Origin of the sequence: Acetobacter sp. (genome assembly GCF_047723915.1) — a bacterium.
In the GTDB taxonomy this organism is placed as follows: domain Bacteria; phylum Pseudomonadota; class Alphaproteobacteria; order Acetobacterales; family Acetobacteraceae; genus Acetobacter.
In genome coordinates, this window is sequence record NZ_JBDOBQ010000023.1 from 1 (window position 1) to 45,113 (window position 45,113).

General features: G+C 63.5%; 35 protein-coding genes and 1 pseudogene. 18 read left to right on the top strand and 18 right to left on the bottom strand.

The genetic code is table 11. The features are described from left to right. Window positions 1-251 (top strand): annotated as a pseudogene (locus ABF990_RS11450) (hypothetical protein); the annotation flags it as partial. Between the two features lie 123 nt (window positions 252-374). Here the strand turns inward: ABF990_RS11450 and ABF990_RS11455 are convergent. Both ABF990_RS11455 and thiC read right to left on the bottom strand, forming a co-directional pair. Further along, the gene (locus tag ABF990_RS11455; protein ID WP_415500163.1) at window positions 375-1,934 is read right to left on the bottom strand and encodes an efflux transporter outer membrane subunit; all 1,560 of its coding nucleotides are present in this window, start codon (window positions 1,932-1,934) and stop codon (window positions 375-377) included. A gap of 421 nt (window positions 1,935-2,355) precedes the next feature. Next, window positions 2,356-4,209 carry a phosphomethylpyrimidine synthase ThiC gene (gene thiC, locus ABF990_RS11460; RefSeq protein WP_415490902.1) on the bottom strand — a complete coding sequence of 618 codons (1,854 nt, stop codon included), beginning with the start codon at window positions 4,207-4,209 and terminating at the stop codon, window positions 2,356-2,358. 454 nt (window positions 4,210-4,663) lie between these two features. Here thiC and ABF990_RS11465 point away from each other — a divergent pair, with 454 nt between their 5' ends. Then, window positions 4,664-6,145 carry a sugar porter family MFS transporter gene (locus tag ABF990_RS11465; RefSeq protein ID WP_415490901.1) on the top strand — a complete coding sequence of 494 codons (1,482 nt, stop codon included), beginning with the start codon at window positions 4,664-4,666 and terminating at the stop codon, window positions 6,143-6,145. A gap of 362 nt (window positions 6,146-6,507) precedes the next feature. On the opposite strand, the gene ABF990_RS11470 is transcribed toward ABF990_RS11465, so the two are convergent. Continuing rightward, the gene (locus tag ABF990_RS11470; RefSeq protein WP_415490900.1) at window positions 6,508-7,743 is read right to left on the bottom strand and encodes an MFS transporter; all 1,236 of its coding nucleotides are present in this window, start codon (window positions 7,741-7,743) and stop codon (window positions 6,508-6,510) included. Between the two features lie 93 nt (window positions 7,744-7,836). After that, complete coding sequence (locus tag ABF990_RS11475; RefSeq protein WP_415490899.1) at window positions 7,837-8,235, bottom strand: GlcG/HbpS family heme-binding protein; 399 nt, start codon at window positions 8,233-8,235, stop codon at window positions 7,837-7,839. Window positions 8,236-8,794: 559 nt separating this feature from the next. Between ABF990_RS11475 and ABF990_RS11480 the strand changes: the two genes are divergently transcribed. Next, window positions 8,795-8,953 carry a hypothetical protein gene (locus ABF990_RS11480; protein WP_415490898.1) on the top strand — a complete coding sequence of 53 codons (159 nt, stop codon included), beginning with the start codon at window positions 8,795-8,797 and terminating at the stop codon, window positions 8,951-8,953. 93 nt (window positions 8,954-9,046) lie between these two features. Here ABF990_RS11480 and accC read toward each other — a convergent pair whose 3' ends face one another. Genes accC through aroQ form a run of 3 tightly spaced genes read right to left on the bottom strand, consistent with a single transcriptional unit; the run spans window position 9,047 to window position 11,300 of the window. Continuing rightward, window positions 9,047-10,393: an acetyl-CoA carboxylase biotin carboxylase subunit gene (gene accC / locus ABF990_RS11485; RefSeq protein ID WP_415490897.1), complete on the bottom strand. Its 1,347-nt coding sequence runs from the start codon at window positions 10,391-10,393 to the stop codon at window positions 9,047-9,049. Beyond that, window positions 10,393-10,848 (bottom strand): acetyl-CoA carboxylase biotin carboxyl carrier protein, encoded by a 456-nt coding sequence (locus ABF990_RS11490; protein WP_415490896.1) that lies wholly within the window; start codon window positions 10,846-10,848, stop codon window positions 10,393-10,395. The genes accC and ABF990_RS11490 overlap by 1 nt, the downstream gene beginning before the upstream one ends. After that, window positions 10,845-11,300: a type II 3-dehydroquinate dehydratase gene (gene aroQ / locus ABF990_RS11495; RefSeq protein WP_415490895.1), complete on the bottom strand. Its 456-nt coding sequence runs from the start codon at window positions 11,298-11,300 to the stop codon at window positions 10,845-10,847. The genes ABF990_RS11490 and aroQ overlap by 4 nt, the downstream gene beginning before the upstream one ends. Window positions 11,301-11,628: 328 nt before the next feature. On the opposite strand from aroQ, the gene ABF990_RS11500 reads away from it, so the two are divergent. Further along, complete coding sequence (locus ABF990_RS11500; protein ID WP_415490894.1) at window positions 11,629-12,270, top strand: septal ring lytic transglycosylase RlpA family protein; 642 nt, start codon at window positions 11,629-11,631, stop codon at window positions 12,268-12,270. Between the two features lie 200 nt (window positions 12,271-12,470). On the opposite strand, the gene ABF990_RS11505 is transcribed toward ABF990_RS11500, so the two are convergent. Further along, window positions 12,471-13,517, bottom strand: coding sequence for a YihY/virulence factor BrkB family protein (locus ABF990_RS11505; RefSeq protein WP_415490893.1), 1,047 nt, complete (start codon window positions 13,515-13,517; stop codon window positions 12,471-12,473). Between the two features lie 549 nt (window positions 13,518-14,066). On the opposite strand from ABF990_RS11505, the gene ABF990_RS11510 reads away from it, so the two are divergent. Both ABF990_RS11510 and ABF990_RS11515 read left to right on the top strand, forming a co-directional pair. Next, the gene (locus ABF990_RS11510) at window positions 14,067-15,197 is read left to right on the top strand and encodes a type III PLP-dependent enzyme (RefSeq protein ID WP_415490892.1); all 1,131 of its coding nucleotides are present in this window, start codon (window positions 14,067-14,069) and stop codon (window positions 15,195-15,197) included. 137 nt (window positions 15,198-15,334) lie between these two features. Further along, window positions 15,335-16,090: a YfdX family protein gene (locus ABF990_RS11515; RefSeq protein ID WP_415490891.1), complete on the top strand. Its 756-nt coding sequence runs from the start codon at window positions 15,335-15,337 to the stop codon at window positions 16,088-16,090. A 249-nt stretch (window positions 16,091-16,339) separates the two neighbouring features. On the opposite strand, the gene ccmB is transcribed toward ABF990_RS11515, so the two are convergent. Continuing rightward, window positions 16,340-17,008: a heme exporter protein CcmB gene (gene ccmB / locus ABF990_RS11520; protein WP_415500161.1), complete on the bottom strand. Its 669-nt coding sequence runs from the start codon at window positions 17,006-17,008 to the stop codon at window positions 16,340-16,342. Further along, a complete protein-coding gene (gene ccmA, locus ABF990_RS11525) occupies window positions 17,005-17,748 on the bottom strand; it encodes a heme ABC exporter ATP-binding protein CcmA (protein WP_415500160.1) in 744 nt (247 codons plus the stop codon). The genes ccmB and ccmA overlap by 4 nt, the downstream gene beginning before the upstream one ends. 289 nt (window positions 17,749-18,037) lie before the next feature. Between ccmA and acnA the strand changes: the two genes are divergently transcribed. From acnA to ABF990_RS11545, 4 genes are all read left to right on the top strand, one after another. After that, window positions 18,038-20,731, top strand: coding sequence for an aconitate hydratase AcnA (gene acnA, locus ABF990_RS11530; protein WP_415490888.1), 2,694 nt, complete (start codon window positions 18,038-18,040; stop codon window positions 20,729-20,731). 76 nt (window positions 20,732-20,807) lie between these two features. Next, window positions 20,808-21,557 (top strand): amino acid ABC transporter ATP-binding protein, encoded by a 750-nt coding sequence (locus ABF990_RS11535; protein WP_415500164.1) that lies wholly within the window; start codon window positions 20,808-20,810, stop codon window positions 21,555-21,557. Window positions 21,558-21,568: 11 nt separating this feature from the next. Next, window positions 21,569-23,197: an ABC transporter substrate-binding protein/permease gene (locus tag ABF990_RS11540; RefSeq protein ID WP_415500159.1), complete on the top strand. Its 1,629-nt coding sequence runs from the start codon at window positions 21,569-21,571 to the stop codon at window positions 23,195-23,197. 463 nt (window positions 23,198-23,660) lie between these two features. Then, on the top strand, window positions 23,661-24,572 hold the full coding sequence (locus ABF990_RS11545; RefSeq protein WP_415490886.1) for a LysR family transcriptional regulator: 912 nt from the start codon (window positions 23,661-23,663) through the stop codon (window positions 24,570-24,572). 129 nt (window positions 24,573-24,701) lie between these two features. Here the strand turns inward: ABF990_RS11545 and ABF990_RS11550 are convergent, their stop codons facing one another. The 3 genes from ABF990_RS11550 to ABF990_RS11560 form a co-directional block, all read right to left on the bottom strand. Next, window positions 24,702-25,706 (bottom strand): hypothetical protein, encoded by a 1,005-nt coding sequence (locus ABF990_RS11550; RefSeq protein ID WP_415500158.1) that lies wholly within the window; start codon window positions 25,704-25,706, stop codon window positions 24,702-24,704. A 179-nt stretch (window positions 25,707-25,885) separates the two neighbouring features. Further along, window positions 25,886-27,169, bottom strand: a complete 1,284-nt coding sequence (locus tag ABF990_RS11555; protein WP_415490884.1) for an AAA family ATPase — start codon at window positions 27,167-27,169, stop codon at window positions 25,886-25,888. Beyond that, window positions 27,166-27,753, bottom strand: a complete 588-nt coding sequence (locus tag ABF990_RS11560) for a hypothetical protein (protein WP_415490883.1) — start codon at window positions 27,751-27,753, stop codon at window positions 27,166-27,168. Before ABF990_RS11560 ends, ABF990_RS11555 begins: the two co-directional genes overlap by 4 nt. A 302-nt stretch (window positions 27,754-28,055) precedes the next feature. On the opposite strand from ABF990_RS11560, the gene rimP reads away from it, so the two are divergent. The 5 genes from rimP to rbfA all read left to right on the top strand — a co-directional run bounded on the left by rimP (window position 28,056) and on the right by rbfA (window position 34,114). Further along, window positions 28,056-28,673 (top strand): ribosome maturation factor RimP, encoded by a 618-nt coding sequence (rimP, locus tag ABF990_RS11565; RefSeq protein WP_415500157.1) that lies wholly within the window; start codon window positions 28,056-28,058, stop codon window positions 28,671-28,673. A gap of 30 nt (window positions 28,674-28,703) precedes the next feature. Next, the gene (gene nusA / locus ABF990_RS11570) at window positions 28,704-30,251 is read left to right on the top strand and encodes a transcription termination factor NusA (RefSeq protein WP_415500156.1); all 1,548 of its coding nucleotides are present in this window, start codon (window positions 28,704-28,706) and stop codon (window positions 30,249-30,251) included. A gap of 64 nt (window positions 30,252-30,315) precedes the next feature. After that, on the top strand, window positions 30,316-30,984 hold the full coding sequence (locus tag ABF990_RS11575; protein ID WP_415490915.1) for an RNA-binding protein: 669 nt from the start codon (window positions 30,316-30,318) through the stop codon (window positions 30,982-30,984). Further along, window positions 30,981-33,659 carry a translation initiation factor IF-2 gene (gene infB / locus ABF990_RS11580; RefSeq protein WP_415490880.1) on the top strand — a complete coding sequence of 893 codons (2,679 nt, stop codon included), beginning with the start codon at window positions 30,981-30,983 and terminating at the stop codon, window positions 33,657-33,659. The genes ABF990_RS11575 and infB overlap by 4 nt, the downstream gene beginning before the upstream one ends. After that, window positions 33,656-34,114 carry a 30S ribosome-binding factor RbfA gene (gene rbfA, locus ABF990_RS11585; RefSeq protein ID WP_415490879.1) on the top strand — a complete coding sequence of 153 codons (459 nt, stop codon included), beginning with the start codon at window positions 33,656-33,658 and terminating at the stop codon, window positions 34,112-34,114. Before infB ends, rbfA begins: the two co-directional genes overlap by 4 nt. A 492-nt stretch (window positions 34,115-34,606) precedes the next feature. Here the strand turns inward: rbfA and ABF990_RS11590 are convergent, their stop codons facing one another. Together ABF990_RS11590 and ABF990_RS11595 are read right to left on the bottom strand one after the other, a co-directional pair. After that, the gene (locus ABF990_RS11590; RefSeq protein WP_415500155.1) at window positions 34,607-36,457 is read right to left on the bottom strand and encodes a methyl-accepting chemotaxis protein; all 1,851 of its coding nucleotides are present in this window, start codon (window positions 36,455-36,457) and stop codon (window positions 34,607-34,609) included. A gap of 397 nt (window positions 36,458-36,854) precedes the next feature. After that, on the bottom strand, window positions 36,855-37,307 hold the full coding sequence (locus ABF990_RS11595) for an Lrp/AsnC family transcriptional regulator (RefSeq protein WP_415490877.1): 453 nt from the start codon (window positions 37,305-37,307) through the stop codon (window positions 36,855-36,857). Window positions 37,308-37,450: 143 nt separating this feature from the next. Between ABF990_RS11595 and alr the strand changes: the two genes are divergently transcribed. From alr to ABF990_RS11610, 3 genes are all read left to right on the top strand, one after another. Next, complete coding sequence (gene alr / locus ABF990_RS11600; RefSeq protein ID WP_415500154.1) at window positions 37,451-38,641, top strand: alanine racemase; 1,191 nt, start codon at window positions 37,451-37,453, stop codon at window positions 38,639-38,641. Between the two features lie 22 nt (window positions 38,642-38,663). Beyond that, a complete protein-coding gene (locus ABF990_RS11605; protein ID WP_415500153.1) occupies window positions 38,664-39,920 on the top strand; it encodes a D-amino acid dehydrogenase in 1,257 nt (418 codons plus the stop codon). A 159-nt stretch (window positions 39,921-40,079) separates the two neighbouring features. Continuing rightward, complete coding sequence (locus tag ABF990_RS11610) at window positions 40,080-41,876, top strand: glucoamylase family protein (protein ID WP_415506619.1); 1,797 nt, start codon at window positions 40,080-40,082, stop codon at window positions 41,874-41,876. Window positions 41,877-42,110: 234 nt separating this feature from the next. Here ABF990_RS11610 and ABF990_RS11615 read toward each other — a convergent pair whose 3' ends face one another. The 3 genes from ABF990_RS11615 to ABF990_RS11625 all read right to left on the bottom strand — a co-directional run bounded on the left by ABF990_RS11615 (window position 42,111) and on the right by ABF990_RS11625 (window position 44,836). Beyond that, window positions 42,111-42,503: a VOC family protein gene (locus ABF990_RS11615; protein ID WP_415490873.1), complete on the bottom strand. Its 393-nt coding sequence runs from the start codon at window positions 42,501-42,503 to the stop codon at window positions 42,111-42,113. A 94-nt stretch (window positions 42,504-42,597) separates the two neighbouring features. Further along, window positions 42,598-44,250 (bottom strand): fumarate hydratase, encoded by a 1,653-nt coding sequence (locus ABF990_RS11620; RefSeq protein ID WP_415500151.1) that lies wholly within the window; start codon window positions 44,248-44,250, stop codon window positions 42,598-42,600. A 43-nt stretch (window positions 44,251-44,293) separates the two neighbouring features. Further along, window positions 44,294-44,836 (bottom strand): SspB family protein, encoded by a 543-nt coding sequence (locus ABF990_RS11625; RefSeq protein ID WP_415490871.1) that lies wholly within the window; start codon window positions 44,834-44,836, stop codon window positions 44,294-44,296. Between the last annotated feature and the right edge of the window lie 277 nt (window positions 44,837-45,113).

Consider the following 45,113-nt stretch of genomic DNA (forward strand, 5'->3'; position numbering starts at 1 on the left):
CCTGGGACAAGACGAAGAGCGGGACCGAGAAGGCGTGGGACAAAACCCGCAACGGCAGCGAGACGGCCTGGGACAAGACGAAGAGCGGGACCGAGAAAGTGTGGGATAAAACCCGCCAGGGAACAACCAGCGCCGCGCAGGATGTTGGCCAGTGGAGCGACAAGACGGGCCGGAAAATCGGTAAGTTCGGTCGCAATGTCGGCAATAGCGTGGATCAGGGTTTCCACGACACGTTTTCGGGCAGCAAATAACTCCCGGCTCCCGCAGGCCATGCTCCCTGCGGGTCTGCTCCCGGACAGGTGCGGCTAGCCAGAGCGGGGAGGAGGCTATCGGGCGGGTATGGTCCCGCGCAGGCGGCTACCGGTCCGGGGCCGTCAGTTTACAGTCCGGGCCGGGGTGGCCGGTGCGCCGGGGGCGGCTGTAAACACGCCCTGCCATGTCGCGGGCGGGTTTTTCATGCCGCTGTCATTGCGGTGCCACCACCCCCCGCCAAGGGCCTGAAACAGGCCGACCGTGTCAGAAAAACGGGCGACCCGGGCCTGAACCAGGGCCTGCCGGGCCAGCAGGGCCTGTTGTTCGACGGTCATCACCATAGCGACGCTGACATCGCCCATCGTGTTCTGCGCACGGGTGATTTTAACGCCCTGCTGGGCGGTCATATCGCTCTGCTGCGTGGCTGCCAGGGTGTCGGCGTCGTCCTGCAGGGCGTGCAGGGCGTCGGCCACGTTCTGGATCGCGCCCAGAACCGTTGCGCGATAGGTCATGCTGGATGCCAGAAGCGTCTCACGCGCCTCCCGCTCCAGATGCCAGAGCTGAAAACCCTGAAAAAGCGGCTGGGCCACCATGGCGCCAATTTCCCAGTTGCCGGAACCGGGGGCGAAGAACTGGCTCATGGCGTTGACAGCCTGGCCCGGCGTGGCCGAAAGCTGGACATTGGGCAGGCGGTTGGCAATGGCCACACCCACCTGCGCGCTGTTGATATGCATCTGCGCCTCTGCCGCGCGCACGTCGGGGCGCTGTTCCAGCAGTTGCGACGGCAGGGAAACCGGCAGGGTTCCGGGCAGGTGGAACTGCTCCAGCCGGGGTTCGGGCAGCACTGCGTCGGGCGTTACGCCAACCAGCACCGCAATCTGGTCGTGGGCCTGTTCGGCCAGGAGTTTCAGGGGAGGCAGGGCGGCGGCCGTGTTTGTCATCACGGTCTGCTGGGCCAGCACATCGGCCAGTGCGGCGTCACCCAGGCGGTAACGGTCCTGCAGAATGCGCAGAATGTCCTTTTGTATGGCGATCTGGTCATTCAGCACCGCGATCTGCGCATTGGCGCTGGCCTGCTGCAGCACCGCGACCAGCAGCGAATTGATGATGGTGTTTACCATCGCCTCAAGCTGGAAACGCTGTACCTCGGCCTGTGCGGCCGCGGCCTCGATCTGGCGGCGCAAGCCGCCCCACAGATCGGGTGCGTAGGAAATGTTAAGCTGCAGGGTATGCAGGTTGTAGAGATAGCCGTTACTGGCCGGCACGGGTGACAGCGCCCGCGTGGTCTTGTTACGCGTGGGCTCGAACATGGCCGAAATACTGGGGAACATGGGAGAGGCCTGAACCTTGGCCTGTTCCCATGCGGCTTTGAGCGTTGTCTGCGCGCTTTGCAGGGACGGGTTGTTGGCGCGCGCGCGCTCGACCAGCGTGTTCAGTTCGGGAACGCCGAACAGGGTCCACCAGTCCCCGCTGACATCGCCGCCCTGCACAAGGCCCTGGCTTTGCGTGATCTGGCCGGGCAGGGACGTTGCCTGCACGGCGGTCGGGGCCGGGCCGGGCTGGTAGCGTACCTTGCCCTCAAGTGTCGGGCGATGAAAATCCGGTCCGACGGAACAGCCTGTCAGCGATGCGGCGACAAAGGCTGCCAGCACCGAGCGGTAATCGAGAACGCGCGCCATCATCCGCCTTTGCTAGCACCTGGCACAGTGGCCACAAACCTGTTCCAGCACCCCGATACAGTGCTGGTCGACCTTAATTGAAGTGGCCTGTCCCCTGCCGGACATCCGTGAGCGGGATATCGTACATCCCGATCCCGTACCCTGATCCTGTTTTTGTACAGAGTATTCCGGCGCAATCAAGGCAGCCGCTTGCATCGGCCCGCCTGCCTGACCCTGTTCTGCACGATGCTAGGCAGGCTTTGAGGCGGCGCGGTCAAGGGCAATCACGAAACTTTCATAATCCTGCTGGCCATGCAGCGCGGCCATGCGGCTTTCCGCCGCTGGTTATGCCGCGCGGTGTCCGGGACAAAAAAACGCGCTCCAGCCTTGGGGGCCGGAGCGCGCGGTCGCGGGGGTGTGCCTGCGGTAAGGGGCGGGCTTGCGGCTATTCGGCCGCGGGCACGTAAACCTTGCCGCCAGCAAGGCGGAATTCCTCGCTTTTCTCTTCCAGGCCCTTGAGGCGGATGGCTTCATCCTTCAGGTCGTGGCTGATCCGCATGGAACAGAATTTCGGCCCGCACATGGAGCAGAAATGCGCGGTCTTGTGCGCCTCGCGCGGCATGGTCTCGTCATGATACGCGCAGGCCGTGTCGGGATCGAGCGAGAGGTTGAACTGGTCCTCCCACCGGAAGGAAAAGCGTGCGCGGCTCAGCGCGTCGTCGCGCAGTTTGGCCGCCGGGTGGCCTTTCGCCAGATCCGCCGCATGGGCTGCGATCCGGTAGGTAATGACGCCGGTTTTCACGTCATTGCGGTCGGGCAGGCCCAGATGCTCCTTGGGGGTCACGTAGCAGAGCATGGACGTGCCGAACCAGCCGATCATGGCGGCCCCGATGGCGGACGTAATATGGTCGTAACCGGGGGCGATGTCGGTGGTCAGCGGGCCAAGCGTGTAAAAGGGCGCTTCCTTGCAGTCGCGCAACTGCTTGTCCATGTTTTCCTTGATCTTGTGCATGGGCACATGGCCCGGCCCTTCGATCATGACCTGACAGCCCTTGGCCCAGGCGATCTCGGTCAGTTCGCCCAGGGTTTCCAGTTCCGCGAACTGGGCGGCGTCGTTTGCATCGGCAATGCTGCCGGGGCGCAGGCCGTCGCCCAGAGAGAAAGAGACATCGTAGGCGCGCATGATGTCGCAGATTTCTTCGAAATGCTCATACAGGAAGCTCTCGCGGTGCCCGTTCAGGCACCAGCTTGCCATGATGGAGCCACCGCGCGAGACAATGCCGGTGACACGGTTGGCGGTCAGCGGCACATGGGCCAGGCGTACCCCGGCATGGATGGTAAAGTAATCCACCCCCTGTTCGGCCTGTTCGATCAGCGTGTCGCGGAACACCGGCCAGTCCAGTCTGGTGACGTCGCCGCCCACTTTCTCCAGCGCCTGGTACATGGGCACGGTGCCGATGGGCGTGGGGGAGTTGCGCAGGATCCAGTCGCGGATGTTATGGATATTACGCCCGGTCGAGAGGTCCATGACCGTGTCGGCCCCCCAGCGAATGGCCCAGACCAGTTTTTCGACTTCCTCGGCGGCGGAGGATGTCACGGCCGAATTGCCGATATTGGCGTTGACCTTCACCAGGAAGTTGCGCCCGATAATAACCGGTTCAAGCTCGGGGTGGTTGATGTTGGCCGGAATAATGGCCCGCCCGCGCGCGATTTCGTCACGCACGAATTCCGGCGTGACAAATTCGGGCAGCGCCGCGCCAAAGGACTGTCCGTCCTGCAGGCGGGTGGCGGCCCCTTCTGCGGCCTGCTGGCGGCCCAGGTTTTCACGGTGGGCAACATAGATCATCTCATCGGTGATGATCCCGGCCTTGGCGAATTCATACTGCGTGACAGGCTGGTCCGGCCTTGCCTTGTAGACCGCATGCGGCGCGGGGCAGGGCTGTACCAGGTAAGCACCTTCGGCATGGCCGTTGTCTTCGGGGCGGATGGCGCGCGGCGTAACCGCCTCGAACCCGCGCGCGGCAAGCCAGGCGGCCCGCACAGGGGGCAGGCCCTTGCGCACGTCGATCGCGATTGCGGGGTCCGTATAGGGGCCGGAGGTGTCGTAGACCCTTAGCGGCGCTTCCTTCGCGGACGGGTCGAGCGTGATATCGCGGAACGGCACGCGGATATCGGGCCGTCCGGCCGGGCTGGTGTAGACCTTGGCCGACCCGCGCAGGGGGCCGGTCGTGACCCGGCCGGGGCCATTGGGGTCGGATGCCGTGGTGTGTGGGGGGGATGCGGTATCGGTTAAAGACATCAGAATTCTCCTCCGCCGAGGAGGACAGGCCCGAAACACCAGCCATAGGGCAAGCCCATGGTCCCGTGCCCTGGGCACGAACGGCCGTGCTGTCATGCACGGCCCCGGCCTGCGGGCATTGTGTCTTCAGGCACCAGTCCCTCCGCCGGTATAAGCCGGATCAGGTTCCCCGCCAGAAGCCGTATGCCACTGGCGGCAGGGTCGCCACGGTGCCCCTGTTACGGTGCATGAAGTGGCCTCTCAGTTCCTTGCCGGAACCCCCCTTGGTTGGCTTAATCAGATAGACAAGCCTCTGTAACTGTCAAGAAAATTCACAGGGAAACCAAAAACGTCTACGGATTGTTCATGATCGCGCAAGGCTGACAAGCGTATTTGGCATGCACTGTCCCGACTGTGCTAATAAATAAAAAAATTTAAGGTGTAAAGTTTTTTCTGAGTCTGTCATGCTTTAGCCATGAAAACAGAAAAGAAACACGCGCTCGATGCGGTAAAGAATCTGGAAATGTCGCCCAACGCCAACCGCGTATTATGGGCGGCTGCTTTTGTATCCGCGATATGTGGTGGCCTTTATGGCTACGATACCGGGATAATTTCTGGTGCTCTATTGCTGATAACCAAAGATTTCCATCTTACGGCCGGGCAGGAGGAAATGGTTACTTCCGCGATTCTGGTCGGTGCCGTTCTTGGCGCAATGGGAATCTCGTGGTTATCTGAAAAGTTCGGCCGTCGTGTTTCGGTCATGGTAGTGACGGCGGTTTTCGTCGTGGGGGCTGTGGCCTGTGGGCAGGCGCCAGACGTCACAACGCTTGTCGTGGCCCGCGTGTTCCTCGGGCTTGCCGTGGGTGGGGCTACGCAGGTCGTGCCCACCTATATTTCTGAACTGGCTCCGGCGGCCAAGCGCGGCAATCTGGTCACGCTGTTCAATGTCGCCATTGGCGTTGGCATTTTTCTGGCCAATCTGGTGGGCTTTACCATGCGTGACGCCTGGGGCTGGCGGCCCATGGTCATGATCGCGGCGGGACCCGCGGCTTTTGTTTTCATCTGCATGTTCTTCCTGCCCAAGAGCCCGCGCTGGACCGCCGAGAACGAAGGGCTGACATCCGCCGTCGAACAGCTTGGCCGTGTCCGGTCCTCCCGCAAGGCCATCCAGCGCGAAATTACCGAAATCCACGAAAGTGTCGTGGGGATGGAAGATGACGAACGGGGCTGGAAAGGGCTTATGCTGCCGTGGGTGCGGCCCGCCCTTGTCGCGGCCCTTGGCATTGCCTTTTTCACCCAGGCTGGCGGCCTGGAGATGATGATCTACTACACCCCCACCTTCCTGTCCGACGCCGGGTTCGGCCAGTCCTCCGCCCTGCTGACCAGCCTTGGCGTGGCCATGGTCTATCTGGTCATGACCCTGCTGGGGTGCCTGTTCGTCGACCGGATCGGGCGGCGCAGGCTCGTGCTCATCATGGGGCCGGGTTCGGTGCTCAGCCTGCTGGGTCTTGGGCTGGTCTTTGCGCTGCACCCTGACAAGGGCAGCGTGGGCAGCTGGATGATTGTCGTGTTTCTGTTGCTGTTCATGGTGTTCAATTCCGGCGGTATTCAGGTCGTGGGCTGGCTGTTGGGGGCGGAACTGTTCCCCCTGCCCATGCGTGCGGCTGCAACCAGCGTGCATGCGGGGGTTCTGTGGGGGGCTGACCTGCTGGTGACCGCCACGGCGCTGACACTGGTGCAACTGATCTCGCTGGGGGGCACCATGTGGCTTTATGCCGGGGTCAATCTGGCGTCCGTGGTGTTTGTCTATTTCTTCGTGCCCGAGACGGCGGGGGCAACGCTGGAGGAAATCGAGAGCGCCCTGCGCCGGGGAGACTTTACGCCAACCGCGCAGAATCATCGCCGTATCCTGACGGAAGACGAAGTTGCCCGCCAGGACGGTGCGGAAATGGCCTGACCATCGGTTCAGGTCGGCCGGTCGGGCTGGTTCGGTGGGACCTGGCCCTGAGCCGATCGGCCTGTGGTAGGCCGGCCCCGGGTGAAATCGCCCCGGGTGACCTGGCCCCGGGTGGGCCGCCCTTGGGTGGGCTGGCCCGGATGGCCCGGTCCTGCCGGACGACCGGGCAGATGGCCGGGTTGCCGACTGGCTAGCGGACCGGGCTGGCGGACTGGGCAACCGACCGGGTGGGCGCTGCCCGGTCGGCACCGGGGGCAGGGGCTTGCGCGAGGTCGCGTATGTCTGCAACGGCACGGGGCGGCGCGAGCCGTGTCATGATCCCGGTTGCGCTGTGCCCCCTGCGGGGTGAACCCGGTCTGGGGTCAGCCTATGCCCTGGCGTATTTCGGTTGCTCCACTTTTGCGGAGCAGGAAAAGTGCCACCAGATAGACGAGCAGCCCCGCCACGGACAGCAGCGCGCCACCTATGCCCAGCGATCCATAGCCGAAATGGCTGGCCAGCAGCATGCTGCCGAGGGATGCCCCCAGCGCGTTGGCGATGTTGAAAGCCGAATGGTTGAGCGACGCGGCCAGTGTCTGCCCATCCCCCGCGAAATCCATCAGCCGGGTTTGCAGGGCCGGCCCCAGCGCGGTCACGAAGGTCGGCACCAGGAACACGTCAATCATCAGCCCGGTCGTATTGTGCAGTACGACGGGGAAGACCAGCATCACCGCGGCACTGCCGCCCAGGGCGAGCATTACCGCCAGATCGAGATTGCGGTCCACGATCCAGGCGCCGATATTGGCCCCGGCCAGCATGCCCATCCCCCACACGATCATGAAGAGCATGACCATCCATTCGGGTACATGCGTCACGTTTTCGAGCACGCTCGTCAGATAGGCGTAGAGCGCGAACATGCCGCCAAAACCCACGGCCGCGGTCAGCAGTGTCAAAAGCACCTGCGCGTTGCCCAGTGCTGCAATTTCCCGGAGCGGGGAGTTGGTGCGGTTGGGGCGGTCGGCGGGGATGTAGCGCCAGACCCCGGCACAGGTCACAAGACCGAACACGCCAATGATCAGATACGCGACCCGCCAGCCCAGATGATCGGCCGCAAAGGTCGAGAACGGCGCGCCGATCAGGGTCGAGATGGCAATGCCCGACAGCACGCGGCCCACGGCCCAGCCCCGTCGGGACGGTTCCACCATGGATGCCGCGACCAGCGCCGAAATACCGAACAGCGCGCCATGCGGCAGCCCGGTGATGAAGCGCGCGACTTCCACCAGACCTGCCGTGGGCATGAGAACGCTCAGGACATTGCCTGCCACGAACAGGACCAGCAGCCCCAGCAGCAATTCCCGCCGCGACAGGCGCGCGCCCAGAATGGTGATAAGGGGCGCGCCCACGACAACCCCAAGCGCGTAGGCCGTGATGGCGTAACCGGCATCGGCCTCGGAAAGATGGAGTGACGCCGCAAATTCGGGGAGCATGCCCATAATGGCGAACTCTCCCGTGCCGACGACAAAGGTGCAGAAGGTCAGGATGAACAGGGCGGCACGGCGCCCGTGCGGCGGCGCGATCCGGATCGCGTCACCTGGAGAGAGATGTATGTCGGTTGTCATGAAAAAACCCGGGAAGAAAATGTGGTCAGGGTGCCAAAGATCAGGATGCCAGAGGTTTGCGGGCAGAGGTTTGGCGTGTCAGGGGGCAGGGGTTTAGGGGCTCAGGGCGAGAAGGGCCGCGCGGGCAATGGCGATGTCATCCTCGGTCGAGGCACCTGATACGCCAATCGCCCCCAGGCAGGTGCCGTTCGTGTCCCTGATCGTCAGCCCGCCGCCAAAGCTGGTCAGCCCGCCATTGGTGTTTTCCAGCGAATAGGCCACGCCGTCCGGGCGGGCAATCCGTGCAAAGTCGGCGCTGTCCATCTGGAACAGCGTTGCCGTGCGGGCCTTTTTGTTGGCGACATCGATCGCACCCAGAATGGTGCCATCCATGCGCATGAACGCCACGGGCCATGCGGTTGCATCCACAATGGAAATACAGACCCTGACACCCAGATGTTCGGCGTGGGCCACGGCCGCGGCAAGCATGGTGGTGGCAGAGGAAAGCTGCATGTCGTTACCCTTCGTACTATGGAAAAAGGCGCCCGAACCTGTGCCGGATGCCCCGTTGCCGACGACCCGAGACGGGCGTCGCGCGCTCCGTGACCCAAGGCCTGTGTGGCTGGAGGACGTCAGTGCCGGAAACAGGACCGGGCTGGTAGCCGGTATTGCCCCCGCTGGTCGACCGCCAGTGTTGCTCCCGGTGTTCGATCCCGGTGCTCGGCCCGGATGGTCGCTCCCGGTCCCTGCTCCCGATGGTTGCCCCAATGGTCGTCCCCGGTGGCAAGGGCCGGGGCGTGGGCGCTGCTCTTCTTCAACATCACATGAGCGGCCGGATGTGAAATGAAATTCTTATGGCGTGGCTTTGAGCGCGGTGGGGCGTGTTCGATCTGTCACGCTGTCCTGCTTACTGCCCAGCCATGAAAAGCGTCACGGAAAGCATCATGGAAAAGTGCCATGACAGGGTGTTTCATCCCGTGGCGGCCGGTCCGTAAAACCCGATTCCGGTCCTGTTTTTTGTCAATTCAGCGCCAACCTGCCATGCCGGGTGCTGCCGCCCGGTGCGGAGCTTGTGGGCAAGCGTCACGATGGCGTTATCGGTGTGGCGTTTTTCGCCAGCACGGGTCGCGGAACATCTTACGCAGCGGAACTGCCCGATGACACGCCCATACTGCCTGCGGCCTGCCAGAGCCTGCCGCTGTGCCCCCTCTCTGGCCTGTTCCGCGCCTGATTTCCCGGCCTGTCGGTACGGGGAATCGGGGCGTGGTTCAGGTGCCGCATGCGGGCCAGCCCCCTCGCTGCGTGGCAGAGAGGGGGCGAGCGTTCAGCCCTGAAGGCTGGCTGTGAACTGTTCCAGCCAGTGGATGGTGTAATCCCCCTTGCGGAACTGGGGGTCGTCGAGAATCTGGCGGTGCAGGGGGATGACGGTCTTGATCCCTTCCACCACAAATTCATCCAGTGCGCGCTGCATGCGGGCAATGGCCTGTTCACGCGTAGGAGCATGCACGATCAGCTTGGCGATCATGCTGTCATAGAACGGCGGCACGCGGTAGCCGGTATACAATGCGCTGTCCACCCGCACACCAAGCCCGCCCGGCGGGTGGTACACCGCCACCGTGCCGGGGCAGGGGGCGAAGGTGGCGGGGTCTTCCGCGTTGATACGGCATTCGATCGCATGACCCGAAAAGGTCACGTCGTCCTGCGTGTAGCCAAGCTTTTCGCCCGCAGCCAGACGGATCTGTTCGCGCACGAGGTCCACGTCGCACACCATTTCGGTCACGGGGTGTTCGACCTGCAGGCGGGTGTTCATTTCAATGAAGCAGAACTGCCCGTCCTGGTACAGGAACTCCAGCGTGCCTGCATTACGGTAGCCCATGCGTGACAGGGCCTCGGTCGCGGTGCGGCCAATGGCGTCGCGCTGTTCGGCGCTGATGGCGGGGGACCCCGCTTCCTCAAGCAGTTTCTGGTGGCGGCGCTGGAGCGAGCAGTCACGTTCGCCAAAATGCACCACGTTGCCGTAATTGTCGCCCAGGATCTGCAGTTCGATATGGCGCGGGCGGTCCATGTATTTTTCAAGATACACGGCGTCGTTGCCGAAAGCCGCACGGGCTTCGGTCCGGGCCATGTTCCACGCATCGGCCAGTTCGTCGGCCGACTGCGCCACTTTCATGCCGCGTCCGCCGCCACCCGCCGCCGCCTTGATCAGCACCGGGTAGCCCACGCGGGCCGCGACGTCCCGCGCATCGTCCAGCGTTGCCAGTTCACCGTCCGAACCGGGAACCAGGGGCACGCCCAGGGCCAGCATGGTGGTCTTGGCGGTGATCTTGTCGCCCATCATGCGGATATGTTCCGCCGTGGGGCCGATAAAGGTCAGGCCGTGGGCCTCCACCGTTTCGGCAAAATCGGCATTTTCGGACAGAAAGCCGTAGCCGGGGTGAATGGCTTCCGCCCCGGTGATGGTGGCTGCGGACAGGATGGCCGCCACATTCAGGTACGACTCGCGCGAGGAGGCGGGGCCGATACACACGGCCTCATCCGCCAGGCGCACATGCATGGCGTCCGCATCCGCGGTGGAGTGGACGGCCACGGTCTTGATGCCAAGCTCCCGGCAGGCGCGCAGGACACGAAGGGCGATTTCGCCGCGATTGGCGATAAGGATCTTGGAAAACATTACTCGATAATGGCAAGTGGCTGGCCGAATTCCACCGGGTCGCCCGAGACAACCAGCATGGATTTGAGCGTGCCGCCCTTGGGGGCCTTGATCTGGTTGAAGGTTTTCATGGCTTCAATCAGCATCAGCGTCTGCCCGGCGGACACGACCTGCCCTTCCGTCACGAACGGGGGAGATGACGGGTCGGGCGCCAGATAGGCCACACCCACCATGGGGCTGGACACGGCACCCGGATGGCGCGCGAGATCGGCCGGGGCGGCGGGCACGGGCGCTGCCGCCGGGGCCGCAATGGGGGCCGCTGCCGGCGCGGGTGCTGCCGCCTGCACGGGGGCGGGCATGCGCGCGACGCGAATGCGGCTGTCCTTTTCGGCGACCTCGATTTCGGTCAGGCCGGTCTGGGTCAGAATTTCAGCGAGAGCCCGAATGGCATCCGCATCCACGAGCAGTCCGCTCATTGGTTTTCCTCACGCACAATAAGATCAGTCATTGCCTGCAATGCCAGAGAATACCCCCCCACGCCTAGTCCGCAGATAACGCCGGTGGCGGCGCGCGATACGTAGGAGTGGTGGCGGAATGGCTCGCGGCGGTGAATGTTGGAGATATGTACCTCTATGACCGGCAGGTCCGTGGCCAGTAACGCATCAAGCAGCGCAATGGATGTATGGGTATATCCCGCCGGGTTGATAACGATACCCTGGGCACGCCTGCGGCATTCCTGCACCCACGAAATCAGTTCGCCTTCGATGTTCGTCTGGCGGAAATCGATCGCCAGACCCAGCTTTTCGGCCGTACGCAGGCAGAGCTGTTCCACGTCGTCCAGCGTTGCCCGCCCGTAGACTTCGGGCTGGCGCTGGCCGAGCATGTTCAGGTTGGGGCCGTTCAGGACAGCAATGAGGGGTCTTTCCATGGTAGAGCGGGCCGTAGCACGATGGCGGGCGCTATCCAAGAGAGGACAGAAGCTCCGGGCTAAAAAACGCCCCCCGAACACGCCCCCGAACACGCCCTGGCGGAACCGCCGGGGTCTGGCGCGCGTCTGTTCCAGTGCAGTCCGTGCGGCGTATGGCACCCCAGACCCGTGGGGCATGACTGGCGCCATATTTCCGCCATGACGGGCTGGCAGATCAGGCCAAATGGCCACAACTGTGCCGTCGCGGACGAAAAAAGATTGACTTTCGTGGATCGGAATCGGTCTTCTACGGGCTCGATCGTGACAGACAAACGGAGTAAACAGGCGGATGTCAGCCCTGCGCCGGGCACTTCTTGGAAGTGTGTTCCTCTTCACCGCCCAGACTGCGAGCGGTGGGATCATGGTCCGTACCGCCCATGCCGCGGATACGGCCGATACGGAAGACAGCGGGACGGCCTGGGCCGATTCCGTCAACCGGGCGCTGGCCGCGCGCGCGGGGCAGGACGGTATTTCGACCGATTTCGCCCCTGCCGAAGGCCAGCTTTCCGCGCGGCACATTTCCTACCAGCCGGGTGTCGCAAGCTGGTACGGCGGGCGGTTTCACCATCGCCGCACCTCATCGGGTGCCCTGTTCGACAAGCATAACCTGACCGCCGCCCACCCGACCGCCCCCATTGGCAGCAAACTGCTTGTCACCTCCGAGGAAACGGGGCGTTCGGTGGTTGTGACCGTCAACGACCGCGGGCCCTACAGCCGTGGGCGTGTCATTGACCTGTCCCGTGCCGCTGCCGCACAGATCGGCATGCTGGGCAGCGGTGTGGCACATGTGCGCATTGCCACAGCCACGCCAGAGGAAGTGGCCTCCGCCCCCGAAACCGAATCTGTAACCGCTGACGAGCAGGCATCCCCCGCGCGCGCCGCAGCCCCCCTGCATGGCAGGCCGCTGCACCGGGTCCGTCCCCGGCACTGAGCCTGCGCGCCGGGCAGGCAGGATCGCGCGGGCCTGCTTATGCACCGGGCCATGCATACTGCCTGAGTGGCCCGGGAGTGCTTGCTTGCTAGGCATTCATTGACCGTGACCGTACCGCCTGCGGGGCGTGTTTTCTTACGACAGGCCGTTCTGTCGGGTAGCGGACCGTAGCGGGGTCCGGCCCGCTACGCCGCACCGGGTCAGGGTGTGGCGGTGCTTTTTGCGCCTTTGTCGGGCGGCATATCCTGCCAGGCGATCGGGCGCTGGCGGCCATGGACATAGCTTTCCATTTCCGCGTTCAGTTCAGCACCCATCAGCACCACCCAGGCGGTGACGAAAAACCACATCATGGTCGCGATTACCGCCCCGAGCGAGCCGTAGGTCGCGTTGTAGCTGGCCAGATGCGCCACGTAATAGGAAAACATCTGCGAGGACAGGATCCACGCCACGGTGGCGGCCAGGGTGCCGGGCAGCACCCAGCGCCAGTGCGTGCGGCGCTTACGGTTCGGGCCGTAGCGGTACAGGGCTGAAAGAGCCAGGATCTCGAATGAGAACATGACAACGGCCCCGCTCCACCGCCCGATGAAGTCCACCGACCCCGGCGGGGTGGGAATATGCAGCAGGGCAGGCAGGGTCAGCAGCAGGGGAATGGCCACCATCAGCGCGATGGTCAGGGCAGCACCCAGTACCGCGGACAGGGTCAGTGCGAAGGCCGTGATCTGGAAGACAAAGAAGTTCCGGCTTTCATGCACGTTGTAGGCCATGTTGAGGGCTGAAATGATCGAACGCGTGGCGGCCGATGCGGACCACAGGGCCACCGTCAGCGACACGATCAGGTTCATGGTCAGGGATGTGTGGGGTTCCGCCACCAGTGTCTGCACCCGGTCGTAGATCAGCGCAAAGGCGGTTGGCGGCAGCAGGTGGCGCAGCGTGTCCATCTGGGGGGCGACGGTCTGCACGTCGAACGCCAGCCCGTAGATCGAGATCAGGGAACTGATGGCGGGAAACAGCGAGAGCGTGCTGTAGAAGGCGCAGCCTGCGGCAACCAGTGTCGTGGGGCCGAAGATCAGGCTCTTGATGGTGCGGCGCAGAATGGTCTTCCAGTCCCCCAGGCGCAGGCGCGCCGGGTGGGCCAGAGGGTCGGGCGCCTGTCGTTCCTGCCCGTCGGGGCTGTGCTGGGGGTCCGCTACCGGTGGTGCGGCCGTGTCGTCCTGCCGCGTGGAATCGATATGACAGAGAGCCTGCATCGGAGATGAGGTATCCTTTTTCCTCTGGTCCGGCGGCACCGGATGCCGGATGGGGCGGGACAGCGCAAAACCGGCATGCCGGTTCATTCGGGCTGGTGGCGGTCTTGCGTCAAGGGCGGTGCGTGCTGCACCGCGTGGCGGTCCCTGTTGGCGGAAAACCCGGTTATCGGCCACTTGCGCCGCTCGGGCAGGGTGCCCGGCACGCCTTGGCGCATGGTGGAAGACAGTCTGTGCGAACGGCAACAGCGCGCTCTGACACACAGGGTGGTGTCCTCAGTCTTATCGACATAGGCGGAGGTGAGTCATGTTTTTTCGTTCTGGCTGTTTTTTTCACTTGCGCTTGTGTCGGTTTGGCCTCATATGCACGCCCCTACGCAGCAACGCACGTGCCACTGGCCCTCTGAGGTTACGCAACGACGTCAAGCGTTCTGGCAATCGGGATTACCCGGGTTGGGGTGATCCGCCTTTGGTCGCTGGTCCGTTAGACCGTTTCGCAACGTCCTTCTCCGCTGTACTGGCAGGAGAAGCCTGAACTGGGGGAGTGGGGATATGAATCCCAAAATCACCCGTTTTCTCGCCGAACAAAAACCGGCAACGCCTTGCCTTGTCGTCGATGTCGACGAGGTTGAATCCCGCTATCGCGCCCTTGGTCGGGCCCTGCCGCAGGCGCGTATCTATTACGCCGTCAAGGCAAACCCCGCCATGCCCATCCTCAGCCGCCTTGTCGGTCTGGGGTCGTGCTTCGACGCCGCCTCCTGGGAAGAGGTGTCCCTCTGCCTGCAGGCCGGGGCCGAGCCGGACGCCATTTCCTTCGGCAACACGGTCAAGAAGGTGTCCGCCATCCGCGCCGCCTACGAGGCCGGGGTGCGGATGTTCGTTTTCGACTGCCGTGAAGAGCTGGAAAAACTGGCCCGTCACGCACCGGGCAGCCGTGTTTACTGCCGTCTGCTGGTCGACAATTACGGGGCCGAATGGCCGCTGTCGCGCAAGTTCGGCACCACGATCGAATCCGCGCGTGAGCTGATGCTCGCCGCCCGCGATCTCGGTCTGGACCCGTATGGCCTGTCCTTTCATGTGGGCAGCCAGCAGCTTTCGTCCGATGCGTATGAGGCGGCCATTGGCCGTGTCGCGAGCCTGTTCACCGACCTGAGTGCGGCCGGGCTTGAACTGCGCATGATCAACCTGGGTGGCGGCTTCCCGATTCGGTATCGTGAAGACGTGCCCGAGATCGACCATTTCGCGCATGCGATCTGCCATGCCATGACCGAGCATTTCGGCAATGCCCTGCCGGAGATGCTGGTCGAGCCGGGCCGGTTCATCGTGGGCGAGGCCGGGGTTGTCCGGTCGGAAGTCGTGCTAGTGAGCGCGCGTGGTCGCACGGACGGTCTGCGCTGGGTGTATCTGGATATCGGCCGTTTTGGCGGTCTGGCGGAAACGGAAAACGAATCCATCCGCTACGCCATTCGCACCGCCCGGGGTAATGCGCCTTCCGGCCCGGTCGCCCTTGCGGGCCCGACCTGCGACGGTGCGGATATCATGTACGAGAAAACCCGCTACGAGCTGCCGCTGGACCTGGAATCGGGCGAGACGGTGGACCTGCTGGGCACAGGGGCGTATGTGTCCACGTATTGTTCAACCCGTTTCAACGGTTTTGCCCCGCTGGGTGAATACTATATCTGACAAGGCGGGGTGAGGGCCGTGGGCCCGCACCGGAATGCTGGCAGGGCGCGGGGCGGAAGTCTCGCGCCCTTGTGCTTTCGGGCACATGCCCGATACCGTAACCGACCGGTCACGGGGCTGTGGGGAGAGAGGATTTGATGAAACCAACCGCATCATCATGCACGCGACGTTCGGGCATGGCCCTGACAGGCATGGTGGCAATGCTGGGTGCCGCCTGCCCTGTTCCCGACCGGCCAGCCCTTGCGCAGACCGTGGCCCCTGGGGCGACCCCGGGGACGCCCCAGGGGATTGCGGGTGCGGCAGCGCAACCCGTGGCGCGGGCCTTTGCCCGCCTGTCACGCGATGGCGCGGCCACCTTCGAGAACCTGACCCTTGCACGCCGTGCCATTTTTGACGGGGATACAGCCAGTGCCGCGACCCTGATCGTGGCGGCGCGGCAGGCGCTGGACCGTGCCGTTGCCGACAGGACTGCTTTTCTCAAGGCCGAGGCCGAGCTTATGCCGACCCGTGCGGGCCAGCCGCCCCGCCAGATCGTATCGGGTGCGGCGCAGATGCTGTGGCTGCCGATCGGCGGCGAACTGGTGCTGGACGACATGCAGGAACCGACCGAGGAACGTGTGGCGGTTCTGGCGGCGGCCAATCGCCACCTGCTGGCGGGCGATCTGGCACGGGCGGCGGAAATCCTGCGGATTACCAGTGTGGATGCCAATTATGTCATGACCGCCATGCCGGTGGAGAAAACACGCAAGGATGTGGCGCTTGCCGCAAGCCTGATCAGGACCGATCCCTACAAGGCGGGTGAGGCCCTGCGCGATGCGGAAAACGCCGTGCGTTATGCGTCTGTCGCCATTCAGGCGGTCGTTACCCCGCAGGACAGGGCCGCCGCACCCTGATACGCCCCATAACGACCCAAGCAGGACCGCCGAGACATGACTGTTTGGGCCGGGCCGCTTGAACGCGATCGCGGGAGCATGATCCCGGAAGTATGACCCAGAGATATGACCTGGGCGCGCGATCACGGACCGTGGGACAACACGGCCACCGTGGTACGAGGGTTGGAGCGCGACCATAGGGGTGCCACCGCTGTGGCTTGTGCCTGCCGCTATAGGCCTGCCGGGCTGGTAACGTGAACGGGGCGGATTCTATTCCGCCGCCGCGCGCAGTCCGGCTCCGGCCGCCAGGGGGCACAGGGGCAGGGCACCGGCGACAAAGGCTCCCAGCAGTTCCAGGTCGGGCATGAATGGCAGGCCGGTTGTGGCGGCGTCTATGGCGGCGGCGCCAAAAATCAGCGCCGGGGTGACCAGCGGCAATGTCAGCAGGGGCAGCAGCACCCCGCCGCGCCGCGCCCCCAGCACGATGGATGCCCCCATGCCGCCAATGAGCGACAGCACCACGGACCCCAGAAACAGGCCGCCCAGCAGTACCGGCAGGGTGGTTGCGGGCAGGCCCAGCATGGTGGCCAGCGGCACTGCGGCCAGCAGCAGGGGCACACCCGTTGTCAGCCAGTGGGCGGTCATTTTGGCCAATGCCACCAGCGCAGGCGGCAGGCCCAGCAGCAGAAGCTGATCGAGCGATCCGTCCTCCAGTTCCGCCCCGAACAGCCGGTCCAGCGGCAGCAGGGCCGCCAGCAATGCGCAGACCCACAGAATACCCGGCGCCATATGGCGCAGCAGTTCGGGCGACGGCCCGAGGGCAAGCGGGAACAGGGTCGCGGTGACGATAAAGAACAGCACGGCCCCCAGCGTATCCGCGCCGTGGCGCAGGGCCAGCCGCAGGTCGCGCAGGATAATGCCCCAGAACAGCGCGGTCATGCGTAGGCTCCTTCGTCATGCAGGTCGGCCGGGGGCAGGGTCAGGGTCGTGGCGTCGGGCAGGGGCAGGGGCACGTGGGTTGTCGCAATCACCAGTCCCCCCCGGGCGCGGTGTCGGGTCAGGGCCGTGCCCAGCAGGTCCATGGCGGCATGGTCCAGGCCCAGGCTGGGTTCATCCAGCAGCCAGAGCGGGGCCTGGGCCAGCAGGACGCGCGCCAGTGCTGTACGGCGTTTCTGCCCGGCCGAAAGCAGGCGCGCGGGCAGGTCGGCCAGGGGGAGGAGGTCCATGGCGGCAAGGGCGTCGGCCAGGCCCGGCCACGGAGTCCCGCTTTCGGGTAATGCGATCTGTGCGCCAGCCAGCCCGGCTTTGGCGAAAAGCGCGAGATTTTCCACCACGCTCAGCCCGGGTTTGAGCGCATCCTGGTGGCCCAGATAAGCCACGCGCGCCGCATGGGCGGCGGGGTCGTTCCAGACGGGTTGCCCATGCGACAGGATCGTTCCCGAATCCGGGTGACGCAGCCCCGCCAGCACCCGCAGCAGGGTGGACTTGCCCGCACCGTTCGGCCCCCTGAGCAGCATGGCCCCACCTGCGCCAAGGCTGAACCCGACCGAATCCAGCACCAGCCTGTTGCCCCGGAACACGCACAGATCCTCGACCACGAGCGTAGCGACATGCGGGTTCTCCGCCGGGGGGGCGGTCGTGTCAGTTCCGGGGGTATTACCGCGCATCTGTCTGGTCATGCTGGTGGCCATACTGGCGGAAAACCCGGGGGGCAACCCTGGCGGTGCAGGGGGACGGCATGCCGGAGATGGCACTTCTCCTTATTGTTACCAAGCGATTGCGCCAAAAGCGGGAAAGCTCTCGTTCTCGTGGTTGCCACCCCGCTTGTGCCTTTCCCAACTGCCGGTATGTTCTAGCCCCAACGGGATAGCAAGCCGGTAACCCGCAAGAACGGGTCCGCACGCCGGGCGTGTGACGGTATCCTGAACGTATCACCAGCCTTCGGCTGTGAACGGGGAGAAAGCAACGATGAAATCGGTTGGGCACGACTCACTCAAAACTGGCCGCACTCTTACGGTGGACGGCAAGACCTATCATTATTTTTCCATTCCGGAAGCTGCGAAGACCATTGGTGACGTCAGCCGTCTGCCGGTCTCGCTGAAGGTTCTGCTGGAAAATATCCTGCGCTTCGAGGATGCGCGTTCCTACAACGTGGAAGACGCCAAGGCCATTGCCGGCTGGCTGCCCCAGGGCAAGAGCACGAAGGAAGTGCCCTTCAAGCCCTCACGCATTCTGATGCAGGATTTCACGGGTGTTCCGGGCGTTGTCGACCTTGCGGCCATGCGTGACGGGATTGTCAACCTCAAGGGCGACCCGCAGAAGGTGAACCCGCTGGTTCCGGTCAATCTCGTGATCGACCATTCCGTGATGGTGGATTTCGCGGGCACCAAGGACGCCCTGCAGGAAAACATCACCCTCGAATTCGAGCGCAACGCCGAACGCTATGCGTTCCTGCGCTGGGGGCAGGAAGCGTTCGAGAACTTCTCTGTCGTGCCGCCCGATACCGGCATCTGCCATCAGGTCAACCTGGAATACATCGCCCAGGTTGCCTGGACCGCGACTGTCGACGGCAAGGACTACGTCTACCCCGACTCGCTGTACGGCACGGACAGCCACACCACCATGATCAACGGTCTGGGCGTTCTGGGCTGGGGCGTGGGCGGGATCGAGGCCGAGGCCGCCATGCTTGGCCAGCCGATCGCCATGCTGATCCCCGATGTCATCGGCTTCAAGCTGACCGGCAAGCTGCCCGAAGGTGCCACCGCCACCGATCTGGTGCTGACCGTCACCCAGATGCTGCGCAAGAAGGGCGTTGTCGGCAAGTTTGTCGAATTCTTTGGCCCCGCCCTTGACCATCTGCCGGTTGCCGACCGTGCGACCATCGCCAACATGGCGCCCGAATACGGTGCGACCTGCGGCTTCTTCCCGGTCGATGCGCTGACGCTGGACTTCCTGCGCCAGACCGGCCGTGACGAACACCGCATCAAGCTGGTGGAAGAATATTCACGCGCGCAGGGTATGTTCCGCACGCATGAAACGCCCGAGCCCGTGTTCACCGACATTCTGGAACTGGACCTGGCGAGTGTTGTGCCGTCCCTTGCCGGCCCCAAGCGCCCGCAGGACCGTGTGGAACTCAAGAGCGCGAAGACCGAGTTCGAAAAAGAACTGACCTCGTCCCTCGGCGTGCCCGCGAACGATGCCGACAAGAAGGTGCCTGTTGCCGGGACCAACTACGAGCTGGGCCAGGGCGATGTCGTGATTGCGGCCATCACGTCATGCACCAATACCTCCAACCCCGCGGTGCTGATCGCTGCCGGCCTTGTGGCCCGCAAGGCCCGCGCCCTGGGCCTGACACCCAAGCCCTGGGTCAAGACCTCGCTGGCGCCGGGTTCGCAGGTGGTCACGGATTACCTCAACCGTTCGGGGCTGACGACCGACCTGGACGCGCTGGGCTTCAACACCGTGGGTTATGGCTGCACGACCTGCATCGGCAATTCCGGCCCGCTGCCGGGGCATATTGTCGACGCGATCGAGAACAACAACCTTGTGGCCGTTTCCGTCCTGTCCGGGAACCGCAACTTCGAAGGTCGTATTTCTCCGAACGTGCGCGCCAACTATCTGGCAAGCCCGCCGCTGGTGGTCGCGTATTCCATCCTTGGCACCATGCGCAAGGACATCACGACCGAGCCGTTGGGCACCTCCAAGGACGGCAAGCCGGTGTACCTCAAGGACATCTGGCCTTCCAACAAGGAGATTGCCGATCTGATCGCCTCCGCCATCTCGCGTGAGGAGTTCATGAAGCGCTACGCCAACGTGTCCAAGGGCACGAAGGAATGGCAGGGCCTGAAGGTGGCCACCGGGTCCGAAACCTATGCATGGGACCCGAAGTCCACCTACGTGCAGGACCCGCCCTACTTCAAGGACATGGCGGTCGAACCCACGACGCCGGGCAATATCGAAGGTGCGCGCATTCTGGCCGTGCTGGGCGACAACATCACCACCGACCATATCTCCCCCGCCGGCTCCATCAAGAAGGACTCCCCAGCGGGCCGTTACCTGATCGAGCATGGTGTCGATGCCAAGGACTTCAACTCCTACGGGTCCCGTCGCGGCAACGACCGTGTGATGGTGCGCGGCACCTTCGCCAACATCCGTATCAAGAACGAGATGCTGCCCGGCACGGAAGGCGGGTATTCCAAGCACTATCCCGACGGGAAGGATGCGTCGATCTACGACGTGGCCATGGAATACAAGAAGGAAGGTATTCCGCTGGTCGTGTTCGGCGGCAAGGAATACGGCATGGGCTCGTCGCGTGACTGGGCGGCCAAGGGCACCCTGCTGCTGGGTGTGAAGGCGGTCGTGGCGGAAAGCTTCGAGCGTATTCACCGCTCCAACCTTGTGGGCATGGGCGTTCTGCCTCTGGTCTTCAAGGAAGGCACCACGCGCAAGACACTGGGCCTGAAGGGGGATGAGGTCATCAGCATCAAGGGTGTGGACAAGCTGTCACCCCGTATGGATGTGACCATGACCATTACCCGCGCCGATGGTTCCACGCAGGATGTGCCGCTGCTCTGCCGTGTCGATACTCTGGACGAGGTCGAGTATTACCGGCATGGTGGCATCCTCCAGTATGTGCTGCGCGGGATGACAAAAGCTGCCTGATCGGAACTTCGTTCACGGTACCAGTCAGACTGCCGGCCCGGGTGATACCGGGCCGGCTTTTTGCGTTGAAGCCCCAATCGTTCTTGAAGCGGAACATATTACCAAGCGTTTTGGCGAGGTCGAAGTGCTGCGGGGGGTGTCCCTGCGGGTCAGGCGGGGGGATCTGGTCTCCATTATCGGCCCGTCAGGCTGCGGCAAATCCACATTCCTGCGGTGCCTGAACTGCCTTGAACTCCCCGACCGGGGGGCTGTCACCGCCATGGGCGTGCGGATCGAACGGGCAGGCGGGCGCTGGACACGGGCGGATGAGCATATCGCCCACAGGCTGCGCGCCCATGTTGGCATGGTGTTCCAGAGCTTCAACCTGTTCGCGCATCTGAGCGTGCTGGACAACATTCTTCTGGCCCCGCGCGTGGTCAAGGGCGAGCCAGCCCATACCGCGCGGACGCAGGCCATGACCCTGCTGGAAAAAGTGGGGCTGGCCGACGTGGCGCAGCGCTACCCGGCCTCCCTTTCCGGCGGGCAGCAGCAGCGCGCGGCCATTGCGCGGGCTTTGGCCATGCGGCCCGAAATCATGCTGTACGACGAACCGACCTCCGCCCTCGATCCTCTTGTCGCCGAGGAGGTGCTGGAGGTCATGCGTACGCTCGACGCCGAGGGCATGACCCAGATTGTCGTCACGCATGACATGCGCTTTGCCCAACTGGCGTCCGATACGGTCATATACATGGATGGCGGCCGGATTATCGAGGCAGGGCCGCCCGATTTCCTGTGCGTGAACCCCAGCGACGAACGCACCCGCCGTTTCCTGCGGACCGTGCTGTAATGGCCGGGGTCATGGAGCATGCACGCCGTGTTCTGCGGTGGTGTGGCGGTGCGATGCTGCTCTGGCTTGCCGTGGTCTGCCCCGGTTATGCCCAGTCCCAGCCCCAGTCCCAGTCCCAGTCCCACTCTCCGGCCCGGTTCCAGCCCACGGAGCAGGTACACACGACAGGGGATGGCGCAGGGGGGGCGGGGGCATCGCCCGTGCGCTGGGCCGCGGATGCCTCGGCCGATGTGCCGTTCACCTTCCATGACCCTGCCAGTCCGGCCCGGCTGACCGGGTTCGAGTACGATCTCATGCAGGGGCTTGCCGCCCATATGGGTGTACCGTTCGTTTTTGTGCAAAACGACTGGGACGGTCTTATTCCCGGCCTGCAACGGGGCCTGTACGATCTCGTGACCTGCGGGATCGAGATTACCCCCGAGCACGCGGAATCGGTCGATTTTTCAGACCCGTATTACGTGACCGCCGAACGGCTTGTCGTCCGGCGCGATGGCCCCCAGCCAGCCGACCTGGCAGCCCTTGCGGGCCATGTGGTCGGCACGCTCAGGAACACGCAGGCCGAGCGGATTCTGGCTCAGGTGGCTGACGTGCAGGTACGCAGTTACGAGGAGGAAACCCAGGCCTTCATGGACCTGGCCAGCGGGCGGACCGATGCAATCCTGATCGATGCGCCCATTGCCAAATATTACGGTCAGGTCAATCCGGTGCTGCGGCTGGTGGGAGCACCCATAGGGCGGGTCGAATACGGGATGGCTTTTGCCAAAGGCCGCAATACGGCCTTGCGCCAGCAGGTGAACACAGCCCTTGCCGCCATGCGCCGGGACGGCACATTGCACGCCATTCTGGCCCGGTGGGATTTGTGGACGCCCGAGATGGCGCGCAGCCTTGGCGACACCACAATGCCCGCTATCGTTCCCGTAGCCTGGAACGCCTATGTCGCGGCCCAGCAGGGACAGAACGGCTGGCACGCGCGGCTTGCGCGGTACGTAACCTTTTTGCCCCAGCTAGGGCACGCGGCGTGGCTGACCCTGCTGGTTTCGCTGGCGGCCATGGTGCTGGCGGTGGGGCTGGGCATGGGTCTGGCGCTGGCCCGGCTGTATGGACCCACCCCCGTGGCGTGGCTTGCAACACTGTATGTCGAGACCGTGCGTGGCACGCCTCTGCTCATTCAGGTGCTGTTCATTTTCTATGGCCTGCCGGAATTCGGGATAAGCCTGACCCCCTTTGTAGCCGGTGTTCTCAGCCTGGGGCTGAACTACGGTGCGTACGAGGCTGAAAACTACCGCGCGGGCCTGCAATCCGTGCCGCCGGGGCAGATGGAAGCGGCCCTGGCCCTGAACATGACCCACGCGCAGGCGCTCCGCCATGTGGTGGTGCCGCAGGCGTTCCGGCTGGTCATGCCGGTCATGACCAACGATTTTATTTCCCTGCTCAAGGATTCCTCGCTGGTCAGCGTCATTACCCTGACCGAGCTGACACAGACCTATATCCGCCTGTCCTCCACCTATTTCGATTATGTCGGCACCGGCATTATGGTGGGGGCGACCTACCTGCTGCTGGGCCTGCCGTTTGTCCGCCTGGCCCGCATTGTGGAGCGCAGGCTGGCGGCACCCCATGCCAGGCAACGGCTCAAGCCCTGACAGCGTTACCGGGTGCCAAGGCATCTCGCGCGCTGTCGGGCGAGGTATCGCCCCATTGGCTGGCGCCTTTGTCGTGCTGTTTTCTGCCCTGCAAAATGCGGGCTGTCCGCCCTTGTGCCGCGCCTTCGCTGTACGGGTGGCAATGCCTGTCTGCAGGCTGTGCGGAGGTTTTTTTAAGCGGTCTTCAGCACTTTCGTCGGGGGACACGACCATGTGCCCGGGGCGCATGTTGCGGTCGTGTATGCGGGTTGCGGGGCCAGGGAGCGCAGTAAATCCGGTGTTTACTTATGCAATTATTGCATGGGCCATATGGTGAGGGGCAGGGCAGGCGGATATTGTCTCTCCCGTTGCTTTGCTGCACAAGAAATTTACCAAATATATACGATACTCCAACTGTCCGGCTTCCCTGCGGGCATGGTGCAGAAGGTCCAGATCGTATTCAACAAGGCAGAGCCGGAATTCGATGGACCTTCTTTCAGCGCTTCACAGCTTTGTCCGCGTCGCAGCCACGGGCTCGTTTTCGGCCGTTTCAAGGGAGACGGGTGTAAGTCAGCCCACCATTTCCCGGCATATTGCCCTGCTGGAAACGCATTACGGCACTACGCTGTTCGCACGCACCACCCGCAGCCTGACCATGACCGAGGACGGCCGCAGCCTTCTGCCCCATGCCTATGAAGTGCTGGAAATTCTCGAAACGGCCGAGACCGTTCTGGGGCGCAGGCGTGCCTCTGTCTCGGGTCTGGTGCGGCTGGGGGTTACGACAGCCTTTGGCCTGTGCCTGAGCCGCCGCCTGGGTGAACTGCTGGACCGCCACCCGGACCTGTCGGTCGAGATCGTCATGCGCGACGGTTTTGGTGACATGGTGGAGGAAGGGCTGGATCTTGCGGTACGCGTAGGCGAAATTGCCGAAGGATCGCTGATCGCGCGCAAGCTCGGTCTGGTGCAGAAATGGCTTGTGGCCTCGCCTGCCTGCCTGCAACGCCACCATATGCCCGAACACCCGCGCGACCTGACCGATTACCCCGGTGTGGTTTATAATTACGGCACAAGCTGGCTGGACTGGAATTTTGAACGCGATGGGGAAGAAAGCGTCATCGCGCCTTCCGCCGTCTATCGCGCCAATAGCAGCGAGGCGGTTCTTTACGCTGTGGAATCGGGTATCGGCGTCGGGCTTCTGCCCGCTTTTCAGGTGCGTGACGGGGTGCAGGCCGGGCGTCTGGTCCGTCTGTTCCCGGACTGGACCATTCCTGCCCTGCCGTTTTACGCGGTGCATACCGGCCCGCGTACTCTGCCCCTGCGAACACGTACGGTCATGGACTTTCTGATCGATGTCTCGGCCGAACTGCTGAACGACGCCCCGCTTGTTCCTGCCTGAATATATGGCCTGAATATCCGGCCCCAACGGACCTGTGCCGGACAGCACCCAACCCGGCGTTTTTCCCGATCTGAAAAACTCCCTCCCTGTCACCCGGTGTGGATGACAGGCGGCGTGGAATGGCGCAGCCTATCCGTGAAAACCCGGATCGGCGGCGGCGTTGCCCGGTATTGGCGTGGTGGGCAGGGTACCTGCAAAGCCTTCGCGCAGGTATGGGGTCCAGCCCCGCAGCCAGTCATTGGTGCGGTGTACGAAATCCGACACGGCCAGCGAATCCGACATGCCCGCACGGGACCAGTTTTCAGGCGCGCCCGGCACGGCACGGCTGCCGATATCGGCCGGGCTGATCAGCGCATGCACGCTCATAAAATCTACCCGCTGGTCTGTGCTTGGCTTGCCCTGCACGGATTTGCTTTTTTCAATCCGGTTCCAGCCCGCATCCACCAGCACGGATGGCAGGTCGAACCCCATCATGGTGAGTCGCTGCACGGCGGGTGGAATAAAGAGCGGGCTGCCGATCAGGGCCTGTAGCGCCTGGTTGGATGTCAGGAACACGTTGTTCACCACCCTGATGGGCGATGTCATCCAGCATTCCGTGCTTGCGCCATCCGCAGGGAGCGACTCGGACATGAAATTGAACGTGCTGTGGCATTCATCCTGAATGGGCTGGGTATCGCCCAGCGGGAGCGACTGCGTGGTGGCCTGCGCGATCAGCAGCCCGGTTACGATCCCCTGTTCGGAACGGACATAGAGCGAGGTCAGCACCTCGCCGTGTGCCACGTCGTCCTGGTAGTTCAGCAGCGGGTGCCATTTCCCCGCCGGCAGCGGCAACTGCCGCCCCGCGAAGGGAATGGTGCCTTCGAACTGTGCGTCCATCGGCGGGGCCGAGACGGTTCTCCGGTCTTCATCCGGGCTCAGGGCGTTGGTGCTGTCCCCGGCATCGGCCTTGTCCCCCCCGCTCTTGTCCGCCCCCACCCAATGGCGGATTTTCCCCGCAAGTGACCCGTAGGCGGGCAGATACGTGGACAGCCAGGGGGCCGGGAACAGCACGGTCAGGGCGCCGCATACGCCAGCGGTGAACAGTGCTGCACGCCATAGCGGGGCACGGTGCCACAGGCGGGTAAAAGCGGACATGGGGGCCTCGGGTCAGCAAAGATAGGAGGGAAAAAGGCGGGCAGGCGGGAGCAGGTCGCGCACAGGGACAAGGCCGTGACCGCCCGCAAGACCCCGCCCGGACAGACGGGCGTGGTTCCTGGAGCGGGCGGTCAGGGTCCTGTGGTCGCGACTCGGCAAACGCCTAAAACGTCACGGCATCACGGGGTCATGGGGGCGTGCAGGCTGTCGCGGGCTTCCGCCGGGCTTGAGGCGACTTTGGCGCTTACGCTGCCATCGTCTTCCTTCACCAACCGGACCATGCTCGCACCCTGCTGGCGCGCGATAATCAGGGATTCGCTGATCATGTCCTCGATGGAGCGGACGAGATCGCGCGCGGATGCGGCATCGCCCATGCGGCTCTGGCGGCGCATGACATCGATCAGCAGGGCGGCGTCGATTCCGCCCGCATCCACCTTCAGGCCATAGCCCTCGATCATGGTTTCGATTTCCAGCGCGGCCACGCGGGCAATATCCAGCCCCCGCAGGGTGCGGAACACGAAAATGCGGTCCAGGCGGTTCAGCACTTCCGGCGCGAATCCAGCCTGGCGCAATGCCTCGACCGACTCGGCGCGCATGCGGTCGGGGTCGTTGTGCAGCCGGTCGGCAATTTCGGTCAGCGCCTCGGTGGCGATGTTGGAGGTCAGCACGAAAATGGCGCGCACGGTGGAAATCTGCTGCCCGGTGGAGGCTTCGGTAATGTGCCCGTCATTCCATGCGGTCAGGAATTTCTTGAACACATCGGGGTGGGCCTTTTCGATCTCGTCCAGCAGCACCACGGCGTCGGGTTTTTCCTGCAGGCCGCCGGTCAGCTTGCCGTAGCTGTCGGACCCTACATAACCCTTGGGGGCGCCAAAAAGCTGGGTGGCCGCGTGCGGGCTGCTCATCTGCGTCATGTCAAAATGCAGCAGCGGGCGGTCAAGCTGGCGGGCAAGCTGCTTGGCCAGATAGGTCTTGCCCGTGCCCGGAGGGCCGGCCAGCAGGAAAATACCCACCGGCTTGCCGCGCACCTGCAACGCCAGACGGCGGCGGAGCTGCTGGGCCATGTCCTCGCACACCTGGTCCTGCCCGATCACGCGGGCCCGCAGGTTGGCGGCCAGTTCCTCTGCATCCAGTGTGGTTTCGCGCTGTTCGCGCGCCAGCATGTCTTCCAATGCGGCGCGGTTGGTCAGTCTGGCCAGAACATCCATGATGAACCCCCTGCGGCGTAATAGCCCCTTGCGTGAGATTTTCTCCGCGCGTGTTTCAAACAAAAGGCCCGCGACACTCAGCGCCAGCCCGCCCGCGGCCAGCAGCGGCCAGACTGACGCGCCCCATTGCAGCACATGCGCAATGGAATGCACGGACAGATGCAGGCTGAGCGCTATCTGGATGCTGGCCAGCAGCAGGAAGATCACCATCATCAGCGGCATCAGCCGGTTCAGGGTCGGTAGCAGCGCCTTCATTGTGCAATGACCGTCAAAGCCAGGGTATCCCCTTTATATACGATCGGCAGCGTCTGCGGGCCGAATAGCGTGACTACGCCGCTGGCTATGCCTGTCGGGCCGGGGTCCGTGACAGGTATGATATCGACATGTCCGCTCATGGCAATGGGCAGCACCACGGTCTGCGGGGTGGAGGTCAGATGCACCACATGGTGCCACGCCCCGGAGATCAGGGTGACGGTTCCACCCGTGCCGGAGGCATCGTAGATGGGCATGACCGCAAGCCGTGCGTCCCGGCGTTTGACGGCGGCCAGGATGCTGGCCTGCTCGTCGGCCGAATAATCGGTCGCAGCCAGTGTCTGGGCGGCTTTTTCAGGCGCGATCAGGTTCAGGGGCAGGCCGGTGCGGTTGGCGTCGTCCGCTGCCTGCGCGCTTTCCTGTGCTGCGGGTAGCGCGCCCGAGCCCTTGCCGCCCCCCATGAAATGCGCGCCCGCTCCGGCCACCAGCACGCAGGCTGCCAGCCCGATCAGGGCCATGCGTCCGCCCGACGGGGCTTCCGCCGCACGGGGCTGTGGCTTCCATGCCGGATCAGGTTCTTTGTGCATGAACGATCTGTCCTCCCGGCCCGCCATAGTGTGGTGCCATTCGTTTTTGATGCACCTAGTTGCAAATATGTCGCGCCGGTTTACATAAAAGCATGGTCGCGCCACGATGCAACGCGTAAACGTCATGCCGGAGCTAAACTTATTTTCAGGTGCCGTTGCGTGTAAAGCACCAGCACCATGCAGGGACGGCTGTTTTTTCCGCCCCTTGCGGTTTTGCTGGGCATCCCCTACATACAGGGCTCATCCTTCTCAATAAGTCATAACGTTTCGGGGGGTGGCCTTGACGGGCCGCCTTTTTTGCATTGGACGCTGATCTTTCTGCCCATAATGGCCTTGAAGGCCGCCTTGTCGCGCTGATTTCTCCTGCCCTGGACGATATGGGGTATGAAATCGTGCGCGTGGCGGTGCTCGGGCGTGAACGTCCGACGGTCCAGATCATGGCCGACCGGGCCGATGGCACGCTGATCGGTGTGGAGGATTGCGAGCGTATCAGCCATGCGGTGGGTGCGCTGCTGGATGTGGAAGACCCCATTCCCGGTGCCTGGACGCTGGAAGTATCCTCCGCCGGAATCGACCGCCCGCTGACACGGGCAAAAGACTGGAACCGCTTTGCCGGACATCAGGCCAAGGTGGAACTGATGGTCCCCCAGGACGGCCGCCGCCGCTTTGGCGGTGTTGTGCTGGGATGTGACGCGGGTGTCGCCCGCATGCGGCTTGACGACGGACAGGAAGTGGCGCTGCCGCTGGCCGAAATCCGCCGCGCAAGACTGGTGCTGACGGATGCGCTGATCGAGGCCAGCGCCCCTCCGGGCCAGCCCGGGACGGAGTCTGATACGGATACGGCGCCAGATGGCGGGCACGACGACGGGGCCGCTCCGTCAGCCCGCCCCGGCCGGAATGCCGGTCGTAAGGTACATTGATAAAGCTGCGTGCTTTGGAGAGCTGAGAGCATGGATACCTCTGTTTCCCGTCCTGAACTGCTTTTGGTGGCAGACGCCGTCTCGCGCGAGAAAGGTATCGAGCGTGAGGAGGTGCTGGAGGCCATGGAACAGGCCATCCAGAAAGCCGGACGTGCCAAATACGGCCACGAAAAGGACATTCGCGCCACCATCGACCGCCGCTCCGGCGAGGTCCGGCTGTCGCGCTGGACCGAAGTGGTCGAGCAGGTCGAAAACGAAGACACCCAGATTGCCTGGGCCATCGCCCAGCGCTTCCGCCCCGAGATTCAGGCTGGCGAATATCTGATCGACCCTCTGCCCCCGATCGATTTCGGGCGTATCGCGGCGCAGACCGCCAAGCAGGTCATTGTCCAGCGCGTGCGCGAATATGAACGCAAGCGCCAGTACAACGAATTCAAGGACCGCGTGGGCGAGATCGTGAACGGTACGGTCAAGCGCACCGAATACGGCAACCTGCTGGTCGAGATCGGCTCAGCCGAGGCGCTGCTGCGCCGCGATGAACTGATCCCGCGCGAGACGTTCCGTAACTCCGACCGGGTTCGCGCCTATATTTACGACGTGCGCGACGAGCCGCGTGGCCCGCAGATTTTCCTCTCCCGCACGCATCCGGCCTTTTTGGCCAAGCTGTTCGCGCAGGAAGTGCCCGAAATCTACGACGGCATCATCGAAATCAAGGCCGTGGCCCGTGACCCCGGTTCACGCGCCAAGATGGCCGTGATCTCGCGCGACGCCTCGATTGACCCCGTGGGGGCGTGCGTTGGTATGCGCGGTTCGCGCGTGCAGGCGGTCGTGGCCGAACTGCAGGGCGAAAAAATCGACATCATTCCCTGGAGCCCGCAGGCCGCCACGTTTGTGGTGAACGCGCTGGCCCCGGCTGAAGTCAGCAAGGTGGTGATGGATGAGGACGCCGGCCGCGTCGAGGTTGTCGTGCCCGATGACCAGCTTTCGCTGGCGATCGGCCGTCGCGGGCAGAACGTCCGCCTGGCCAGCCAGTTGACCCGGTGGGATATCGATATCCTGACCGAGGCCGAGGAATCCGAACGCAGGCAGGAAGAATTCCGTCGCCGCACCGCGCAGTTCGTCGAAGCCCTGGATGTCGATGACGTGATCGCAAGCCTGCTCGTGACCGAAGGCTTCCATAATATCGAGGAACTGGCCTACGCGGACCCCGACGAGCTGAACACGATCGAAGGTTTTGACGAGTCGGTCGTGGGCGAGCTGATGCAGCGGGCCGAAGCGCACCTGGTCAGGCAGGAAGAAAAGCTGGACGAACACCGCCGTGACCTTGGTGTGTCGGACGATATTGCCAATATGGGCGTGTTCACGAACCAGATGCTTGTGACACTGGGTGAAAAAGGTGTAAAAACGCTGGACGACCTCGCCGATCTGGCTGGGGACGAACTGGTTGAGCTTCTTGGGGCCGATGCCATCGAAGAAGACGCAGCCAATGAAATTGTCATGGCAGCCCGCGCACATTGGTTCGAGGATGAAGCCAAGCCGTCTTCCACTGAGCAGGAAGAAGGTAGGGCTGGCGCCTGAAGGTAGCTCTGGAAGGCCTGATACAAGGGTGAGTAAGACGCTCCTGCCTGAGCAGGAAGACCCAATCCCTCCCGTATCCTGCACGCCTGAACCCGGTTCGGACACGCAGGATGAAAAAGGGCGCCACAGGCGCTGCGCCCTCACACGGGAGGAAGGGGTGCCCGAGCTTATGCTCAGGTTTGTTGTCTCGCCCGCCGGTGTCGTGGTGCCCGACCTGGACGCACGTCTGCCCGGTCGGGGAATTTGGTTGAGTGCCCGGCGGGATGTGATAGAACAGGCCCGCGCCCGTGGCGTGTTCGCACGTGCGGCGCGGATGCAGGTCCGGGTGCCGGAGGATCTGCTCTCCCAGGTGGAGGGCGGGCTGTTGCGGCGGGTGACCGATTGCATCGGACTGGCGAGAAGAGCCGGTCAGGCTGTAAGCGGTTTTACGAAGGCGCGTGAATGGGTGGTGCAGCATCGTGCTGCGGTTATCGTTCATGCGCTGGATGGAAGCCGTGAGGAACTGGACCGCCTGCTTTCGGGTGGGCGGGATATTCCAGTGGTAAGAACGTTGACGGCAGGGGAACTGGCAAAGGTTTTCGGGCGTGAACGGGTTGTGAATGTGGCGCTGGCGGCCGGCGGGCTGGCTGAGCGCCTGAGTCATGAAAACATGCGTTTTACGGGGGTGGCACAAGGCGGCTCCCGGGTCTTCCGGACCTTTCCGGCAGACGGGTTTGAACAGGCGGGTCAATGAGCGAAGGCAAGGATCAGGATCAGGGTAAAGGGCGTTTGTCCCTTCGGCCGGCAGGACGTTCGGAGGTTGGACGGACGGTCGATGCCGGATCCGTGCGGCAGAGTTTCAGTCATGGCCGCTCCAAGGTTGTGCAGGTAGAGGTGCGTAAAAAACGCGGCGCGGGTCCCGGTGGGGCTGGTGGCGCGCGTCCGGGTGCTGGCCGTACACTGACCGCAGCCGAACTGGCCATGCGCCAGCGCGTGCTCGAGGAACAGCACAAAGAGGCCGAACTGGCCGAGCGGCGTGAAGCCGAACGGCGCGAGGCGGAGAAAATCCGCATTCTTTCCGCGGCGGAAGAAGCCCGCCGCAAGGAAGAAGAAGACAAGCGCGCCGCCGAGGAGCAGATCGTTGCCCAGGCCGCGGCGGAAGAAGCCGAGCGCAAGGCCCGTATCGACGCCATCAAGCCCATCGAATCCAAGGACCCTGTGGTTTCCGCGGTTCCCATCCCCGGTGAGGTCACGCTTGCACCGCCGGTTGGCAGGCTGCGTCCGCTGGCCGAGCGCGCGATCATGCCGCCCAAGCCGCTGCGGCCCGCCACACCGGCGCCGGCAAGCCGCCCCGCGGCTGAAAGTGCTGCCTCCGACCGTGACGGCGCAACGCCGGCCCAGACCCTGCGCCTGCGTGCGGGTCGCGGTATGGAGACGGAAGAAGAGCAGCGCCGTGGTCCGGTCCGGAACAAGGCTGTGCCGCCCAACCGCAAAAGCAGCAGCGGCCGCAAGGGCGAGACCAGCGGTGGCCGTCGCGCCGGACGGATCGACGTGCAGGCGGCGATCGAAGGGGATGACGACAAGACCCGCTCGCTCGCCTCCGTGCGTCGCCAGCGTGAACGCGAACGCCGTCAGGCCGAGCTGGAACGCCTGCGTTCCGATCAGGTGAAGGTCGTGCGCGACGTTATTCTGCCCGAAACCATTACCGTGCAGGAACTGGCCAACCGTATGGCCGCCCGCCAGGGTGAGGTGATCAAGGCGCTCATGAAAATGGGTGTCATGGCGACCGTCACGCAGTCCATCGACGCCGATACCGCCGAACTGGTGGTGGAGGAATTCGGCCACCGCGTGCGCCGTGTTTCCGAAGCGGACGTGGAACTGGGGATCGAAGGCAGCAAGGACACCGCCGAGGACATGCAGGCCCGTCCGCCCGTGGTGACCATCATGGGGCATGTCGATCACGGCAAGACCTCCCTGCTGGACGCCCTGCGCACGACCGATGTCGCGGCGGGCGAAGCCGGTGGCATTACCCAGCATATCGGGGCCTATCAGGTAACCCTGCCTTCCGGGGCGCGGATCACCTTCCTCGATACGCCGGGTCACGAGGCCTTTACGGCCATGCGTGCGCGCGGTGCGTCCATTACCGACGTGGTGGTGCTGGTGGTGGCGGCGGATGACGGCGTGATGCCGCAGACGGTCGAAGCCATCAAGCACGCCAAGGCCGCGAAAGTGCCGATGATTATCGCCATCAACAAGATGGACAAGCCCGGCGCCAAGCCGGACCGTGTTCGTCAGGAACTGCTGCAATATGAAATTGTAGTGGAATCCATGGGCGGCGATACGCAGGAAATCGAGGTTTCCGCCCTGAAGCGGACCGGTCTCGACAAGCTGGAAGAGGCCATTCTGCTCCAAGCCGAAATTCTGGAACTGCAGGCCAATCCGGACCGTCCGGGCGAAGGTGCGGTGATCGAAAGCCGTCTGGATCGCGGGCGGGGTTCGGTTGCGTCCGTGCTGGTGCAGAAAGGTACCCTGCGCAAGGGTGACATTGTGGTGGCCGGTGCCGAATGGGGCCGCGTGCGTGCCCTGGTCGATGACCGCAGCCGTCAGGTGGATGAAGCCGGGCCTTCCATGCCGGTGGAAATTCTGGGCCTGTCGGGTGTGCCCGCTGCTGGCGCGCCGTTCGTGGTGGTGGAAAACGAAAATCGCGCTCGCGAGATTTCCGAATTCCGTCAGCGCAAGCTCAAGGAACATCAGGTTGCGGGCCAGGTTGCCGCCCGTGGCACGCTGGACCAGATGCTGGCGCGCATCCAGGCTGGCGACCAGAAGGAAGTTTCCGTTCTGATCAAGGCGGACGTGCAGGGTTCGGCCGAAGCGTTGCAGGCAACGGTGCTCAAGCTCGCCAACGAGGAAGTGGGCGTACGCGTTCTCAATGCCTCGGTCGGGCAGATCACCGAAAGCGATGTGCAGCTTGCCAAGGCGTCGGATGCGGTCATTATCGCCTTCAACGTGCGTGCCACGGTGCAGGCCCGTACACTGGCCCAGCGCGAAGGTGTGGATATCCGCTACTACTCCATCATCTATCAGGTGGCGGACGACGTGGAAGCCCTGGTGCGTGGCAAGCAGGCGCCCAAACACCGCGAGAAGTTCCTTGGCTATGCCGAAATCCGCAGGGTTTTCGAAATCAGCAAGGTTGGCAAGGTCGCCGGTTGCTTCATTACCGACGGCGTGGTCAAGCGCGGTTGCGGCGTGCGTCTGCTGCGTGATGGCGTGGTGATCCATGAAGGCGATCTGAGCCAGCTCAAGCGCTTCAAGGACGACGTGAAGGAAGTGACCAAGGGTTACGAATGCGGCCTGTCTTTCGCGGGGTATAACGACCTGCGCGAAGGCGACGTGGTGGAATGCTTCGAAAGTGAGCTGGTTCCGGCATGAGCCGTAAAAACAGTGCAGGTAAAGCGGGAGGGCCGGCGGACTATCTCGCCGGCCTTTCCTCATCCGGCCCATCGCAGCGCCAGCTGCGCGTAGGCGAGGAAGTGCGGCGTGTTCTGGCGGAACTGTTCGCCCGCACCGCCTTTCGGGACCCGGAACTGTCTGACGTGACCATTACCGTGACGGAAGTGCGGCTTGCGCCGGATTTCCGCCATGCGACGGTTTTTGTAACCCGTCTCGGGCGGAGCGACGTTGCCAGTCTGCTACCTGCGCTCAAGCGGGTTGCGCCGTGGCTGCGTACGCAAATGGCCCATACCTTGCGGCTGCGCACGGTACCGGAGCTGCATTTTCAGGCCGATACCGCGCTCGACACGGCCATGCATGTCGATACGCTGCTACGCCTGCCCGAAGTCAAACGCGACCTGGACAGGGACGCGGATGAAGCGGAAGAAGATTAAGGGGCTGGTTTAAAAATCCGTCGGGTTGGTCTGACGGATTTTTTTGCCTGCATGATCGCGGCTTCCCGTTTTCCTGCCAACATCACATATCCCAAGCCGGATCTGTCCTGTCAGGCAGGCATGGTCTGGCGCCGATCTTTCAGCGCCGATATCTGGACTGCACGGTCAGGTACCCGGCATGAGGTCGTTCTTTTGCAGGGTCGCATAGGCTGCGGGTGGGTGACGGTCAGGGACGCGTGCACCATTAAAAAATCCCTGCAGGTGGTTGCAGAAATCGACCGGCGCAATGGTTCGGGAATTTCCAAAAGCTTTTGATAAAATTTTTTTCAGAAAATTTTTGAAGAGCTGCGTCTTTCCAGAAAAGGCGACGCCTGAAAATTTTTATCGGCATGGTGTCTGGCTGCACGTCAGTCCCTGTGCAAAAAGCCGCAACCCCGCACGGGTTACGGCTTTTTATGCCGGGCTTTGCCGGGCTTTGCCGGGCGGAAACGGTTACTGCACCAGCCGTGGGCGGCTGCGTTCCTCCAGCACCAGAGGCTGACGGTAGAAGCCTGTTTCCTCGGGAAGCTGGAACTGCCTGACCAGCCCGTTGAGCGTGTGGCTTTCATTGGCCAGACTTTTCGAGGTGGCGTTGAATTCCTCCGCCACGGCGGCGTTCTGCTGGGTTGTCTGGTCAAGTGAGCCCACAGCGGCGTTGATTTCGGACAGGCTGGAGGACTGCTCTCTGGCGGCGGTCGCAATCGCGTCGAGATGTTGGCCCATTTCGCTGATAAAGTCGGAAACAGTCCGCAATGTATCGCTGTTTTCGCGCACGCGGTCCGATCCTTCCCTGACGTCGGCGGAGGTTTTGCGGATGACGGATCGGACATCTTTCGCTGCTTCGGCACTTTTTTGCGCCAGGTTCCGCACTTCGTTGGCGACTACGGCAAAGCCCCGGCCCACGTCACCGGCGCGCGCGGCTTCGACACTGGCGTTCAGGGCGAGAATATTGGTCTGGAAGGCAATATTGTCGATCACATCGACAATGGTGGCGATCTGCTCAGACCCGTTTTCGATCCGGCGCATGGCTTCTTCCGTCTCGTGGGTGATGGTAGCGGACATGGCGGCGGACTGGCGGGCCTGGGTTCCGATCTGCCGTGCATTTTCCGACCGCGTTGCGGAGTCGGCCACGCTGGTGGCAATGCCCGCCACGGAGGAGGCGGTTTCCTCCAGCGATGCGGCCTGGTGTTCGGTCCGGCGGGCGAGATGGTCCGCCCCGGTGGCCAGTTCGCGCGCCCCATCGGTAATGGTGTGGACCGCGCTGGACATCTGCGAAAACGCGCCGGCAAGCTGGGTCAGGGAGTGGTTGAAATCGTGGCGCAGGGGCTCGAACTCCTCGGAGAACCGGGTCTCGATCTGAAAGGACAGATCGCCCGCCGCCATGCGCCGCAATCCGGCGGCCAGATCGCTCGTGGCGGTATGCAGCCTTTCGGACGCTTCCGCCTCGGCCCGGGTCTGGATACTGATCCGCTCGGCCTCGGCCTGCTGGCGCCGGGTCTCGGCTTCGCGTTCCAACTGCTGTTTTGCAATGGCCTCGGCCCGGAAAATTTCCAGCGAACGCGAAATATCGCCAATCTCATCCTTGCGGACAGAAAAAGGAAATGTCTGGTCGGTCTGCCCCTTGGCCAGCCGGGTGATGGAGGTATTGATTTTTTGCAGCGGGCGCAGAATTTTGTACAGGACCACAAAAGCGGATGTGATCATGACCCCGAACAGCGCGATATAAGCCGCGTAAACGCGCCATAACGTGGTCTGGTAGGCCGCGTGCGAGGCTTTGGCATAGCTGACGGCATGGGCGATGTTGACGGTGGTCAGCGACGCCAGGGTGGAGGCCATGGTTTCCTGCAGGTCCCGCAGGCGGGCGCCAGCGGCAATGGCGTTGCTCTTGTCGTCCGAGAGGGTCCAGTTCCTGAATGTGTCGTCGTGGTCGGTCTTGTACTGCGCCCATTCCGTTTGCAGGTTGCGAAAGAGCGTTGCCTCCTGCGGGGATGAGACCAGAGGGGCATAGGCCCTGATATTCGTTTCCTCCTCATCCTCGATCGCGGTGACGAGGGATGCCAGCATGGCCATGGTCTCGGGCGTGGAGGCCGCAAGCTGTTCTGATTCGGTAATCCGGAAGGCGCGCAGCAGGTCGTCGATCGGGGCTATGGCCTTGATGCTGGCAATGGACTTGCGGTTGATCTGTTCGATCTGGTCATTGACCTGTTGCAGCCCCCAGATCGAACTTGCCCCGGCTATGAGACACGCCCCTGCGACACAGAGCTGCACGAGGCCGAGAGACGCTTTAATGCCTAATGGTCGCAAGGATCACCTATGGATTCCGGTTATAATGCTGGCGGTCGTTCTTGTTTAATACGGGACGTCATGCGTCAGTAAAAATTGTAACCAGTGGGGCGGGTGCCCCGGTTTTCGGGGACCATGACATGTATAGTGCAGGCATTGTGCTGGCAGGTGTCATGCATGTCTCTGATCGTGTCCGCAGATCCAGCGCCCATCCTGCAATGGGGCGTGGTATCGTTAAATATACGTAAAAATTTCAATAAAGCGAATATATTTTGCATGGGCTATAGTTTGGCCTATGCGACACAGTTCTTTACCGTAACGGACTGTGCGGCCATTATGTGCTGCCATGCGTTTTGTACGTTCCACCCGTGCCACCCTGCCTGCGCGGGCGTGAAGAACGACTGCGGCGGTGCCCGTGTCAGCTTTTGTCCTGCTGCTGCACGACAGGGCGGATGGCGAAATTGCTCTGGATACGCACCACGCCGGGCATGCGGGAGAGTTCTTCCTTATGGATACGTTCGTAATCCTGCATGTCGCGTGCTTCCACCCGCAGCAGGTAATCGGCGTCTCCTGTCATCAGGTAGCATTCGCGCACGTCGGGGCATTCGCGAATGCGGCTTTCAAAGCGGCGCAGGCATTCCTCGGTCTGTCGTTCAAGCGTGATCTGCACAATGACTGTGGCCACGGGGGCCAGGCTCCGGCGGGCGATAATGGCCTGATAACCGCGGATCACGCCTTCCTGTTCCAGCTTGCGCACGCGCCGCAGGCAGGTGGATGGTGAAATGCCGACTCGTTCGGCCAGGTCAGCGTTGCTCAGCCGTCCGTCATGGCGCAGGTGGCGCAGAATGGCCTCTGTCGTGCGATCTGACATGATCTGTCTTTTCCGGTGGTTTTGTGCATGATAATTCTAAAATAAAGCAATATTGGCAGATTATGCACCATAATGGTGAGATATGCCATCAGGACTGAATTAAACTTTCAACATCGTAACAAACGCAGGGGGTGTGCGTGGCCATGCTTTCCAACCCGGCATTTTTCCCCGCTGGGCTTGCGGCCCAGGGGGCCCGTCGCACCCCGTTCCCGGACGGAGGGGCTTGGCCCTGCGCGCGCGCAGGCGCGGTGCTTACCATCGATCTGGGGGCTGTGGCATCCAATTACCGGCAGGTGGCCCAGCGTGCCAGTGGCGCGCTCTGCGCTGCGGTGGTCAAGGCGGACGCCTATGGCCTGGGGGCGGCGCAGGTTGCCCCCGCGCTGGAACAGGCGGGAGCCCGGCAGTTTTTTGTCGCCCATGTGGATGAGGGGCTGGCCCTGCGCCCGCATGTTTCCGCCGCGTGCGGCATTACCGTCCTGCACGGTCCCAGGCCGGATGCGGTGGCCGAATGTCTGGAGCACGGGCTGCGGCCGGTGCTCAACAGTCTCGAACAGATCGGCTGGGTGCGCGATGTGGCCCGCAGGCGCGGGCAGGTGGTGGATGTGGCCCTCCAGCTCGACACCGGCATGTCCCGCTTCGGGCTGGCGGAGGCCGAACTGCGGCAGGTCGCGCAGGACCCTTCCGCGCTGGAAGGGCTGTCGCTCACGCTGATCATGAGCCACCTCGCCTGTGCGGACACTCCGGCCGATCCCGCCAATGCCATGCAGGCCGCGCGGCTGCGCGCCTATGCCGCCATGCTGCCGCCCGCTCCGCTCAGCCTTGCCGCGTCGTCGGGCGTGTTCCTGGGGTCCGACTATCATTTCGACCTCGTTCGGCCGGGTGCGGCGCTGTATGGCGTGGCCCCCAATACCACGGGGCCTAACCCGCTCCGTCAGGTGGTGCGCCTGCAGGGCCACGTGTTGCAGACCCGGGCTTTAGGCAAGGGGGACCGCGTGGGCTACGGGCTGACATGGCAGGCCCCCGGCCCATGCCGCGTGGCGACGCTCAGCGTGGGGTATGCGGACGGGTTTGCCCGGCAGGGGGCCGAGACGGGCTGCGTGTGGTTCAGGGGTGTGCGCCTGCCCATTCTGGGCCGGATTTCCATGGATTCCATGACAGTCGATATTTCAGCCCTGCCCGAAGGCCAACTTGAGGCCGACGGCATGGTCGATCTTTTGAACGAGAGCTACGGCGTGGACGCCGTGGGCACGGCGGAAGGGACAATCGGGTACGAGGTCCTGACCTCGCTCGGGCGGCGCTATCACCGGGTTTACACCGCCAGTCCAGCTCCTTGAGTGTGACGGAAAGAGCATCAGCATGAAAATACTTGTTCTGGGCAGTGGCGTCGTGGGCGTGACCTCGGCGTGGTATCTGGCGCGTGCCGGGCATGAGGTCACGGTGGTCGACCGGCAGGAGGCCGCGGGGCTTGAAACCAGCTTTGCCAATGCCGGGCAGGTTTCGCCGGGGTATTCCTCGCCCTGGGCCGGGCCGGGTGTGCCGCTGAAAAGCGTCAAATGGCTGCTTATGAAATACCGGCCATTCGTGTTCTGGCCCATGCCGGACCCGCATCTGTGGCGCTGGCTGGTGCAGATGCTCGAAAACTGCACGACACCCGCCTATAACCGCAACAAGGGGCGTATGGTCCGACTGGCCGAATACAGCCGGGATGTGCTGCGTGACCTGCGGGCGGAAACCGGCATTACCTATGACGACCGCCAGCAGGGCACCCTGCAGGTGTTCAGAACCGCCAGGCAGCTTGACGGCATTGCCTCTGACCTTGCGGTGCTGCGCCAGTATGACGTGCCGTACGAAGTCATGGATACGGCGGCCTGCGTGCGGGCCGAACCGGGGCTTGCGACATCGGCCCACAAGATCGTGGGCGGCCTGCGCCTGCCGGGCGACGAAACGGGGGATGCCTTCAAGTTCACGCAGAACCTGGCAGACATGGCGCGCGCCGCCGGGGTCACGTTCCTGTATGGCACGTCCATCCGCCGGATCCGGGCCGAAGGTGGCCGGGTCAGCGGGGTGGAAACAACGCGCGGTGTGCTGACCGCCGACCGTTACGTGGCCAGCATGGGCAGCTATACGCCCGAACTGCTGCGGCCTTTGGGCATGCGGCTGCCGGTCTACCCGGTCAAGGGATATTCGCTGACAGCCGATATTACCGACGAATCCCGGGCACCGGTCTCCACCATCATGGACGAGACGTTCAAAATCGCCATTACCCGTCTGGGGGACCGTGTGCGTGTGGGCGGCACGGCGGAACTGGCGGGGTTCAGCCTGCGCCTGCGCGAACCGCGCCGTGCCACGCTGGAACATTCGGTGACGGATATGTTCCCCGGCAGTTGTGACGCCTCCCGCGCCCTGTTCTGGACCGGCCTGCGACCCATGACCCCGGACGGCACGCCGGTTATCGGGCGCACCGCGCTGGAAAACCTGTACCTGAACACCGGGCACGGCACGTTGGGCTGGACCATGGCCTGCGGGTCGGGCCGGGTGCTGGCTGATCTCATGAGCGGGCGCAGGCCCGATATCGACTATGAGGATCTGAATATCTTCCGCTACGGCATGTAGCTGCTGGCGGCTTCACCGGCTTCAAAATGTCATGCACCGGGTAGCAGGGTTGTTTTTCTCGCGTCCGCGACAAATTTTAATCTTGTGTTAGCATGTGCGCAGGGGTCAGCCAGAGACCCCTGTTGGACGATGGCAACGGCAGGACGGAGCAGGGTGAAGGTGATAGTGACCAGAACGACGCAAAGCGGCATCGTACACACACAGCAGACAGGCGGGCGCATGCTGGCAGTGCGCGGGCAGTCGGGCCAGGTGCCGGGTCATATGCGGGGTGGTGCGGGCAGGTTTGTCAGGGGGCTGAAAGTCCTGGCGCTGGCCAGCGCGCTGACCGGTATGGGCGTGGGCCTGGCACCTGGCGCGGCCTGGGCCCAGGTATCTGCACCTGTTGCCAGCCCGGCCTCCACCCCGGTTTCCACTCAGGCAGCGGTGGCGGCGCAGTCTTCTGCCACGGTGTCTGCCCCTCCCGCGCGGGCCGTATCGTCCGTTGTGCGCAGGAATGGGGCGGACCGTCCATTGCCGGTGGCCGACAGGGCGTTGGTCGAAGATCTGGAGCACCGTACTTTCGACTGGTTCTGGGATTCGGCCGACCCGACCAACGGGCTCGTGCCCGACCGGTTCCCCTCAGACCAGACCCAGAGCAGTGTCGCCTCCGTCGGTTTTGCGCTGACAGCTTACGGGATTGGCGTGTCGCGCGGGTACATCACGCGTGAGCAGGCGGTGTCACGCACGCTGCTGACCCTGCGCACCATGCTGCGCCTGCCCCAGAACGCGACAGAAGACCAGACATCCGGGTATCATGGGTTTTTCTACCATTTTCTCGACCACAAAACCGGTCTGCGCCTGAACCACGATATCGAGCTTTCCAGCATCGATACGGCGCTGCTCATGCAGGGTGTGCTGTTTACGCGCAGTTTCTACACGGCCGATACGGTGGAGGAGCGCGAAATCCGCCAACTGGCCGATACGCTGTTCAACCGCGTGGACTGGCGATGGATGCTGCGGCCCGACAACCGCATGAGCATGGGCTGGTCGCCCGAGCATGGCTTTCTGGCGAATTACTGGGAAGGCTACAGCGAAGGCATGATGCTTTACATCCTCGGGCTGGGGGCGAGCACATCGGCGCTGGAACCTGTCTCGTGGCAGGCGTGGCTGTCCACCAATGCCCAGCGCTGGGGCAATTCCTACGGGCAGACCTTTCTCAATTTCGCGCCGCTGTTCGGCCACCAGTATACCCATGCCTGGATCGATTTCCGTGGTATCCGCGATGACTGGAGCCGCCAGAAGCAGATCGACTATTTCGAGAACAGCCGCCGTGCCGTTTATGCCCAGCGCAACTATGCCGAGGCCAATCCCGGCAAATGGCACGATTACGGCCCCAATGTCTGGGGCCTGACCGCAAGCGACGGCCCGGCTGAAACCACCCGGACCGAAGACGGCCAGCCCCGCAAGTTCATGAGCTATTCCGCCCGGGGTGTGGGGCGTGACTACACGCTGGATGACGGCACGCTGGCCCCCACGGCGGCGGGTGGGTCCATTGCCTTCGCGCCCGAGATTGCCCTGCCCGCCCTGCGGACCATGAAAAGTCGGTACGGCCAGCGTATTTACGGGCAGTACGGTTTTGTGGACGCTTTCAACCCCAGCTACCACGAAAGCGGGCAGCAGGCGTACTGGGCGGACAATACCTATCTGGGCATCGACCAGGGGCCAATTCTGCTGATGCTGGAAAACTGGCGTACCGGTCTGGTGTGGGACACCATGAAAACCAGCGACGTGATCCGCCGCGGGCTTGAACGCGCGGGCTTTACCGGCGGCTGGCTGGGCAGGCCGGACGCGCCGGGGGCATCCGGCCACAATGCGGCTCCTGCCCATGCTTCGGCTGGAACAGGCCACAAGGATGCGGCGGCCGCCGAGCCGGTGCATGCGGGCGGGGTGGTCCAGGGGGCGTCCCAGCCGGGCTGACCCCGGCCGCCATTGCCGGCCATTGTTCCTGCTCGTCATTCTGGCTGCAAATCCCGCTCAGGAACACGGAATCTGTTCCTGAGCGGGGTTGGCCGGATGATTGCGGGCTGAAATCAGGCCCGATCGCGCCTTGCCGATCACGTCCTGTCAGGTAGGCGGCATCAGCTTATGCCGCCTGCCTGTTCCGCCCCCCGCATGGGGGCAGCTACGGGGTTGGTATGGGAACTGCCCGGATCAGCCCTGATACGACGCGATTTCGATCAGGTTTTCATCGGGGTCGTGGCAGTAGACCGATGTAATGGGGCCGATCGCCCCCAGCCTGGCCACCGGCCCTTCCACGATCTGTACACCGCAGGCCCGCAGGTGCTCGATCACGTCCGCGCTGGTAATGGCGGCGATAAAGCACAGGTCGTTCCCGCCGGGCAGCGCGTGGGTGGCGGTGTCCCACCCCTGCGCGTCATAGGGGCGCAGGTTCAGTTTCTGTCCGCCAAAGCGCAGGGCCGTACGGTTGTTGCGGCCATATTCCTCCCGTTCCATGCCCAGCACACGCTGGTACCACGAGGCGGAAATTTCGAGGTCCCTGACAGTCAGGACAACATGGTCCAGACGATCCACTGTAAAGCGCATGAAACCGCACCACTCCTTTTATGGCGGCCTTTCCGGCAGGGAAAGGCCGCACCCTCTGGCCGTACCCTCTGGCGCAGGATAGCGGCGCCGGGGTTTACAGTTCAGCGTAGAAGTCGTTGCCCTTGTCATCAATAACAATAAAGGCGGGGAAGTCTTCCACCTCGATCTTCCATACCGCTTCCATGCCCAGTTCGGGGTATTCCAGAACCTCAACCTTGCGGATGCAGTCCTTGGCGAGACGGGCCGCAGGCCCCCCGACCGAACCCAGGTAGAACCCGCCATATTTCTGGCAGGCGTCGCGCACGGCCTTGGACCGGTTGCCTTTGGCCAGCATGACGAATGACCCGCCATTGGCTTCCAGTTCGGCCACGTAGGAATCCATCCGCCCGGCCGTGGTGGGGCCGAAGGAGCCCGTGGGCATGCCCTCGGGCGTTTTGGCGGGGCCTGCGTAATAGACCGGATGGTCCTTGAGGTACTGCGGCAGTCCTTCGCCACGCTGGAGACGTTCGCGGAACTTGGCGTGGGCGATGTCGCGCGCCACCACTACCGTGCCGGTCAGCGCCAGCCGGGTCTTGACCGGGTATTTGGACAGTTCGGCCCGGATTTCGTCCATCGGGCGGTTCAGGTCGATTCTGACGGCCTCGCCTTCCAGATGTTCGTCCGTGGTTTCGGGCAGGAAGCGGGCCGGGTCGTGTTCGAGTTGCTCGAGAAAGAAGCCATCCGCCGTGATCCGGGCCTTGATCTGCCGGTCGGCCGAGCAGGACACGCCAATCCCCACCGGCAGGGAGGCGCCATGCCGGGGCAGGCGGACCACGCGCACGTCATGGCAGAAATACTTGCCGCCGAACTGCGCGCCAATGCCCAGCTTGCGGGTCAGCTCCAGCACTTTGGCTTCCATGTCCACGTCGCGGAAGGCGTGGCCCGTCATGTCCCCCGTGGTGGGCAGGGCGTCATACCAGTGGGTGGAGGCCAGCTTGACGGTCTTGAGCGTCTGCTCGGCGGACATGCCGCCAATGACAATGGCCAGGTGGTAAGGCGGGCAGGCGGAGGTGCCCAGCGTGCGGACCTTGGTGTCCAGCCAGTCCAGCAACTGCTGTTCTGATCCCAGCAGGGCGCGTGTTTCCTGGAACAGAAAGGTCTTGTTGGCCGACCCGCCGCCCTTGGCCACGAACATCATGTCGAATTCTTCGTCATGTTCGCCGGCGGGGCTTGCAAAAATATCGCATTGCACGGGCAGGTTGGTGCCGGTGTTCTTTTCCTCGAACATGGTCAGCGGCGCCATCTGGGAATAGCGCAGGTTGGTGCGGGTATAGGTTTCGTACACCCCTTTGGAGAAGGCGATTTCCTCGTTACCGTCCACCCAGACGCGCTGGCCCTTCTTGCCGAAGACAATGGCCGTGCCCGTGTCCTGGCACATGGGCAGCACCCCGCCCGCCGCGATACAGGCGTTCTGCAAAAGGTCGAGCGCTACGAAGCGGTCATTGTCCGAGGCTTCGGGGTCCTTGAGGATGGCGGCCAGTTTTTCCAGGTGCGAGGCCCGCAGGAAATGCGCCACCTCGTGGAAGGCCTGGGCCGTGAGTTCGGTCAGTGCTTCGGGTGCGATATGCAGCACGGTCCTGCCGCCGCACTGCGAGGTGCTGACCCCCGCGAGCGCGAGCTTGCGGTAGGTGGTGGTGTCCTTCCCCAGCGGGAAAAGGGGGGAGTACACAAATTCGGGAAGAGGAGGGCGGGGGGGCTGGCTGGTCATGGTCTTGTCTGTTCTCCATTGGCCGTGTCCCCCTGCCGGGGGGTCAGGCTGGTGATGGTCCTTTCCTGCGGAACGCGTCAAGGCTGACAACCTGGGAGGCTGCGTCCTCTTGTGCATCCGTGCCAGCCGCCTCGGGCGCGCCGGCGTGGTCTGTCTCGGCCCCGGTTGTGTCCTCGTCCGGCTCACCTGCGTCAAACTGCAGGCTGAAGCGGATGGACGGGTCCGCGAACCCCGTAATGGCCCGCACGGGAATGACCAGGATCGAGCCAACACCCCCGAAGGACAGGCCGACAGACACCGTGCCTGCCGTGCGGTCCACCTTCAGGTCCCAGAACTGGTGTTGCAGCACGATGGTCATTTCATGCGGGTACTGGGCGCGGAGCCGAGAGGGAATATCCACTCCCGGGAAGTCCGTCAGGAATGTCAGATAGAAATGGTGCTCTCCTGCAAGCCCTTCGCGGCTCACATGTTCGAGTGCGCTCAGCATTACGCCGCGATAGGCGTCGTCCAGCCAGCGGTCGTAGGGCAACAGGCTGGTGGACGGGAATGCCTCATCCCCGCTGGTGTGGTCATGGTCATCAGCCATGCTGGTCTCCCGTAATGGTCTTTTTGGGTCTTTGGTCGTTGCAGGTGCCGTCAGGCTGGCCCTGGCTGCGTGGCATCAGCCATGCGCGAAAGGTGGGGCCAGTGCAACCCGTCTGTGCGGTCCTTTTACCATATCCGGACCATGGCGGCGACCGTTCACATGCGCGCATGCGCCGGCACCGGGCAAAAACCGGGGGCCGGAGACGAACACAATCTGCCTGAAAGGTGGGAGGGCTTCTGTTGCCCGGTGCCCTCCCGAACCGCGCTTATCGCTTATG

Coding starts and splice junctions, on each gene's coding strand:
- ABF990_RS11455 (WP_415500163.1), bottom strand. CDS start 1,934: ATGATGGCGCGCGTTCTCGATTACCGCTCGGTGCTGGCAGCCTTTGTC.
- thiC (WP_415490902.1), bottom strand. CDS start 4,209: ATGTCTTTAACCGATACCGCATCCCCCCCACACACCACGGCATCCGAC.
- ABF990_RS11465 (WP_415490901.1), top strand. CDS start 4,664: ATGAAAACAGAAAAGAAACACGCGCTCGATGCGGTAAAGAATCTGGAA.
- ABF990_RS11470 (WP_415490900.1), bottom strand. CDS start 7,743: ATGACAACCGACATACATCTCTCTCCAGGTGACGCGATCCGGATCGCG.
- ABF990_RS11475 (WP_415490899.1), bottom strand. CDS start 8,235: ATGCAGCTTTCCTCTGCCACCACCATGCTTGCCGCGGCCGTGGCCCAC.
- accC (WP_415490897.1), bottom strand. CDS start 10,393: ATGTTTTCCAAGATCCTTATCGCCAATCGCGGCGAAATCGCCCTTCGT.
- ABF990_RS11490 (WP_415490896.1), bottom strand. CDS start 10,848: ATGAGCGGACTGCTCGTGGATGCGGATGCCATTCGGGCTCTCGCTGAA.
- aroQ (WP_415490895.1), bottom strand. CDS start 11,300: ATGGAAAGACCCCTCATTGCTGTCCTGAACGGCCCCAACCTGAACATG.
- ABF990_RS11500 (WP_415490894.1), top strand. CDS start 11,629: ATGTCAGCCCTGCGCCGGGCACTTCTTGGAAGTGTGTTCCTCTTCACC.
- ABF990_RS11505 (WP_415490893.1), bottom strand. CDS start 13,517: ATGCAGGCTCTCTGTCATATCGATTCCACGCGGCAGGACGACACGGCC.
- ABF990_RS11510 (WP_415490892.1), top strand. CDS start 14,067: ATGAATCCCAAAATCACCCGTTTTCTCGCCGAACAAAAACCGGCAACG.
- ABF990_RS11515 (WP_415490891.1), top strand. CDS start 15,335: ATGAAACCAACCGCATCATCATGCACGCGACGTTCGGGCATGGCCCTG.
- ccmB (WP_415500161.1), bottom strand. CDS start 17,008: ATGACCGCGCTGTTCTGGGGCATTATCCTGCGCGACCTGCGGCTGGCC.
- ccmA (WP_415500160.1), bottom strand. CDS start 17,748: ATGACCAGACAGATGCGCGGTAATACCCCCGGAACTGACACGACCGCC.
- acnA (WP_415490888.1), top strand. CDS start 18,038: ATGAAATCGGTTGGGCACGACTCACTCAAAACTGGCCGCACTCTTACG.
- ABF990_RS11540 (WP_415500159.1), top strand. CDS start 21,569: ATGGAGCATGCACGCCGTGTTCTGCGGTGGTGTGGCGGTGCGATGCTG.
- ABF990_RS11545 (WP_415490886.1), top strand. CDS start 23,661: ATGGACCTTCTTTCAGCGCTTCACAGCTTTGTCCGCGTCGCAGCCACG.
- ABF990_RS11550 (WP_415500158.1), bottom strand. CDS start 25,706: ATGTCCGCTTTTACCCGCCTGTGGCACCGTGCCCCGCTATGGCGTGCA.
- ABF990_RS11555 (WP_415490884.1), bottom strand. CDS start 27,169: ATGAAGGCGCTGCTACCGACCCTGAACCGGCTGATGCCGCTGATGATG.
- ABF990_RS11560 (WP_415490883.1), bottom strand. CDS start 27,753: ATGCACAAAGAACCTGATCCGGCATGGAAGCCACAGCCCCGTGCGGCG.
- nusA (WP_415500156.1), top strand. CDS start 28,704: ATGGATACCTCTGTTTCCCGTCCTGAACTGCTTTTGGTGGCAGACGCC.
- infB (WP_415490880.1), top strand. CDS start 30,981: ATGAGCGAAGGCAAGGATCAGGATCAGGGTAAAGGGCGTTTGTCCCTT.
- rbfA (WP_415490879.1), top strand. CDS start 33,656: ATGAGCCGTAAAAACAGTGCAGGTAAAGCGGGAGGGCCGGCGGACTAT.
- ABF990_RS11595 (WP_415490877.1), bottom strand. CDS start 37,307: ATGTCAGATCGCACGACAGAGGCCATTCTGCGCCACCTGCGCCATGAC.
- alr (WP_415500154.1), top strand. CDS start 37,451: ATGCTTTCCAACCCGGCATTTTTCCCCGCTGGGCTTGCGGCCCAGGGG.
- ABF990_RS11605 (WP_415500153.1), top strand. CDS start 38,664: ATGAAAATACTTGTTCTGGGCAGTGGCGTCGTGGGCGTGACCTCGGCG.
- ABF990_RS11615 (WP_415490873.1), bottom strand. CDS start 42,503: ATGCGCTTTACAGTGGATCGTCTGGACCATGTTGTCCTGACTGTCAGG.
- ABF990_RS11620 (WP_415500151.1), bottom strand. CDS start 44,250: ATGACCAGCCAGCCCCCCCGCCCTCCTCTTCCCGAATTTGTGTACTCC.
- ABF990_RS11625 (WP_415490871.1), bottom strand. CDS start 44,836: ATGGCTGATGACCATGACCACACCAGCGGGGATGAGGCATTCCCGTCC.